Origin of the sequence: Blastococcus sp. DSM 46786 (assembly GCF_900109665.1) — a bacterium.
Classification (GTDB): domain Bacteria; phylum Actinomycetota; class Actinomycetes; order Mycobacteriales; family Geodermatophilaceae; genus Blastococcus; species Blastococcus carthaginiensis.
The window spans coordinates 1-54,274 of record NZ_FOAO01000026.1; the positions used below are offsets into that span (position 1 = coordinate 1).

A 54,274-nucleotide genomic window follows, 5' to 3' on the forward strand; every position below is an offset into this window, starting at 1 on the left:
GGCTGCCTGACCCGAGTGCAGAAGTACCGGAGGACGGGCTTCGCCCGCCCCGCGCTGACGCGCGCCTGCAACTCACCTATTCACGGGTCTGTGTCGGCTCGTGATCTTGCTAGGGGAGGGGACGCGAGTATCCAATCAAGGGTCGGTCCCGAGAACCAACCTGTCGCCTCTCCGTGCAGCAGTCTCCGTTCCGGATGTCGGCGCCTCTGGCCGGCCGTCGGTTGCGGTGGCCGGCCAGAGGGTGGGTCAGGCCGGGATGCGAAGGAGCTGTCCGACGCGGATCTTGTCCGGGTCGGACAGGCCGTTGGCCAGTACGATGTTGACGACTGTGGCGCCGTACTGCTCAGCGAGCTTGGTGAGGGTGTCCCCGGCTACGACTTGGTGGGCGTGGTAGCCGGTGGTGCCGGCCAGTACCACCACGGGGATCTCGACCAGGTCGGTGCCTTCGGATTCCCCGGACGGATCGTCGCCGAAAACTCGTAGGGCGGCGGGTCCGGAGTAGTCGGTGGAGACGTCGGCCTGGTGGACGAAGGGCTCCAGCAGGCCCATGGAGCCAGCTTGGAAGTAGCCCTGGGCCACTGTGGTGTCGCCGTTGACCAGACGCCAGCCGTAGCTGGCCTCGAACGCGGTACCAATGGCTGCGATGGTGATCTTGTTACCGATGATGTCGCCGGCCAGTGGCTGCCGGAGCTGGATGCCGTACGGGTTCATCTGTATGTCTCCTAGAGGACGTATGCCGAAGCCGTCAGCCGACTGGGCTCACGGCAAGGTGGTCGTGCGTAGGAAGCCTGGCGGCCCCCTCTGACATCTCGGATCGACTGAACGGTCGGATATCGACTGCCAGGCCAGGCCGGCTCGAAGGCCGGGATCGTCGGTGCCGACCTTGGTTGCTGTTCGAACTGCAGCTGGTCCAGGGTGGCCGTGCTGGTCACCCGCTATGTCGACTGCTCTGCCGGAAGCTGGTCCAGCACGTCAAAGAGCCGCTCGGCGTAGTCCTTGGCCACCGCGTGGATGACCGCCGGCCGAAAGAACGTCAACCACGCCACGGTGACCACGGCACTCCAGCCCGCGGCCATCGCCAGGCTCGGCGTCCACCCGCGGTCGACGCCGAGGAAACACGCGACGGCACACGCCGCGACCGCGAGGACGAGCCCGAGTGGCTTGAGCGCCCAGGTGTTGCGCATGAATCCGTACGCTCGGTTCTCGCTAGCCAGCAGCGGCGAGGACCCGGCGTGGGCGGCTGCCTTGGCCCGCAGTCGTCGCTCGGCGTCCCGGATTCGCTGGGTGGAGCGCACCGGCTCTGCCACCTCTTCCTCGGCGGTGGGCAGGGGATGGCCGTACAACTTCTCGAGCGCGGCACGGCGGCGCTCGCGGGCGACCGGGTCGGCGTCGGGGTCGGTGAGCCGCAGTGCCGAGGTGGTGGGGTATCCGCCCCACCGAGTCAGCAGACCCGGTTCACGCCACCGTCCTATTCGGCGGACCACGAGGGCAATCACCGTGTACCCCCCCAGCGTTCCGCTGAGACCAATCCATCGCTTGGGCTCGGCCAAGAAATCGGGGCTGAGCAGGACCAGGCCGGGGGACACGGCGAACAGAGCTGGGAGCAGCCGCGCGACGGCCGTGTAGAAGCTGGGCACCGGCACCGGCTCAGTCGTCTTCGGACATCGGCGGCAGGGTGGGGGCGGTGGTCCAGCCGCGGCTGGGGGCGTCGGGGCTGGACCAGCACACGGTCTTGCTGCCGGTGACCGAGGAGGTCACGCCGCGGCGCAGCAGCGCGTTCGTGACCTTGGGGGAGGGGTGCTTGAGGTCGTCCGCAGCGGCGCTGATGGTGGCCCCGGTGACACCGTGCGGGCGGTTCTTGGTCCCGATGATGTGGTCTAGGACCGAGGGAGACAGGTTGCGCCGGCTGCCGTGGTGGGGCGGCTGGAAGAACCGCAGCGGGAAGGCTGAAAAGGGGCCGCCGACGTACGCCTGGTAGGCGTTAGCGGCTCCCCACAGCGAGGCGATGCCGGCGTCGCCGGTGAGCAGGAATCGCTCCCCGTCCAGCTGCAGCAGGGTGATGGCCGAAGAGTCGTTGCGCGGCCCAGAGTCACCGTCGTCACCCAGGGTCTCCACCGGCAGGAACGACAGCGCGTGTGCCACCAGCGCGGTGGCCTTGGTCAACAGCCCACCGGCTGGGGCTGCCGTCGCCATGCGCGCCGCAGCGGTCCCGGTGGATACCTCCTGCAGGTGGCGGGCCGCGCAGTCGGCGTAGAAGTCGGTGGTAGGACCGAGGATCGTCACCGCACCGTCGCAGGCCTGCTCACCGGTGAACGGCTCACGGACGGTGGTGCCGCGCTCGGTCGCGACGGCGACCAGCTTCTCGATGGCCTCGATATTGCTGAACTCGCTGGTGTCCGCGGCGTGCCTCCACGGTTGGTGGACCATCAGCTCGGCGACGTCGAGCTCGGTCAGAACGGTGGCCAGCCCGTTGATGTGGTCGGCGTCAGGGTGGGTGGAGATGGCCAGGTCGACCGACGAGGTGCCGTAGAAGGCCTGGACGTGGTCGACGATCCGCTGGCCGTCGTCGGTGAAGCCGCCGTCGACGACGATCACCGCCTCCCGGCCCGCCGGGGTGGTGAAGCGGGCGGTGATCGCGTCACCGCTCTTCCCTCCCACGCCGCTGCCTTCTACCGGGTGCAGGTCGAGCTCGTACATGTTGTTGCCTCCTGAACGGGGTCACGGAACAGGTTCGCGGCGATAGAGCCCGCCACCCAGTGCCGGAACCCGGGGCGACGGCCGCCGACGACACTCAACCATGGGTTATGCGTATCTGCTTCATTTTCTGACGATCCTGAGCGTGTCCGCTACATCCTCTGCGTCTCGTGCTATAACACAGGGCGTGCCGTACGACGACGCCGCCGACGCCCTGCTGCGCGATGTAATCGACGACTGGGTGGACCGGGGCATCCTCGGGAGCCTGCGCTCGGTGGTCGCGGAGGTCTGGCCCCGCAACCTGGACCGGCACGAGTCCGACATCGGCGATGACCGGATGGTGCTGGGCGTACAGAGCAGCCGGAACGTGCGCAACATCGGCGTCCGGCGGCTACAGGGTCAGGGGATCGACGCTGCCGTGGTCGACCACAGCCTGCAGGTTAAGCACGCCGGCCGGGTGCTCCACATCGGCAAGGCCCGGTCGTCGGCGACGACATGGAGTATCGACAGCCAGCGCTGGGACGATAGCGAGGTCCGCCAGTCCGGCGCGCTGGCCAACTCGCGCGCCTACTACCCCTCCGATGGCGCACTGTTCCCCGTTCGAGCCAGCGATCCGGCGGTACTGCGGTTTCTTCACCTCACCTGGCAGGGGCTCGATAACGGCGCCACTCGAGCCTGGGTGGGTTTCCCGCGAGACGGCGACCTTCCTTGGTTTGCCGTCGCCCCGCTAGCCGCAGCCGATCCGCTGCGCCGTCCGAGTACGCCGACTGGTGCGACGACGCCGCCGCCCAACTACGACGACATCCAGGCGTCCGAGCCGGAGGTCAAGCTCAAGCGCGACAAGGGCCAGGGAGGTCAGCGGCCGGCCGGCATGGACGAGTCGTGAATACTGACTTGCCCTTGGATTTCGACGCTGCACGCCGACGTGCCACCGAAAGGCGTGCCGCGGGGGTGGCGGTTGACTTCGACCCCAGTCGGTTAGCCCTCGCACGTCGCCTAGCCGCCTACCCCCGCGCCAAGCTCGCTCGGGAGCTGGACATCACCCCGGCAGCGGTCGGGCAATTCGAGAAGGGCCAAACCAAACCCACGCTCCCAGTGCTCACCGGATTGGCGGATGCGCTAGGAGTGCCCGTCGACTTCTTCCGCGCCGGCCACCCTGTAACCAGCCTGCCGGCCAGCGCGGCCCATTTTCGCAGCCTGCGCGCCACAACCGCGATGGAACGCGAACAGGCGCTGGCCTTCGGCGAACTCGTACTGAGTGTCTTTTCCGCCACCGAGCTGTCGGTCGATTTACCTCCGATAACACTCCCAGATTTAACGTTGCCTGATTTGACACTGCAGGGTGAAGTCGGCGAGGAAATCGTCGCGGAGGCTGCCCGCGAGACTCGTCGCGCCATGGGGATCAGTTCTGGCCCGATACCCCACGTTATCCGGTTGCTGGAATCACACGGCGTAGCGGTAGCCCGCTTAGAGAACGCCAGCCATCGGGTCGACGCCTTCTCCCACCAACAGGCCGTCGCGCCTCACCGAGGCAGCATGCTTCCCCCTCGGCCGCTGGTATTGCTGAATCCCGGCAAGGAGGACAAGGCGCGTGGCCGGTTCAACGGCGCCCATGAGCTCGGGCATCTGGTTATGCACCATGACACCGAGCCCGGCTCCCGACTCGCCGAGGCGCAAGCACATGCCTTCGCCGCAGAATTTCTAGCTCCGGCCGAGGAGATTCGCGCAGACCTTCCCACCCGCCTAGACTGGGTTCGGTTTCAAGACCTCAAGCACCGATGGGGGCTAAGCCTCAAGGCGCTGGTCATGCGCGCTCATAAACTGGGCCGGCTCACCGATCACAGCTACCGCCGCGGCACGCAGCAGCTCAGCGTGTGGGGCTTCCCTGAGCCTGGCCCACTTGGTGAGCCCGAACAGCCAGTGCTCCTCCCGCGAGCAATAGCCCTTCTGGGCGGGGAACCCGCCCTACAGCAGATCGCAAACGACGCGGGCCTCCCACTGTCCGAAGTGCGCCGGGTCTGGGCCGCGGCCGGGGGCGTCGACGAGCGGCCGCAAGTCACACTCTTTCCCTGACTGCGGGGCCTAGAAGCGTTGTCGAGCGCACTGCCCAGTGCGGAACGCACGTCACGTGAGCCGTCAGCACGAATCGCAAAGCGGCCTCGGGTGCACGAGGCGCGACGGCTTGGAGGGGGTGGTCGTCGACCGTAGGCCAACGTCGGTGGACGTGGGTCCAATCAATCTCGGGCCCTGCGAGGGGGCGACTCGTCCGGGCGGGGCAACCCTGTCCGGACGTTCTGTCGGGCAAGATGCGAAGCGTGACGGGGACCATCCACGCTGTCTTGGACCGGCTGCGCAGTGAAGCGCTGGACGAGCGGGACAAGGGCAGTAAGTTCGAGCGACTGATCAGGGCCTACCTGACCTCCGACCCCGAGTGGAAGTCGCGGTTCTCCGACGTCTGGCTGTGGTCGGACTGGCCAGAGCGCGCCGGCCGGCCCGACACCGGCATCGACCTGGTCGCGGCGAACGCCGACGACGGCGGGCTCACCGCCATCCAGTGCAAGTTCTACGCATCGGGTCGCACGGTCGCCAAGGCCGACATCGACTCGTTCGTCTCCGCCTCCGCCTCCGCCTCCGCCCAGTTCACCAAGCGGATCGTGTTCGACACGGCAGCGGGCTGGTCGTCCAACGCCGAGGAGACGCTGGCCGGGGGAGTGGCTCAGCGCGTCGACATCGGCTACCTCGCCGACGCCGCCATCGACTGGGACCAGTTCTCCTGGACGACGCCGGAGGTCGTCGTCCCGACGGGCAAGAAGGCGCTGCGCCCGCATCAGCAGAAGGCGCTGGACGACGTCCGCGCCGGGCTCGCCGAGCACGACCGGGGCCAGCTGGTGATGGCCTGCGGCACCGGGAAGACTTTCACCAGCCTGCGGATCGCCGAGGAGCTGGTCGGCGCCGGCGGCACGGTGCTGTTCCTGGTGCCGAGCATCCAGCTGCTGAGCCAGAGCCTGCGGGAGTGGATGGCCAACGCCGAGGTGGACATCGCGCCGTACGCGGTCTGCTCGGATGTCCGGGTCGGACGGCGCGCGCCGTCCGACGACGCCGACCAGCTGCCGATCGACCTGACCGAGCCTGCCTCGACCGACCCGCAGGCGCTGCTGAGCCGGTTCGAGGCGAGCACGAACGCCGGCGGGCGCATGCGGGTGGTGTTTTCCACCTACCAGTCGATCGACGTGGTCACTCGGGCACAGGAGCTCGGCCTGCCCGGGTTCGATCTGGTCGTCTGCGACGAGGCGCACCGGACGACCGGCGTCACCCTCGCCGAGGGAGACGAGTCCGCGTTCGTGCGGGTGCACGACGCCGATGCCCTGAAGGCGGCCAAGCGGCTGTACATGACCGCGACCCCGCGCGTGTTCGGCGAGGAGGTCAGGCGCAAGGCGACCGACGCCGACGCGGTCCTCGCCGATATGGGCGACGAAGGCGTCTTCGGTCCGGAGCTGCACCGGCTCGGCTTCGGCCAGGCGGTGGAGGCCGACCTGCTCACCGACTACAAGGTGTTGGTGCTGGCCGTCGACGAGAAGTACGTCGCGGAGAATTTCCAGCAGGCTATGGCGCACTCCGGGGAGATCCAGCTCGATCAGGCAGCGAAGCTGATCGGTTGCTGGAACGGCCTGGCGAAGAACTTCGGCCCGGCAACCGATGGCGATGGTCCAGCGGGTACCACAGCGCCGATGCGGACGGCGGTGGCTTTCGCCCAGCACATCAAGGCGTCCAAGGCCGCGGCTGCCGCCTTCCCCGACCTCGCCGACCGGGCCCTGATCGACGCGCCCGAGGACCGGCCGCGGTTGCGGGTTCAGGCGGCGCACGTCGACGGCACGATGGGGGTCCACGAGCGCAACACCCACCTTGCCTGGCTCAAGGAGGAGATTCCGGCCGGGGTGTGCCGGGTGCTCACCAACGCCCGGTGCTTGTCCGAAGGCGTGGACGTGCCGGCGCTGGACGCCGTCCTGTTCCTCACTCCCCGCGGTTCCCAGGTGGACGTCGTGCAGTCGGTCGGCCGGGTGATGCGCAAGGCCCCGGGCAAGGAACTGGGCTACATCGTGCTGCCGGTGGTGGTGCCCACCGGCGTCGCGCCGGAGGAGGCGCTGCGGGACAACGAGCGCTACAAGGTCGTCTGGCAGGTGCTGCAGGCCCTGCGCAGCCACGACGACCGGTTCCACGCGCTGGTCAACCAGATCGAGCTGAACAAGCACAAGCCGGACAAGATCGAGATCGTCACGATCACCGATCCGACGGACGGCGACGGCGTGACCGTCCCCGATCCTGACCAGCCGGCTCAGAAGTCCACTGAGCAGCTGCTCATGGAGTTCCCGGCCGACGAGTTCCGAGACGCGATGTACGCGCGGATCGTCGCCAAGGTTGGAGAGCGGCGCTACTGGGAGAGCTGGGCGAAGGACATCGCCGACATCGCCGCCGCCCACGTCACCCGGATCAAGGGGCTGCTCGCCACGCCCGGACCGGCGGCCGACGAATTCGAGCACTTCGTCGCCGGATTGCGGGGCAACCTGAACGACTCGATCACCGAGGACGCCGCGATCGACATGTTGGCCCAGCACCTGATCACTCGGCCGGTGTTCGAGGCGCTGTTCGCCCACTCCAGCTTCCTGGCCGGCAACCCGGTCGCGCGGACGATGGAGAACATGCTGGTCGTACTCGACGCGCACGCGGTCGGCGCCGAGAACGAGACGCTGGAAAGCTTCTACGAGTCCGTCCGCAAGCGGGTATCCAACGTGGACAACGCGGCCGGCAAGCAGAAGGTGCTCGTCGAGCTCTACGACAAGTTCTTCGCCAGGGCGTTCCCGAAGACGGTGTCGAAGCTGGGGATCGTCTATACGCCGGTTGAGATCGTCGACTTCATCCTCCGCTCGGCCGACGAGGTGCTGCGCGCAGAGTTCGGCCAGGGGCTGACCGACGCAGGCGTGCACGTGCTCGACCCGTTCACCGGCACCGGCACCTTCCTGGTGCGGCTGCTGCAGAGCGGCCTCATCGAGCCGCAGGACCTGGCGCGCAAGTACGCCAACGAGCTGCACGCCAACGAGATTCTGCTGCTGGCGTACTACATCGCCGCGGCGAACATCGAGACCACGTTCGAGGAGCTGGAGGGGACGCCGCTGCCATTCCCCGGGCTCGTGCTCACCGACAGCTTCCAGTCGTGGGAGGACAACGACCAGCAGGACATCGACGTCATGCCGGAGAACAATGAACGGCTAGAGCGGCAGAAGCAACTGCCCATCCAGGTCATCATCGGCAATCCGCCGTACTCAGTGGGGCAAGACTCCGCCAACGACGACAACGCCAACGAGAAATATCCGACTCTGGACGGCGAGATCGAACGCACCTACGTCGCGCGGTCGACCGCCACGTCGAAGCGCACGCTGTACGACTCCTACATACGGGCCATCAAATGGGCCACCCTCCGCCTCGGCGACCGCGGCATCGTCGCCTTCGTGACCAACGGGGGCTTCCTAGACTCCAACGCTGCCGACGGCATGCGCCAGGCGCTCGCGGAGGAATTTGTTGCCATCCACGTCTTCAACCTGCGGGGGAACCGGCGACAAGGCGGCGCCGAGGGTCGGCCAATCTGGGAGGCATTCGCCAAGGGCTCTGGCGGTTCGATCGCGACCATCGCCATCGTTGTGCTGGTCAAGCGACCGCAGGCCACGGAGCCGGCGACGATCTACTATTCAGAGGTCGGTGACTTCACCACAGCAACCGAAAAGGTTGCTGAGGTCGTTTCTGCGGGCAGCATCAGCGGCCTAAACTCGCGGGCGATCACCCCCAACGAGCACGGCGACTGGCTCCATCAGCGTGGCCAGGATTTTGCGGCGTACATGTCCATCGGGGCCAAGGCGAAGGGCCTCGCTGTCTTCGGGCTGTACTCGAAGGGAATCAATACCGCTCGATCGAACTGGGCCTACGGCTCCTCGCGAGCGGCGCTCCAACGGAACATCGAGCAGCTCATTATCGCGTACGAACGGGACCGCCAAGCTCTCGCGGCGGATTCGTCGACACTGCTAAATGCAGACGAGCGGCAGATCAAGTGGAGCCGGACGCTGGAGTCGGCCGTGCGCCGCGGCGTGACGATGCAGTTCGATCCTCAAAGCGTGCGCAGGGCAGCCTTTCGCCCGTTCACGACGCAGTGGGTCTACTGGGACCGCCACCTTAACGATCAGCTCTACTCCACGCCGTACCTCTTCCCTAACGGCCTCAAGAATATTGGTTTCTCGCTCACAGATGCGGCGTCACACGCTCCATTTTCATTGCTGATGATCAATGACCTGCCTGACCTGCACACTCTTGATACGGCCCAGTACTTCCCGAGGTGGCGGTACGAGAAGGTCAACGACTCGGGGATGTTCGACGTCTACGCGGGCGAGGTGGTCGACGGCTACCGGCGGATCGACAACATCACCGACGAGGCGCTGGCAGCGTTCACCGCGGCCTACCCCGGGGAGTCGATCAGCAAGGACGACATCTTCGACTACGTCTACGGGCTGCTGCACTCGCCGGAGTACCGGGAGGCCTACGCGGCGGACCTGAAGAAGATGCTGCCGCGTATCCCGTTCGCCAAGGACTTCCGCGCCTTTGCCGACGCGGGTAAGCGGCTGGCCGCGCTGCACCTGGGCTACGAGACCGTCGAGCCGTACCCGCTGGACGGGCTCGATGCCGCCGGCCCCGGTGGCGATGCGGACTACGCCTACTACGCCGTCCGGAACAAGAAGATGGCCTTCGGCAAGCCGATCTCAGACCAGAAGGCCGCGGGCCTTCGGGCCGACCGGTCGGTGATCCACTACAACGAGCGGATCACCCTGCGCGGCATCCCGGCAGAGGCGTACCGGTACACGCTGGGCAGCCGCTCGGCCATCGAGTGGATCATCGACCGCTACTGGGTGAAGACCGACAAGGCGTCGGGCATCGTCAACGACCCCAACGACTGGTCCCGCGAGGTAGGCGAACCGCGCTACATCCTCGACCTGCTCGCCCGCATCGTCACAGTCTCCCTGGAGACGATCCAGGTGGTGGACTCGCTGCCCCCGCTTGATGTCCGCCACGACGGGTGAACGACACGGGACGGGCAGGCCGCAATCACGGTGCGCCGGTCGCCCCCCGCGAGACGACACTTGGCCGTCCGTACCCGGCGTCGCTCGTGGGCTGGCGAGGTCATTCACGGCCGGGGCGTGCCTTATCCGTGCCTTAAGCACCGGCCCAAGCCGGTGGTCAACGGTCAGCAGAGGTCAGCACCGTTAAGGCACGAGAGCGGCGCCGAGGCCGCGCTGAGCTGCGCAAACGTGGCATACAAGCTGGTCAGTGCGTGGAGCGGGTGACCGGGATCGAACCGGCATGGCCAGCTTGGAAGGCTGGAGATCGTCGTCGTCGCCCAAGTTAGCGCCAGGACGCGTGACCCGGCGTCAGAGGGTGGGCACGGGGCGCGCTACCCCGTCGGCGGGTATCACCTGGCAGACGGTCGTGGGGTCGCAGGTGGCCGGGTCCAGGGTGCCCGCCCGGGAGCGGAGCCGTTTGACGTCCGCGCGCAACGCGGTCAGCTCGGCGATGCGCCGGTCGAGGTCGGCGGCGTGGCTGTCCAGCAGGGTGAGGACGTGCTGGCACGGAGCTCCGCTGCTCGCCCGGACCGTGATGATCTCGCGGATCTCGGCCAGGCTGAGCCCGGCGGCTTGGGCCGCCTTGACGAATGCCAACCGGTCGACGGCGCCCTCGTCATAGTCCCGGTAGCCGGAGGGACGCCGAGCCGGTGCGGGAAGCACGCCGGCGGATTCGTAGAACCGGATCGTCTTGGTCGTCAGCCCGGTTCGGGCGGCGAGCTGGCCAACACGCACCGGCGCACCCTACGACTTGACCTTCCAGCGCAGTGGAAGCCCTAGCGTCGGCTACCAGGTCATCGAGCCAAGCGGAGGAGCGGCACGTGGACGCAGTCGATCTGGTCGTCATCGGAACCGGCGGGGCGGCGATGGCCGCCGGCATCGAGGCGCGCTCGCGCGGCAAGTCCGCCGTGCTGGTCGAGCATGGACCGCTGGGCGGGACGTGCCTGAACATCGGCTGCGTACCGAGCAAGAACCTGCTCGCCGCCGCCGGCCGGCGGCACCGTGCACAGGCCAACCCGTTCCCGGCCGTACCGACCGGCGCCGGCGACGTGGACATGGCCGCACTGACTGAGCAGAAGCAGGAGCTCATCGACCGGCTGCGGCAGGTCAAGTACGCCGACGTCGCCGAGGCGCACGGTTTCCCCGTTCGGTACGGGCACGCCCAGTTCGTCGACGAGCAGACCCTAGAGGTCGACGGGCAGCCACTGGTGGCGCCTGCGTACGTGGTGGCCACCGGCGCGGCCCCGCACATCCCCGACCTGCCCGGCCTGGCCGGCGTCGACTACCTGACCTCCACCACGGCGATGGAGCTGACCCGGCTGCCGGAGTCGCTGGTCGTGCTGGGCGGCGGCTACGTCGGGCTGGAGCAGGCGCAGCTCTTCGCGCACCTGGGCGTGCAGGTCACCGTCGTAGGCCGATTCGCGCCGCACACGGAGCCCGAGGTCGCCACGGTCTTGCGCGAGGTGTTCGCCGACGACGGCATCACCGTGGTCGAGGAGCGCGGGGTGGCCGTGGCCGGCAGCGCCGACGGCGTCGTGGTCACGACAAGCGGCGGCGGGGAGGCGACAGGGCAGCGACTTCTGGTGGCCACCGGCCGGTACGCCGACACCGGCGACCTGGGTCTGGAGGCGGCGGGGGTGAAGACCGATGAGCGGGGCTTCCTTGTGGTCGACGCCCATCAGCGCACCACGAATCCGCGGATCTTCGCTGCCGGCGACGTGTCCCGAGCGCCGCAGTACGTCTACGTCGCCGCGCAGACCGGGCACGCCGCTGCCGCAGGATCCCTTGGTGCGCCGATAACCGTGGACTACCGCGGACTGCCCGGGGTGACGTTCACGACGCCGCAGCTGGGCAGCGCCGGCCTCACCGAGCAGCAGGCGGTGGCGCGCGGTCACGCTTGCGACTGCCGGGTGATCGGCGCGCAGGACGTCCCGCGGGCGCTGGCCAACCGGGACACCCGCGGCGCCCTCAAGCTGGTCATCGACGCCGACACCGGACAGGTGCTGGGCGTGCACGCCGCACTGGACGGCGCCGGTGATGTGATGCTGGCTGCCACCTACGCGATCAAGTTCGGGCTGACCGTCGACGACCTGGCCGACACGTGGGCGCCGTACCTCACGATGAGCGAGGCGCTGCGCATCGCCGCCGGACTGTTCCGCACCGACAAGCCGACCAGCTGCTGCGCATGAGCGGAGGCATCGTGGTGGGCGCTGCGGGTCGGTGGCGTTCGCTCAGGTGCCAGTGCCGGAGTGCCTGGACGGCAGTGCGGGGAGGCCCAGACGTTCACCAGGACGGCCACCCGGCGAGGGCTGAGCGAGGCTTGGCCCGGACGGTCGGTCAGTGGAACCCCGGTGACGAAGGATAGGAGGGGCGTGGCGGGCAACGAGCGGCGGCCGGGGATGCGCGCCGTGCTGGCCCAGCCGGACTTCCGGCGGCTGTGGACGGCGCGCACCGTCAGCCAGTGGGGCGACATCTTCAGCTTCGTCGCGTTGGCCATCCTGATCTACCGGCTGACCGGCTCGGGGTTGGGCGTGGCGGGCGTCGTCGTCGCCGAGATCGTTCCAGTGCTGCTGCTCGCCCCGATCGCCGGCGTCGTCGTCGACCGGCTGCCCCGCGTTCAGGTGATGGTCGCCGCCGACGTACTCCGTGCCGCCCTGGCCGGCGTGCTGGTGGTCTGGCACGACGACCCGCTGGTCGTCTACGCGGTCGCGTTCGGCCTGTCCGCCGGCGCGGCGTTCTTCAACCCGGCCGCCAACAGCGTGCTGCCCTCGGTGGTGACCGACCGGGAGATCGTCGCGGCGAACAGCGCCGTCTGGACGGCGGCGGTGCTGTCACAGGTCGTCCTCGCGCCGCTGGCCGGCGGCGTGGTCGCCCTGGTGGGTCCCGGCTGGGCGTTCGGCGTCAACGCCGCGAGTTTTCTCGTCTCGGCGCTGGCGCTGCGCGGCCTGCGGCTGGTCGAGCCGCCGGGCGAGGTGGGCCGCCGCCGGCTGCTCGCTGACGCCCGCGACGGCGTGGCCCTGGTGGGCCGTGACCGGCTGCTGCGCGCCCTGGCCATCGGACAGCTGCTGGCCGCGCTGTCGGCCGGCGCGACCAGCGCGCTACTGGTCGTCCTGGCCGCCGAGCACCTCCGCGCACCGGCGGACGCGTACGGGATCCTGGTCGGCGCGATCGGTGTCGGTGCCGCCCTCGGGCCCACCCTCCTGCTGCGGCTGATCCCCGACCCGCGCCGCCCGCTGTACGTGTTCGGCCCCTACGTGCTGCGCGGCCTGGTCGACCTGGTGCTCGCCTCGGTCCGCTCGCTGCCGTTCGCCGCCGCGGCCCTGGCCGTGTACGGCGTCGGAACCTCCACCGGCGCGGTCACCTTCAACAGCCTGCTGCAGTCGCACGTCACCGACCGCACGCGCGGGCGGGTCTTCGCCCTGATGGACCTGCTGTGGCAGACCGGGCGCCTGGCCAGCCTCGGCGTCGGCGGGCTGCTCGCCGACACCGTGGGCATCCGCGCCGTCTACTACCTCGGCGGCCTCCTGCTGCTGCTGGCCGCCGCCGTCGGTTTCGCCGCCAGCCGCACACCCGCAGCCTCGCACGAGGCAGACCCCCCAAATCCGAACTGACCAACGGCCAGACTGGTTCGCCGAGGCGGAGCTCAGTGGCTGGGGTCCGAGCGCACCTGCAGCCCGGTGAGCAGCCCCCGGATGCGGGCTTCGATCTCGTCGCGGATGGCCTCACTGACTCAAACACACGCTTGCCAGCCGGGCCCGCCAGCACGCAGTCGAGGTAGCGCTTGCCCCGGAACACCGGACAGGCGTCACTGCAGCCCACAGGTGGCCTTGCGTGAGTGAGACTCGATCCGCCTGGCCACCCCGTTGCCGCCGGTAGTGTCAGCTATCATCGCCGCGTGACGATGGATGATCCCATGACGGACAGAGCCGAGGAGCCGGGGGTCAACGAAGCCGCCGCACTGTCCGCGGCGGCGTGCATGTTCCGCAGCCTGGGCGATCCCACGCGGCTTGCCATCCTCCGGCACCTCGCACTCGGCGAGTACAAGGTTGTCGAGCTGACCGCCCACCTCGGGCTGGCGCAGTCGACGGTCTCGGCGCACCTCACCTGCCTGCGGGACTGCGGGTTGGTGACCTCCCGGCCGCAGGGGCGGGCTTCGATGTGGTCCCTGGCGACCGGTGCAGAGCTGCTGGATGTGCTCGCCGCCGCCCAGCGGCTGCTCGCCACGACCGGCGATGCCGTGGCCCTCTGTCCGGCCTACGGCGAGGAAGCGAGCCGATGAGCACCATGCAGGCCCACGGCCACCCCGAACTCTCTCCGGAGAGCCGCCGCCGGCTCGGCCGCCGGGCGCAGCTGTTGGCCGGCGCGTCGGTCAGCTACAACGTCGTCGAAGCGGTCATCGCCATCACCGCAGGGGTCGCTGCCGGCTCGGTGGCGCTGATCGGCTTCGGCCTCGATTCGATCGTCGAGGTCTCCAGCGGCCTAATCATCCTGTGGCAGTTCCGCCACCGGCTACCTGAAAGCCGGGAGCGGACCGCGCTGCGGTTGATGGCGCTGTCGTTCTTCGCCCTGGCCGGCTACGTCGCTTTCGAGTCCGTCCGCGCCTTCCTCTTCGGCGCCGAACCGGAGTCGTCGATGGTCGGGATCGGCCTCGCGATCGCCTCGCTGATCGTCATGCCCTTCCTGTCCTGGGCGCAGCGGCGCACCGGCCGCGCGCTCGGGTCGAATGCCGTCGTCGCCGACGGGACCCAGACACTGCTGTGCACCTACCTGTCCGCGGTACTGCTCGTGGGGCTGATCCTCAACGCCACGCTCAGCTGGGGCTGGGCCGACCCGGTCGCCGGTCTGGTCATCGCTGCCGTCGCGGTCCAGGAGGGCCTCGAAGCCTGGCGCGGCGAGGGCTGCTGTGCCCCTGCCCGCGCTGGTGAGACCCCGAACGACGCGCGCTCGAGGTGCGGCTGCGCCGATGGGTGCGGCGACGTCTGCTGCGTGCCCAGCGTCGCGCCGGCGCCCGGACCCCTTCAGATCACGATCCGGGAACAGGCCCGGTGATCGGCCCGCTCAGGCCTGCGGCCGTCCAGACCTGACCACGGAGGACACGCCACGTCCGGCACCGGAACGAGCACCGAACGGCGATGGCCCTCTGTGCAGCCGCATGCATGCCTCCGGTCGCCATGGCTGCGTCACGGGGGAGCGGTCCGGTGAGCGGCACGAATGCCCCCTGCGCCCGGTCCAGATCGAACGGCTCACCAGGCGGGGGTTGCGCCTGGCACAGTTCACCGTCGCCTACAACGTCGTCGAGGGCGCCGTCGCCGTCACGGTCGGCATCCTCGCCGGTCTCGTTTCGATGATCGGCTTCGGGTTCGACTCCGGTATCGAGTCGGCGGCAGCGGTACTGGTCGGCCTGCGCCTGGCTGCTCGGCTGCACCATGGCGAGGCCGACGAGGCCAAGGAGCCCGCACCCTCAAGGCGGTGGCCATCACGTTCTTCGTGCTGGCCGCCTACGTGACGTTCGAGGGCATCCGCAGCCTCGTGGGCGGCGAAGAGCCCGACACGTCGGTTGTCGCCCTGGTACTGCTCGCCGCCTCGATCGTCGTGATGCCGCTCCTGGCCCGCGCCAAGCGCTACGTCGGCGAGCGGCTGCGGGATCCGCTCATCCTGGCTGACGCGGCCGAGACCCGGATCTGCGTGCTGCTGAGCATCTCCACCCTGCTCGGCCTGGGCCTCTACGCCGTGGTGGGATGGCCGTGGTTCGACCCGGTGGCCGGCTTTGTCATCGCAGCTTTCGCCGTCCACGAGGGCCGTGAAGCCTGGGTGGGCCAGTGATGGAGGACGACGAGGACGAGGAGGACAAGACGTGAGCGGATACCTCCTCGTTCTCGGCCTCGCGGCCCTGCCCGCGGCCGGGAACTTCGCCGGGGGAGTGCTCGCCGAGACGTTTCGTGTGTCCGAACGCACGCTCAGCCTTGCCCTGCACCTCGCGGCCGGCATCGTGCTCGCCGTCGTGGGCCTCGAGCTGATGCCCGAGGCCCTGGCGGCGGATCTCCCGTGGGTCCCCTTGTTGGCGTTCGTGGGGGGAGGTGCTGCCTTCATCGGTCTCGACCGAGCCATCGGCTATGTCCAGGCGAGGATGGGCGGGGGCGAGAAGCAGGGGAGCGCACTGGGGATCTTCTCCGGCGTCTCGTTGGACCTGTTCAGTGACGGCGTCATGATCGGCACCGGCACGGTCCTCAACCCAGCTCTGGGGCTTCTCCTTGCCCTTGGGCAGGTCCCCGCCGATGTCCCGGAGGGCTTTGCGGCCATCGCGACGATGCGCAGGGCCGGCATCAGCCGCGGTCGGCGGGTGCTGCTCGCGGCAGGCTTCGCCGTCCCGATCTTCCTCGGCGCCACGCTCGGCTACTTCGCCCTCCGGGACGCCCCCGAGATCGTCACCTTGTCGGTGCTCGCGCTCACCGGTGGCGCGCTCACCGCTGTCGTGGTCGAGGAGATGATCGGAGAGGCGCACGAAGGCGAGACCTCACGGCTGGGACCCATCTTCCTGACCGCCGGGTTCGCCATCTTCGGCGCCATCTCCGTCTACGTGGGGGCGTAAGCGGCGACGCGTTGATCGGGCTGTGGTCCTGCGGTGGCCCGGAAGGGGCGACTTCGGTTGTCGCTGTCAGCGATTCCCCGTCTGCCCCATTGCCAGATGTGGAATGACTACTGGAACTCGTGGTTGGCGCATTGGCACGCGCCGTCGGAGTGACCTATTACGGCGCTGAGAAGAAGTCCGCTTGATCCGGACGCCCGTGAGATCCGCGGGAAGCAAACTCCTCCCGTCACAACGCGGATGATCCAAGACCAGTAGCCCCCAGCCAGGCCCGTAGCCAGATCATCAGCGCGTCCCACCAGCCGGTCAGCAGCAGGATGCCCAAGGCAATCATCAGGCCCCCGCCGACCCGCATGACGGTAGGGGCGTGCCGGCGGGCCAGGTCGGAGAACGCCAGGGCGCGGCGGGCGCCGAGGGCCACCAGGACGAACGGGATGCCCAGTCCCAGGCAGTAGGCCAGGGCGAGGATGGCACCGCGGCCGGCCGAGGCCTGGGTGTAGGCCAGCGTGTTCACCGCGGCGAGCGTCGGGCCCAGGCAGGGCGTCCACCCGAGGCCGAACACGACGCCGAGGACGGGGGCGCCGGCCAGGCCGGCCGGCGGCCGTCGGTGGATGCGGCGTTCACGCATCAGCCAGGGGATCGCGCCGAGGAACGACAGCCCCATCGCGATCACGACGACGCCGGCGACTCGGGTGAGCACCGGCGACCACTCCAGCAGCAACCGGCCCAGACCGCCGAAAAGTGCGCCGAAGGAGACGAAGACGGCGCTGAAGCCGGCGATGAACAGCAGGGACCCGGCCAGCACCCGGCCGCGGCCGGCAGCGGCCGGGGCCGCCGGCGGTGAGGGGGCGGTGCCTGCCTCGGCAGCACGGCCGGCCGACGTCGCGCCGGCTGGCCCACCGCCAGCAGGCTGCGGAACTCGGGGCCGGTCGGCGGTGGCCTGAGAGCCGGCGAGCCCGGCGACGTAGCTGACGTAGCCGGGGATCAGTGGCAGGCAGCAGGGGGAGGCGAAGCTGATCAGCCCGACCAGCGCGGCCACCGCGATGGCGACCAGCAGCGAGCCGTCGGTGACAATGCCGGCGAAGGTCGCCCCGAGCTCGCTCACGCTTGGTCCTCGGCGAGCAGCAGCTCGACGGCGGCGCGCAGGTCCTCACCGCGGACCTGGCCGGTGTAGACGGAGGCCACGCGGCCGTCGCGGTCCAGCAGGATGGTCGAGGGCACCACGTTGGCCGGGAACCCGCGGAACGCCATCGCCACCTCACCGCGCGGATCGAACACCGACGGGTAGGCCACGCCCAGCTCCTCGATGAAGGCGATGGCCAGTTGTCGCTGGTCCTTCACGTCGATGCCGAGGAACTGCACGCCGCGGTCGGCGACGTCGGCGTGCACGGCCTGGAACTCCGGGGTCTCCACTCGGCACGGCACGCACCAGGATCCCCAGAAGTTGATCACGGCGACGTCCCCGGCCAGCGATGAGGAGTTGAATGGAGTGCCGTCGAGCAGCTCGCCGGCGAACGCCGGGGCCAGTGCCCGCTGATCCTGGGCGATCACCGTCGCCGTCGGCGTGGGCTCGGTGAACTCGTACTCGAGGCGGGCACCGGCGGTGTCGTTCCCGCCGGTGGAGCAACCGGCCAGTGCACCTGCGGCGGCGCCGGCGGCCAGCAGCAGGGTTCGGCGGCTGAACGGCCGGCTCATCGACGTACCGCCGCGGTCGAGCCCGGACGGCGGCGGCTGGCTGTGCAACGGGGCTGCTTCCTCACCACGGCTCTACTATGACAGGCAGGAGCAGTGGCCTACTATCGGGCATAGTGGCGTCGTCGTGGCGCCCCACAAGCCGTTGGAGGCACCGATGTCGGAGTTGTTCTACCTGTTGGCGCTGCTGGCCTGCCCGGTCGGCATGGGCGCAATGATGTGGTGGATGAGCCGCGGCCACGGGTCGGCGCCGCAGCCGGTCGAGGACAAGCAGGCCGAGCTCGCCGGCCTGCGTGCGGAGATCGACCAGCTGCGTGCCGAGCGCTCCGGCGGCGGCGACCCGAGGTTGGCCGAGTCGAGCCGATGAGCGGCTGGCTGCTGCCGGCCCTGGTCCTGGTGGCGGCCCTGGCCGCCACGTACGTGTGCTGCTTGCGGCCCATGCGCAACGGGGTCTGCCACCGCAGCCCCGTCAGGACGCCGGCGGCGGATGACCTCAACCGGCAGCTGCGCCAGGCCCACGCCGAGCGGGATCGGCTGCGCACCCAGTAGTCGATTAGCGGCCGGAGTGTCCACCGCCCCCAAGGTCCAGGACTCCGTCAGTGGCCTCCATCCCGAGCATCCGAAGGCAACCCAGCGAAACCTTTCCTGTCCGAGGTCTTCGGCCTCCCATCCCCAGCTGTGGGTGAGCAGGGCCGCCGCCGCACTGGTCGCCGGCTGCCTCCTGGCCTGGGAGGTCCGCCACCTGGGCCGGCACCCCGACCGGGCCTGGTGATGATGAGGGCAGCCACCGTGGTCGGTTTCCTGGGCGGCAAGCTGCCTCGTCGAGCACATCGGGATCGACGCGGAGGCGGTGTTCGGATGGACCCAGCCGCAGCTGTGACCAGTTGTCCTCGTCGCCGGGGGAGTGGCTCTCCTAAGAGCGGGCCGATGCAGGCCGCCGGCCGACCTCGGGTGCCTGCTGTGACGGGGTGACGCCGGACCGGCCCGACGGCAGGGGCGTCATCCACTACCGCCGGTAGTAAGCTGAGGGGAACTGTGTCGGGGCCAATGGGTCAACCGACTGGTGGGGTCTTGCAACGGCGGGGTCCCGCGGAGGGATGCGGGGGGCGTCGGGTGCGGCCGTTCGGTGAGCTGGAAGCCGCAGTCATGGACGTGCTGTGGCGCCGCGGCACGCCGGCGACCGTCCGCGACGTGCTCGCTGAGCTGACCGCATCCCGCCCGCTGGCCTACACCACCGTGATGACGGTGATGGACAACCTGCACCGCAAGGATGCCCTGCGGCGGGAGATGGACGGCCGGGCCTGGCGGTACAGCCCCACCCGGACCCGCGCGGAGCACTCCGCGGCGATCCTGCAAGAGGTGCTGAGCGCGGCCGGTGACCGCGACGAGGTGCTCATGCACTTCGTCGCCGACCTCGACGCCGACGCGGTGGCCAGTCTGCGCACCGCGGTCGAGGCAGCCCGGCAGGCGCATAGGTCGTGACCACCACAGTGGGGCTGCTGACCTTCGCCGCGGTGCTGGCGGTGCTGGTTCCGCGGGCGATCGGGGCCGGCTGGGCGGACCGCTCTCCGCGGCTGGCGGTCGCCGCCTGGCAGGCGGCGACCGTCGGCGTCCTGGTGTCGGTGGTGCTCGCCGGCCTGACGCTGCTGGTCCCAGCCGCAGCGGTCAGCGAGGGCCTGGCCGCGATCCTCGACGCCTGCGCGACGACGATCGCCGCTGTCTATCGTTCGCCCGGGCAGCTGATCGCGGTGTCGGCCGGCGTTCTGCTCGCCGGGGGGACGGTCCTGCAGCTGGGCCAGGTGACCGTCCGCAGCTGGCTGCGCAACCGGCGGGAGTGCCGGAGGCTGAGCGCGGCGATCCTGACCAGTGCTCGCCGCGAGCCGTCCCTGGGCGCAGTGGTCCTTGACGCCGACCGGCCAGCCGCCTTCTGCCTGCCCGGGCGGCGCGGCACCGTCGTGGTGACCACCGCGGCTCTCCACGCACTCTCAGCTGACGAACTCACCGCCGTGCTGGCCCACGAGCGAGCCCATCTGCGCGGTCGCCACCACGTAGCCGTCGGCGCTGCCCGGATCCTGGACCGGGCGTTCCCCAGGGTGCCTGTTTTCTCCCGGGGCCGGGCGGAGGTCGAGCGGCTGGTCGAGCTGCTCGCCGACGACGCCGCCGCCCGGCAGGTCAACCGGGTCGAGGTCGCCTCCGCCCTGGTTACCCTGGCCGGCATGCGGGCGCCCGCCGCGGCGCTGGCCGCCGCGCAGGGAGCCGGCGTGATCCGGGTGACGAGGCTGCTACGACCGGCCGCCCCTCTGGGCCCGCTGCACCGGATCGCCGCCGTCATAGCCGCCGTGCTTGTGGTGGCCGGGCCGGTGGCACTTGCCGCCTGGCCGCTGGCCTCCGCAGTGGCCAGCGGCCTGTGTGTCCTGCCCGGAACCGGCTGGGCCTGACCCCCCGCTCTTCGCCGTACACACTACTATGGGTAGTAGTAATGACCCGTCCGGCCTTCTGGGGAGCTCATGCGATCGTCCGTCCTGTTCACCCGATCCGCGCGCTGCGTCCGGCGGTGGGGGTTGCCCGGCGCTGCCGCGGTGAGCGCGTTGGTCCTGGCCGGCTGCGGCGCGGACCCGGCTGCCGGGGGGCAGGGTGACGCGACCGCCGACGGCGGCGAGATCACCCTCGAGCACGTGCACGGGCTCGGCGTGGACCCGGCAGACGACGCTCTCTACGCGGGCACCCACTACGGGCTGGTGCGCATCTCCCCGGACGGGGAGCTGACCCGCGTCGCCGACCGGGTGCAGGACTTCATGGGCTTCACCGTGGTCGGCCCCGAGCACTACCTCGCGGGCGGCCACCCTGGCGCGGGTCAGGACGGCCCGGGCAACCTGGGTCTGATCGAGAGCACCGACGGCGGGGAGACCTGGGAGACGCTGTCGCTGGCCGGGGAAGCTGACTTCCACGCCCTGGATGCCGCCGACGGCGTGATCTACGGGTACAGCGGGGGGCGGTTGCTGGTCAGCGAGGACGGCGTCGAGTGGGCCGATCGCGGTCAGATGCGGATCGCCGACCTGGCTGCCGACCCGAGCGATCCGCAGCGGGTGCTGGCCACCACGGAGGCCGGTCTGGTGGTGAGCGAGGACGCCGGGAAGAACTTCACCGCCGTCGTCGGCGCCCCGCTGCTGGTGCTGCTCGACGTCGCGGCCGACGGTGGCACGGCGGCCGGGGTTGCTCCGGACGGGACGGTGTTCGTGAGCACCGACGGCGGGCGGACCTGGGTCGAGGGCGGCAGCGTCGGCGGCGCCCCGGCGGCGCTGACCGTGGAGGGGGACGAGGTCTACGTCGCCGTCGAGGGCGCGGTCCTGGGCTCCACCGACGGTGGGGAGACCTTCACCGAGCTGTACCGGGAGTCCTGATGCCGGCGCGGCTGGCCGGCGGGCTGCTGACCGCCGCCCTGCTGACCGGCTGCGCCACCGCCGGGCCGAACGGGACCACGGCGAGGACCGGGCCCGCGACCGCCGAGGCGGCTCCGCCGGCACCGGCCTGCGAGCAGCTGCCCGAGGAGACCGTGCCGGCCGGCGCGGACGCCCTGCCGCAGCTCACCCTGCCCTGCCTGGGTCCGGGCCCGGACGTGGCGCTGGACCGGCTCACCGGCCGCCCGACCCTGGTCAACCTGTGGGCGACCTGGTGCGGCCCGTGCAGGGAGGAGATGCCGATCTTGCAGGAGGCCCACGCCCGCCACGGTGAGCAGGTGCGGTTCCTCGGTGTGGATGTGCAGGACGATCCTGAGGCCGCCCGCTGGTTCCTCGACGAGCACGACATCGACTACCCGCACGCCGTCGACGCCGACGGCGAGCTGCTGCGCCAGCTGGGGATCCGGGGACTGCCGGTGACCCTCGCACTCGACGCCGAGGGCCGCGTGGTCGACCGGGTGGTGGGCCAGCTGACCTCCGCGGAGTTGCAGCGCCTGATCGACGCCCTCCTCCGCTCCGAGGACGCCTGAGCGGCTTCAGCCTGGCTGGATCGTCAGCGCCTCCGAGACCAGCTGGCGGCACCAGTCCGGGTGGGTCAGCGGGAGCCCGTGGTCGGCCTGTGGGTGGACGACGGACCGCAGAGTAGGTCGGGCGCGGGCCAGCTCGGCAGCCCGCCCGGGTACCGGCACCGGGTCGTAGTCGCCGGCCGCGAGGGTCAGCGGGATCCGATCGAGAGCATCGAGGGCCGGAAGCCAGCCGTCGTCGCGGATGAGTCCGTCCATCGCGCCGGAGTAGGTGTCCCAGGTGTGCTTGACCCCTGACCGGGCCACCGGGATCGGGAGATCTGGGCGGTAGGCGACGGCGAGCCAGGAGGCCGCGCTGCGGTGCCGGCACATCCAGGCGCAGGCGGCGCGCGGCAGGGGTCCGTCACCGGCGAGCAAGGCCTCCATCGGCCCGATTGCGCCGATGTGCGCGTCGGCCTCGGCCCGGTTGCGGTACAGCGGCGCTCCGGAGGTGAGCACCGCCCGCACCCGGTCGCGGTGCGCGGCGGCCCAGCGGATCGCGAGGACGCCGCCCATCGAGTGCCCGGCCACGATGGTGGGCCGGTCCTGCAGGCCGAGCGCGGTCAGGGCGGCGTCCAGGGCCGCGATGTGGGCCTGTGCGTCGGTCGGTCCGGTGGCGTCCATCGACCCGCCGAAGCCGAGCAGGTCGGGGACCACCACGGTCGCTGCTTGGGCGAGCTCGTCGTAGGCGGCCCCGAACCGTTCCCTGCGCCGGCCAGGCCGTGTAAAAGGAGGAGCACCGGTCCACCTGAGCCCAGGACGCGCACGTGCAGGGGTCCCGCCCGGCGTTGCCGGCCCCCGCCCGGGGCCCAGCCGGCCACCGCCTGCGACCGGTGATGCCGCACCGCCCACCAGCTGCTGGCAGCTACAAGGCCGAGGGTGCCACTCCCGAGAACGGGATAGCCGCGCAGGACAGACGGCTTCGTCACCGCCGATCCGCGCGTGAGGAAGATGCCGTTTCAGGGGCGACGAGTGCAATCCCGCCGAGAACCACACCAGGCCCATGCTGGTCATCCGCTGGCCTCACCGTCATCACAGTTCCCCAGCGTCTCCTCATGAGGGCCATCCGACCTCGTCGACCTCCGCTACGGGACTCTGGTCCTACGCGCCAAAAGGCGGAGCCCCCGGAAAATAGCGTACTATCAGCAATAGTAGTCAGGGTCCTTGGAAGTCCACAGGGAATGAGGAATGCATCATGGTGAAGTCGCTACTCGTCGCCGCGCTTGTCGCAGGAGGAGTCGCCGCTCCCGTCGGGGCGGCCCAGGCCCACCCCGGCGGTGACGAGGGCGGGCCGCCGGCCTCGCCCACCGAGATGGCGCACATGCACGAGCGCATGGAGCAGGGCAACCCCGGTATGGCGCGGATGCACGAGCTCATGGAGGCCGACAACCCGGGCATGGCGCAGATGTGCGAGCTGTTGCGCCAGGGTGCTCCCGAGCGCGCCTGATCGGTCAGCCGGCCGTCGGAAGCGGCAGGCGACATGGGCAGTGTGCGCCACGAGGGCGCCCTGCCGACTCGAGGGAAGGAGCAGTTGGTGGGTCACGACGGCGGAATGATGGAGGGCGGAATGATGGGAATGATGGGTGGCTGGATGCTGCTCTGGGCCTTGGTCGGCATCGCCCTGCTGGTGGTCGCGGTCCTCGCGGCCATCTGGCTGGTCAAGCACCGCACGCCGGCCCGGCCGGACGCGGCCACCAGTGCGGAGGAGCTGCTGCGTCGCCGCTACGCAGCCGGCGAGATCGATCGCGAGGAGTACCTCCGGATGCAGGGCGAACTGTCCGGGGGCTGACGGCGACCGGCCGCCGAAGGCGTGCGCCTGCGCCGGCGCTGGCGCGGCGGCCCCCGGCCCCGGCGCGTTCGAGTCAGGGCCGGTTCGGGCTGGCTCAGTTGGCGGCGGCCAGTCGGGTGAGGTCCTCGGCGTACTGGTCCGGCGTGGTTCCGCCGGTGTAGACGATCGACCGGCCCCCGGGACCCCAGGCGTACACCGCTCCGGCGTGGTCGACCCCGTAGTTTCCGTGACTGTGCCCGCCCCCGTCCTGCCCGTGTGCTTCCCCGGCGTGCTCGCCGTCCCCATGCGGGTGGACGATCACTGTCGACGGGTCGGCCACCTGCGCGCTCTCGGGCAGGTACAGCTCCCGCAGCGCCGCGGCGGTGCCCTCGTTGCCGCCGATGAGCCCGGTGAACTCCGGATCGAACCGGTCCAGCCACTCCCGCAGCGCCTCCGGGGTGTCCCGCGCCGGATCCTCGGTCACGAACACCACCTGCACGCGGTCGCGGATCTCCGGGGCCAGCATGTCCCGTGCCAGCGCCAGGTCGGCCATCGTGGTCGGGCACAGATTTGGACAGTGGGTGTAGCCGAAGAACAGCAGCGTGATCTCGTCCTCGGGGCGGTCACCGAGGTTGAACGACTCGCCGCTGGTGGTCGGCAGGATCAGGTCCGGACGGGGTTGGACCTGCTGCGTCAGCGTGCCGTGGAAGCCATCGCCCTGCGCCGTGACACGGGCCCCACCCGCCGGCGAGGCCTCGACCGCTCCCGTGGCGCCCTGGCCGCAGCCGGTCAGCAGCAGCCCGCCGACCACAACGGCAGAGCCGAGGGCAGCTCGGGCCGGGATTCCGGGCACGGGACCTCCTGAACTGCCGACCAGAACAGCCAGCCTACTAGTCTGGATAGTATGTTGCAGTCGGCACCGTCAACCCCCCTCGCAGGCGGCACGGCTAGGGCTTGCGGTGGTGGGTGTCGCAGGGCTGAGGCCGGGCACTGCATCGATGTGGGCGACTACCTGATCACGCTCGAGCTGGCGGCCCTGCCCGTGAGCCGAACTCGCCGGAGCGCTGCTGTCGGGGTGACGAATGTCTCCCGGAGGATGCAGCCTCGCCCTACTCCTGGCCGTTTTCCTGCTGCTCGAACCTACCCTCGGGTTCGACAAGGCCCGAATGAACCTCCTGCAGTGCACAGGCGACGGTCGTTGCCGAGGAGATGAGTCCCAAGACCCACAAAGGGGGAGACCTCGTCTGGCGAACAGTCACGCTGCAGGCTCTCGCTCACCGTCCTTGACCGCAACAACACCGTGTTCACCGACGAAATCCGTCAGGTCGCACATCTCCCCGCACTCACAGTGCGCGATGGGATACTTAGAGTTGAGCAAACCGCAGCCGCCGGAGGTCCGGCCACGAAATGGCCGCCCGCCTCCCCGGCCGCTTCTCACGTCCGCGACGGACTTAGTCGGAGCTGCACGGTTCTTGGCCTTCGCTCCCGGCGCGGCTCCAGTCCGGGCGGCGCAGGGGGAGCCGGTCGGGTCCGGGCTTTCCCCGTTTCACCGCGAGAACCTGGTTCACGCCGGCCCGATGCCGTTCGAACGCTAGGGCCGATCCCGCCAGGTAGAGCCGCCACACCCGGGCCCGCCCCGGGGAGGAGTACCGGACGGCCTCGTCCCACTGCTGCTCCAGGTTGCGCACCCAGGCGCGGCAGGTGAGCGCGTAGTGCCGGCGGAGCGCCTCGACGTCGCAGACCTCGAAGCCTGCCTCCTCGAGCACCCGGACGTGGGTGGCCAGCGGCTGCAGCTCGCCGTCGGGGAAGACGTACCGCGTGAGGAACGACCCCGGGTCGGGGCGGTCGGGACCGGCCGCGGGGCCGCGCGCGATGGCGTGGTTGAGCAGCCGGCCACCGGGGCGCAGGAGCCCGTGGAGCCTGGCGGCGTAGGCGGGCAACTGGGCGAGGCCGACGTGCTCGGCCATGCCGATGGAGGAGATCGCGTCGAACGGCCCGTCGTTGACCTCGCGGTAGTCCTGCAGCCGGATCTCGACGCGGTCGCCGAGCCCCGCGTCCGCGACGCGCCGGCGGGCCAGGTCGGCCTGGGCCGCGGAGATGGTCACCGCCGTCACCGAGACGCCGTACCGGGCCGCCGCGTGCAGGGCGAGCGAGCCCCAGCCGCAGCCGACGTCGAGCAGCCGCATCCCCGCCTGGAGCCCGAGCTTGCGGCAGACCAGGTCCAGCTTGGCTTCCTGCGCCTGCTCCAGCGTCGCATCGGGGTCGGGGAAGTACGCGCAGCTGTAGACCAGCGAGGGACCGAGCAGCAGCCGGTAGAAGTCGTCGCCGACGTCGTAGTGGTGGCTGATGGCCTCCCGGTCGCGGTGCAGCGAGTGGCGGATCCCGCGCACGCGCGCCTCCTCGGGAGGCGGTGCCGGCGGCGGCCCCAGGACCCGCAGCCTCAGCAGGGGGGCGGCCAGCCGGGCCAGGGTCCGCCGGTCGAGCGTCAGCTTCGGGCGGGACGGCAGGTCGTCCGGGAAGCTCAGTGCCGCATAGAGATCCCCCTCGATGTCGAGGTCCCCGCTGACGTAGGCGCGAGCCAACCCGAGTTCGCCGGGGGCGTACGCGAGGCGGCGGAGGGCCCGCGGGTGGCGCACGACCAGTGTGGGTGCACCTTCGACGATGGCTTCGGAGCCGTCCCAGCACCGCACCGACAAGGGGACCGGCGCACCGAGTAGGAGCTGACCGAGTTCATCTACCACCTGGGCGGCCCTGAGGCGAGTCACCGCACAACCTTTGCACATCATCCCGCATCGCCGCGGTGGCGCTAACGTGGCCAGGACACATGCAGGTCCTGGTCGCGACGGATCCCACCGTTCTCACCGGACTGTCCCGGCGGCGGCGCCATGGCCAGTGACATCCAAGCATGCGTTCGCCGAGAGCCGCCATTTCTAATCGCCGATATAATGGAATCAATCACAGGCAATGCAATAAAAGCTATTCTCAGGCAACCCATGGCGACAGCGGCGTTCAACTTCGCTCTTACCGTGTTATCGGGCGCTGATCCCATGGGAGAGTCCGGCAGACCTGACTTACGGTGGCGGCTCCACATGGGCCGAAAAGCGCCTCGCCGTTCCGCGTGCCGGTCTGCGCGGTCGTCCTGCCCCTGGCGGGGGCCCTTAGCGAGCCGTTTGCGTCGCAGCTAGAGGGTCGCATCCTCGTTCGTCAGCTTCTCCCCGTTATCCGTTCGTGACAACTACCTAACGTCGTAGTAGCGTCTCGCCCGGTCCGATCGAGCCCGCGCCCCTCGACCGAGGGGCCTCGGCCGGACTCCGCCGAACTGTCGTCGATGACCATCACGACAGACCGGGGACCCACAGTTCCCTCGGGGTGAATCCTGCGCACTCACCTGTGCCAGGTAGGGCGCCTTCCCGCCCGAACCCGTCAGCTAACTCGGTAGGCGGCGTGAAGGAACGGAGCTCGTCGCGTTGGCGACCCTGCGTGCACTGTTCGTCCGCGACGACCTCTCACCCCGTGAGCGACCTGAACCCCTCCACCGGCACCCGCGACCTCGCCCCCTTGCCAAGACGATTACGGTGTCCGTGCTGGCTGCCGTCACTAGCCTGGGCATCAGTTTCTCGACGACTTCGGCCGTCGCGGCACCCGGTGACGAGGTTGTTACCGCCCGGTCCGACCGTGATGCAGCGGCGGCTGAGGTGCGACGCCTAGAGCAGTTGGTGACTCAGGCAGAAGATGAGCTCTCGCGCTTCACCGTGGAAGCAGAAGCTGCCGCGGACACTTCTCGGCGGGCGCAGGAGGAGCTCGCCGCGGCGCAGGGCCAGGCTCTGGCTGCGGAGGCCGACCTCCGGACCGCCACAGCGGCGGTGGATCAGGCGCGGGCAGGAATCGCCCGCCTGGGCCGGGAGAGCTACATGGGAAGTGACGCCTTTGATACGGCGGCGGCTCTTCTTGACTCGGATGGTCCCGGGGAATTCCTACAGCGAGCCTCCACGCTGGAGTTGCTGGCTGTCGAGCGCGTCGACGAGCTGACCGAGTTCCGTGCGTTGGAGCAGGAAAAGGCCCAGGCAGAACGCGCTGCGCAGGCGGCCGTCTCAGAGCGAGACCGGGCAGCGGGAAGCGCTGCTGAGCTGGAGGCGGCGGCACAGGCGCGGCTGGTCGAGGCCAAGGAGTCCTACGACGATGTGACCTCCGAGAGGGCTGCCTTGCAAGGTCAGCTGCAGCAGGCCGAGATCTTGCTGCTGGAACTCGAGGGTGCGGCGGACGGGCGGGCCGCGTGGGCGGAAGCAGTCAATGCGGAGAACGCAGAGAGGGACGCGCTGGCCGCCGCCAACGCTACGGAGGCCGCCAGTGGACGCGCTGTGCCTCCGACCACTGGTCGCGTGACCTCGTGCTACGGCTCTCGCTGGGGGACCATGCACTACGGCGTCGACATCGCCGCCCCCATCGGCACGCCGATCTACGCGCCGGAGGCTGGGCGGGTCCTGCAGGCCGGCCCGGCGAGCGGGTTCGGCCTAGCTGTCTACGTCCAGCACCCCGATGGCTCGATCACTGTCTATGGGCACATCAACGACTACTTCGTCCAGGCTGGGCAGCAGCTGACGGTTGGCCAGCAGATCGCCGAAGTGGGCAACACGGGTCAGTCGACCGGCCCGCACCTGCATTTCGAGGTGCGCACCGGCGGGCTCAATGCCAACCGCAGCAACCCGATGCCCTGGTTGGTTACCCGCGGCGTTTCTCTGGGCGGAGGATGCTGAACCGTTCACAGCGCCAGGCTTGGTACGGCCTTGCGGGGCCGGACGGGCCCAGCGGACTCGTGGGATCGGGAGCGGCTCAACTGACGATCCCCTCTACGCCACGACGCGGATCGGCTCCCCTGGCAGACCGCAGGATGGGCAGACGACGAGGTTGATGCCACCGGAGCTTTCTGCTCCGGCTGGCACCAGCCGCGCGATGCCTTGGTGGGGTCGGAGGGGCGTCGTTGCGTCAATCCAGTGCCGCGGCGGTGGTCGAGCCAGGGCCGCTGTCCGGCTCATTTCCTCGTCGCTGCCGCCGTCGCCAGGAGAGGCCCGTCAGCAGAGCGATCGACATGACGACGACGGCGCCCGAGACTAGGGGGATCAGGGGAGCCCACGAATCGATGCGTGCCGCCGATGCGCCGATGCTGACGTACAGGACCGACCATGGCACCAGTCCGACCGCGGTTCCCATCACGTAGGGACCGAGCCGGACGCCGCTCAGGCCGGCCGCGTAGCTGACGACCACGAAGGGGGCCACAGGCATGGCCCGCGCCACGAGCACCGAGACGAAGCCTCGCTGACTCACGGCGCGATCCAGCCGAGCGAGACGTGTACCGGCCAGGCGTGCCACGGCGCGTCCCGGCCCAGCCAGCGGCTCAAGGCGAAGCCGGCTAATCCACCGAGCATTCCACCGCTCAGCGCGACCGCCAGCCCCGCCGGAAAACCGGCGACGGCGCCCAGCAGAATTGACAGTGCCGTCCTCGAGACAGGGGTCAACAACGCAAGGGCGACTCCGAGGACGACCGTCACCCAGCTCGCCCAACCTCCCTGGGCCAGCCAGGCGTGCACATCTTCGACGCTCGGCAGCTCGAGTGACACGGCGAGGACTGTGCCGATGAGAATGAGAACGAGGACGGCGAGAACACGGACCCACAACCACCAGGGGAGGCGGCTCACCGCGGCCACCCGGGGTCGTGGCCGATCAGCCGCACGGCTGGACCGTTGCGGCGTTTGCGGGCACGACGCAGGAGCGGGAGCGGTCCGGCCAGGAGGACCAGCGTCACGACGGTGAGCACCGGGCCGTCGCCGGTGCGTACGTACGTGGTCAGGCCCGAGTGCAGCGGGATCGTGGCGGTCAGGACCTCCGGTGCACTCAGCTGACTCTGGGCGACGACGCGTCCATCAGGTCGGACGATCGCCGTGTACCCCGTCGGCGCCGCCTGCAGGACCGCCCGGTCGGTCTCCAGGGCCCGCATACGGGCGGCGGCGACTTCGGTCGCCGGCACCTCCTCGGTGGTGTACGAGGCCGCGTTCGTCGGGACGAGCAGAACTTGCCGCCGGCGGTGACAGCGGCTCGCGCCCGGTCGGAGAAGAACACCTCATACGAGATGGTGACCCCGAGCGGACCGGCGGGCGTGCGGAGCAGACCCGGTCCGCGTCCTGCGATCGCGTCCCGCGGCACAAGCGCCGTCATGTCCGAAAGGCTCTCGAACAGGCCCCGGGCGGGGATGTACTCCCCGAAGGGCACCCGGTGGACCTTTTCGTAACGGTCGACGATCCGCCCGTCCGGGCCCCAGGCCACCGCGGCGTTCCGGAAGCTGTCGTCGTATGACTCACTGAGCCCTACGACGACGGTTGCGCCGGTCCGCTTGGCAAGCTGCGCTACGCGTGCGGCCTCCGGCGTGTGATTCACGGGGCCGGAGACGCCCAGGCTGCTCTCCGGCCAGAGGATGAGATCGAGGTCAGGCGGCAGGTCGTCGCTCATCAGGAACTGCCGCTCGGTGACGGCGTCCGCGTCACTGACGACGGCCGGGATGCCGCGTGGACCGCCTCCCTGGACCAGCGCCGTGCGTAGCGCGCCGACGGATGCACCGCCCGGGGCGGCCAGCAGGACGCCGACGGTGCTCACGGCGGCCAGGACGGCGACGGTTGCCAGCGTGGCGGTCCGCCCTCGCGCGACGGCCAGACCTGTGACCGCAGCCCCGGCCCCAGTGGCGAGCCCGACGACGAGCAGGGAGCCCCCGAGCGCAGCCGCAGCGGCGAAGGGACCGTCCAGCTGGCCTAGGGCCAGGCCAGGGATCGGGAAGCCTCCGAAAGGAAACCGTGCATGCACCGCTTCCAGGGCGACCAGCGCCGCCGGGATGGTCCACCAGCGCGCCCGCCGGGAGTCGACCAGCAACATCGCCGCGGCGAAGAGAGCCACCTCCACCATGAGCACGGCGCCGAACCCGGCGGGATGGAAGCCGGTCAGCCAGCTCAACGTCGGCAGGAAGAACGCCAGCCCGGTGATGGCACCCAACACCAGCCGTTGCCGCCATGACAGGTGCAGCAGTGCCCAGGCGAGGATGGCGGTGCCGATGGGGGCTAGGTACCACGCCTCCCGTGGAGGCATGCCGCCCGCAAGAGCGACGCCGGCCAGAATGCCTCCCAGAAGCCGCGGCCACCTGGGATTCCATCGGCGGGGGAGGGGCTTATCGCGGTGTCCCGGTGTCGTGCGGTCCCCGGCAGTCGCCCCCGGACCCGGCTGTCCGCCCGCCGTGGTCATGGAGTGAGGACAGCGTTCGCCGGAAGATCGGCAAAACGTTCGTCGGGGCGGGCAGGCGACAGAGGCTCAGCCTGCCGGTCGGTGACCTGGCTGCCCGTGGCTACGGTGCGAGGCATCCGTCGTTGGTGAGGGATGTCCTGTCTCCAAGCCGTCGATCAGGTCGTTCCCCGGGCCGTGCCGGTGCAGCAGGCCACCCGGCCTTGGAGCAACCTCGGGCGGACGAAAGATTACTACACACGATAGTAGCCAGCGATGAAGAGTGTGCTGCTATCGCCCGCGGTGCTTCACCCAGCACGTAGCCGGCGATCAGGCGATCACGCAGTCGATCGCGTTCAGCACGAGCCACCCGGTGGTGCCGGGCAGTGCCAGAGCAGCGACGGCAATGGCGGCGCAACCCGCCGTGCGCACCATTCGGCTGCTCTCGAAGCTGGCTGTGGCCAATCGGAGCAGGCGGGCGTGCGTCAGCCGGCCCGCCATCGCGAGGCCCACCGCTGGCATCGGCTGTCCGGTGAGACGCGACAGTGCCTCCCGGACGGCTGCCTGACCACATCGGCGGGCGGCCTGCGCGTCGGCCGCCAGCTCGACGAGATCTTTGACTGCCGAGGGTGCCGCTCGGAGGAGGGGAATGACAGGTAGCGCGGCCGCGAGGGTCTCGATGATCGCCACGAGCGCGTGGTGACGACCGCGCAAGTGCGCGCGCTCGTGCTCCAGAGTGGCTGCCACTTCGGCGGGGGTCAGGTGGTCGCGTAGAGCGTCACTCATGACGATGACACCGGGACGCCCACCGATCGACATCGCCATGGGGCGGTGGTCGCCCACCCACAGCGGCTCCCCGGACGGCACGCCGGCAGCGAGGAGACGTAGACGTGCAAGGTGTGGCGAACGTTCCCGGTGACACCTGATCCGAACAGCCATCGCCCAGCCGATCCGCGAGAGGATGGCCACCACTCCGGTGATGCTGAGGACGGCGAGGGCCTCGCGCCAACCAGGCAGTTCGCCGGAAGACAATGCTGCCCAGCAGCCGCCGGCCAGGTGGAAGACCCCGGTTGAACCATGCCGTTCAGCCGGGGCGGCGAGCAAGCCGATAATGGCGACCACCGAGATGACGAACCCGATCGCGGAGAGAACCCACCCGGTCAGCAGGGTGGTCGGATCGACCTGTCGGTCAGCAAGCCACAGAAGGGGCCGTTGCCCGTAGAGGCCAACCAGAGTGCTACCCGCGAGGAGGATCAGAACTCCGGTCATGACGGTGAAGCGCGGCGGTCGAGTGCGTCACGAAGAACCGTCGACTCTTCCTCCGAGGCGGTCTCGGCGAAGTGGAGCAGGACCGACTGTGGGTTTCCCGATGCGTCCAGGATCTCGCGCAGGGACGCGGCTGCCGCCCCTTCGCGGGTGAGCGTTGGGCGGTAGCTGTATGCCCGGCCGGCGGGCTCGCGCGCCACCATCCCCTTTCGGTGCAGGTTGCTCAGGACCGTCATGACGGTCGTGTAGGCCAGGTTCCGCTGTGGCGGCATCTCCGCGAGAACCTCGCGCACGGTCTGCGAGCCGTCGGAGGACCAAAGAACGTCCATCACGGCAGCCTCAAGTTTGCCGAGACGCGGCATGGCGGCCCCTCTCTTCCCGATCGAGACGCCAGTGTCGCACCGGCCTGGACTCGACGAAGGAAACACCGTCGACTACGCCCAGGTCGGGGTAGTCGGGCGGCAGCTGACGCAGAGAACGGATCCCTACAGCGGTCGGAGATGTCATCTGGTGGGCTGGTGCTCAGGCAGAGGGATCGTCTCCAGGCACCGCTCGGTGAGCTCATCAACGGCGGGGTTCTCGCCAGGCCCATTCCCTCGGAGGGCAGGCAACTTCGGTGGACGGCACGGACGCGCCGTCCGTCGCATGGCGTCGCAATCCTTTCGGCCGGCCTGGCCGGTTGTTACTACGCGGGCTAGTACTGTGGGGTGCCAGTGAAGGGGGTGGTCGTGCCAGTGCGAAGGCTGTGGATTCTGCTGCTGCTCGCCGGGATCTTCTGGATGCACGGCGCCCAGTACGTCAGCACCGAGCCGGGTCTCAGTCCTAGCGCCGTCGCGGTCGCAGACCACGGGACGAGTGCCCTCTCCGGGGCTGCGTCAATCCACGGCTTGCTTCTCGCGGTTGGCGCTCTCCCCCCTGCGGTCACCGCGAACCCGCTGTTGGCGGTGACCGGAACGCCGATGCCAGGTGACCCCCCTGACCATGGCGTTGCGGGTCACGCCTGGTCGCTGTGTCTCGCGGTTCTTCTGGCCGGGCTCGTCGCTCTCGGTGGAACGGCCTGGGCCCGGCGAGTCGTCCCTGTCGTCTTGCGGATCGATGAACCTGGCCCGCGACTGCCGATGGGCTGGTTCAGGCCTCCTCGACCACACGAGCTCTCGTGCCTGTGTCTCCTGCGGATCTAGGCCGTACCGATCCGGTCCATCCATCCCCGGTGGTGGACGGACCAGACGGCACGCTCACACCACAATTGACAGGAGACCTGCAATGACCCGCACCACTGCACGACTCGTCCGTCTGACCGGCGGACTCATCGCCGGCACGATCGTCCTGGCCGGCTGCTCGGAGGGTTCCGGTGAGTCCTCCGCCGCCGGCAGCTCCGACGCGGAGAACTCTGTGAGTGAGGAAGCGACGTTCAACGATGCTGACGTCGCCTTCGCGCAGGGCATGATTCCGCACCACGAGGGTGCACTGACCATGGCGGAGATCGCTGTCGAGCGTGCCACTGATCCCCGGGTCGTCGACTTGGCCAACCGCATCGAGGCGGGGCAGGACCCCGAGATCGATCTGCTGACCGGGTGGCTCGAGGAGTGGGGCGAGCCGATCGAGTCCGGTGGCATGGGTGGCATGGACCACGGGTCCGACGACATGGGTGGCATGGACATGGACCAGATGCCCGACGCCGGTCCGGACTTCGACCGGATGTGGCTGCAGTCGATGATCGAGCACCACAAGGGAGCGGTCGAGATGGCCCAGACCGAGCTCGAGGACGGCCGGGACGCTGAGGCGCTCGAGCTGGCCCAGTTGATCAGCGAGACGCAGATGCAGGAAATCGCGGAGATGGATGCCCTTCTCGGCGAGCTTGGCGGCTGACGCCCAGCCTGGTGCTGCCGGTCACTGGCCGGCAGCACCAGCCTCCCTTTCCCGTCAATCGCGCGCCTCGGAGTGCGCATCCCTCAAGCCGGTCTTCAGTCGACGTCGGTCTCCAAGGCCAGGAGTTCATCCATTGTCTGTCGTCGACGGATCAGTCGTACAGCATCTCCATCGATGAGCACTTCAGGGGCGAGCGGCCGTGAGTTGTAGTTCGAGGACATGCTCGCCCCATACGCCCCGGTGTTCGTGAACACGATGAAGTCGCCAACTACCACCGGTGGCAATGCTATGCGCTGCACCTCGCCCTCTGGACTCTGGGTGAAGACGTCTCCTGATTCACACAGTGGACCGGCCAGTACTGTGGCTGACTCTTCCTCGTCAGGTCTGTGTCCCTCTCGGGTGATCACCTCGGTGCCGTGACTGCTGCCATAAAGAGCAGGGCGAATGAGGTCGTTGAACCCAGCGTCCACCAGGACGAATCTGTTCGAGCCCATCCGTTTGAACGCACGGACCTCGGCGACGAGCACTCCGGAGTTGGCGACGAGGAAGCGCCCCGGTTCGATCTCCAGTCGTACGTGGTGACCGAGGTGAGCGGCTAGTTCCTTCCGTGCGTCATCCCAAAGTCGGAAGTACCGGTCCGTGTCCACGACCGGATCGGCGAGTGTTTCCCTGACGGTGAGGCCGCCTCCTGCGGAGATTGCGCGAATGTCGTGGTCGATCCTCTTGGCATCTCGGACCATCGATTCGCACACCCGCTCGAGGTGCCCGTAGTCCGCGCCTGACCCGATGTGCATGTGCAGGCCGATCAGGTCGAGACCGTAACGATCGACAGACGCCACCGCGTGGGGGAGGTCTTCATGCCAGATCCCGTGCTTGCTTGCCTCGCCGCCCGTGTTCGTCTTCCGACTGTGCCCGTGACCGAACCCGGGATTGACGCGTATCCACACGGGATGCCCGGGGGAGGTCTCCCCGATCTGCTCAATCATCTGCGGCGACCCGACGTTCACCGGGATACCCAGATCGACAACCCGCCGCAGCGTATGCCGATCGAGCAGGTCGGCAGTGAAGACGATCGGATCCTCGTTCCCGTCAGTCGTGTATCCGGCTGCTAGCGCCCGCGCGACCTCGCCGGACGACACGGCGTCAACCAGGACTCCCTCTTGCCGCATCAATCGCAGTATGTGGATGTTGGAGGAGGCCTTCTGGGCGAACCGAATGGTGTCGAACTGGCGAAGCAGGTCTATTTGCGTACGAATACGCTCGGCGTTGTACAGCCACACTGGCGTGCCGTACCGCTCCGCAACCTCGGCGACGACAGGTCCATCAATCGCGTCGGGAGAGCTCGGCGTACCGGGGGGATGTGTCATCGAACGCTTCTCCATCAGAGTGGGCGGGTTCGTCGGTCCCCCACCTGCCCTGCAGCCGCGGTCCTGCCCCGATTGGAGATCCGGCGCTGCACGTGGGGGCGTGCGCATTTTTAGGTGGACGTGAGAGCAGGGGCTTCATGCGGCGCTACCTCGACCAGTGACCTTTGAGGTGCTTTCACGATTGCGCTACTCCGGTGCAGGTTGGCAACGGTGCAGACAGCATCACGGTTGCCCTAGCTCGCCTGCCGCCTCTCCCCGCGAAGAAACCCGGGCTCGGCCTGCCGTGCCCGAACGTGCAGCCAGGGCTGCTCGTCCAGGCATCGGCCAGTTGTTGTCGCTTGGTAGGTGAGGTGCGGCGGCCACTGTCTCTGGCTGCGGCGTCTCTCGACGGATGTCGATCGGGCCGCTGCGCAGGGGTCACTGCACATTGCGCCGGGGGAGGGGAGACGAGGCTGGTCCGTGGAGGACGTCGCCGTCCGGGGTGAACCGGGAGCCGTGGCAGGGGCAGTCCCAGCTCTTCTCGCCGTCGTTCCAGGCCACGGTGCATGCCATGTGCGTGCACACCGACGAGACCGCGTGCAGGGTGCCCTGCTCGTCGCGGTAGGCGGCGGTCTGCTCCCCCTCCACCTCCAGCACGGCCGCCTCGCCGCGCTCGAGGTCGGCGGGCGAGCCCTTCGGGGCTCCGCCCACCCGACCCCGGACCCAGGTCTTGGCGACGTGGACGTTGTGCTTCACGAATTCCTTGCCAGGCAGGCCGGTCGCGGCTCGGCGGGCATCGAAGGTCGCGGCCCAGGGGTTGTCCTGGCCGAGGATCAGGTCGCGGATGAGGAGCGCCGAAGCCGTTCCGTTGGTCATCCCCCAGCCGTCGAACCCGCAGGCGGTGAAGACCCGTTCCGAGCCCGGCGCAATGCGGCCGGTGAAGGGCACGTGGTCCAGCGTGCTGGTCTCCTCGGCCGACCAGTGGTACCGGAGGTCGGTGACGCCGAACCGGTCCCGCGCCCACTCCTGCAGCCGCGTCCACCGTTCGCCGGTGTCGGAGACATGGCCGACCTCGTGGCCTTCGCCGACGACGATCAGCAGGTCCTCGCCGCCCAGGTGGGCGGTCCGGGTGGAGTGGATCGGGGAACCGACGTTGATCGTCATGCCGGCGGAGACTCCTCCGGGGAGCACGCCGGCGATCCCATAGGAGCGCGTGGCCTTCATGCGAGCGAACTGCCCACCCCGGTCGAGGAACGGGTACTGCGTGGCGACGACGACGTATCCCGCGGACATGCGCCCGGCCGTCGTCTCGACGTGGCAGATCCTGCTGTCCTCGTCGACGTCCCGGGCCCACACGCCCTCCACCACCATGCCGCCGCTGTGGACGAACGCCTCGGCCAGGCCGGCCAGGTACCGCCCCGGGTGGAACGTCGCCTGGTCCTGGAAGTGCAGCGCCGCGATGACCTCGAAAGGCAAGGGGACGTCGGGGGAGAGCGAGACGGGTAGCCCGATGCGCTGCGCGACCGCGGCCTCCTTCTCGATCTCCTCGGCCTTCGTCGCCTCCTCCGTGTAGACGACGTGGGGGCGGCCGCGCTCGAGCGTGCAGTCGATGCCCAGGTCGTCGACGAGATCCAGGATCCGCTGAAATCCGGTCACGTTCGCCTGCGCGTAGGCGGCTGCGGCGTCGAGCCCGAGCGTGTCCTTGATCTTCGAGTACAGGGCTCCGTGGCCGTAGGTCACCTTGACTGTGGAGTGGGTGGTCACCGATCGGCCGATCGGCTCGGCCGAGACGATCGCCACCTGTCGGCCGGCTCGTTGGAGCAGCAGTGCGGTGGTGACGCCGACGATGCCGCCGCCGAGGACGAGCACGTCTGCGTCGAGCCGGCGTGGGTCGGTCGCTCCCAGGTCGGGCGGCGGCATCGTGTCGACCCAGGGAGAGACATGGCGAGCTTCGGGGGATGACATGGCGCAGTCCTTCCGTTGACGACGGACTCCTGGCCGCTACCCGGCCTTGAGCTGACCGCGTCGGCCGCAGTGAACTGTCACCACTCTGTCGCACGGCATGGAGCGGCGGCGAACACAGTGCGGACCGGACTACCGGCTCGATGGGCGTCTGTCTGGCGCCCACGGCCGTGCACCGGATGGGAGGCCCTGCTCTAGGGGGATATTCCGGCGGGCGGGCCTCTGCGCTCTAGTACTATGGCGGTTAGTCGACATTCCCACCGGCTGGTTGCCGGAGCCAAGCCGTCGGTGTTGCCTGAGTGGCACGGGTGACTGGGCGACAGCGACCAGCCTCCTCATTTTTCGGGAGCGGCAGTGGCTAAACGCACGCGAAGCGCTGGCTTGGCCAGCGCAGGCCAGGAGAAACCATGACGGCACTGGCCGCGATTCCCAGCCCCACACAGGGTGTGTGGGAGCTGGGGCCCTTTCCGATTAGGGCCTATGCGCTGGCGATCATCGCGGGGATCGCGCTCGCCGTCTGGATCACCGATCGCCGTTGGCAGGCACGGGGCGGCGCTCCCGGTGACGTGGCCGACATCGCGGTCTGGGCCGTGCCGTTCGGAATCCTCGGCGGGCGGCTCTACCACGTGATCTCCAGCCCGGGACCGTACTTCGGCGAGGGTGGGGATCCCCTGCGCGCGTTCGCGATCTGGGAAGGCGGCCTTGGCATCTGGGGAGCCGTTGCGCTCGGTGGTGTCGGAGCCTGGATCGCCTGCCGGCGCCGGGGGATCCCCCTACCTGCCTTCGCCGATGCGGTTGCCCCGGGCTTGCTCGTCGCCCAGGCGATCGGCCGGCTGGGCAACTGGTTCAACAACGAGCTCTACGGTGCCCGGACCGATCTCCCGTGGGCGCTGACGATCTACGAGTGGGCCGGCGGGGCAGCGGTCGTCGGCCCTGACGGCCAGCCCGAAGTGCTCGGCACTTTCCACCCGACCTTCCTCTACGAGCTGCTGTGGAATTTGGTGGCCGCCGCTCTGGTCGTGTGGGCCGACCGGCGCTTCCAGCTCAGCCATGGCCGGGCCTTCGCCCTTTACGTCGCCAGCTACTCCGCCGGGCGGCTGTGGATTGAGTTGCTGCGCATCGACCCAGCCACCACCTTCTTCGGCATCCGGCTCAACGTGTTCACCGCGTTCATCCTCGGCCTCCTTGCCGTGGCATATCTCATCTGGCAGCGCGGCCGGCCGCGGGAAGTCATCGACCGCGGTCGGGACACCGGCGGTACGACCCCGTCAGTCGCACATCCCGGGGGAAGCGCGGCCGCTCAGGTGCAAGGGGGCGCCGAACCCGCGGCGCAATCCCGCACCGTGCCGACCCCCGGTGCCGAGGGGGCGGAGCCGGCTCAGGATGATCACTCGTAGCGTCACCAACGCCTCCACGCGGGGTGCGGGGAGGGCGACTGTCTGGCACGTGAGCTGCTCCTCATGAGCGGTTGAAGATGAGCGTGCATTGGACGAGCGCGGATGGGCCTCTCAGGTTGAGCAGGTCCGAGCCAGAGGCGCTGCAGGACTGGATGGACGACGTCGACCAGGGGGCAATTCCGTGCCGGTACAGCCTGGACAGGATCCGTTCTCCTGCTCTGGTCCGTCCAGGTGGCGACCGCCGTCCATGTTTCCCCGCCCCTTCTGATCGAGCGGTCATCGGCTGTCTGTCCGGGACGGCCATGCTGAGGGACGCGGGGTGTTCGCCGTGTAGCGTTGGCGTGGCACTTCCGTACGGATTTGCGGATTAATTTGGCCCCTGGGCCGGTAGCTGCGGGCGCCATCCCGGATAGGAGGAGCCCGTGCTGGCGACCCGACGGCATGACGACCGTCTGCCGTTACCGCCAGCAGGCGTCTTCGGAGGGATCGATGGAAATCGTCGAGGGTTACGTCGTGGATCTAGCCTGTTTGCGACGCTATCCGCAGGAGGAGTACACCGCCCGTGCCCCTGAGCACACCACCGAATGCGCCCTGATGGGCCACTGCGTGGAGAGCGGATACGGCTTGGTGTCCGACGGAAACAGGGTCGTCCCGTTGGACACGGAAGCGACGCCGCACATCGTGGCAGCGCTCCGCACCGCCAGGCCTCAGGGGGTGCGCCTACGGGTTGAGCGCGAGGAGGTCGAAGGCGAACTGAGGACCGCCCGCACCGAGGTCCTGTGATGCGCTGGTCCACAGTGACCAGTGGACTGTCACGGCGTGTGGGCACGCGAACCCGCGAGGTGCCGTTCTGGCGCGGGGCGTCGGCCACTCCCTAGCGGGTCTGGGACCTGTCGGTTCGTGGATGGTTCTGCGCATCGAAGTCGGTGTAGGAGCACTCGCAGTGGCCGCCCGGGAGGGTCATTGTCCGGCAGTTCGGGCAGGTTCTCTCCCGTCGGTGCTCGCAGGTGCCTTCACCTGGTACCTCGTCGCGGGGTTGGGTTCCTTCGAAGTGGCCGATCGGCCGGTATTCACGCTGGTCCGTCACCGTCTCGGCCCTATCTGTCGTCGATCTCTTTGCCCTCCGGCGTGGCCGCTACGGAGGTTGCGCTGAGAAGGCGGATTCTTCGCGAGCGCGTCGGAAGCCTCAGGTCGCATCCCGTCGGATGTACCGGGCGGGTGGCGTCCGCCTGCGCCTCACAGTTGCTATCAGCAGCGCCATGGCGGCGCCTACCGCCGTCAGCGTGATCGCGAGAGCGCGTAGCAGGGGCTGACCCGACGGGCTTTTCGACCGCCGGCTCTTGCCGTCGTCTTGCGGCCCGGCCATCCGGCACCGGGCGCTCGTCAGCCGCTAATTGGCTACTCGTCGCCCGGTGCCGGTGCCGGTGCCTGGTCGGTCGATGTGGGACCCCTCCGGTCAGTCGAGGGAGGAGATGAGGTCGCGGCAGGCTGCCTCGCAGCGGCGGCAGGATTCGGCGCAGACGCGGCAATGTTCGTGCATCTCCGCGTGCTCGGCGCAGGTGTCCCCGCAGGCCTTGCAGGCGGCGGCGCATGCCTCGAGGACCGAGCGGGTGAGGTTCGCGTCGTAGCCGGTGTGCCGGGAGAGCACCCGACCGGTGGTGTCGCAGACGTCGGCGCAGTCGAGGTTGCTGCGAATGCACTTGGTCAGTTCCGCGACCATGTCCTCACTCAGACATGCGTCGGCGCAGGCCGTGCAGGCCTGGGCACACTCGAAGCAGGCCTCGATGCACTCCTGCAGCTTCTGGCGGTCCACGCCTCCCAGGTCCTTCGGATAGGTCTCGAGCATCTGTCCGGCAACAGTCACGATCTCCCCTTCCGATGTCGACGTGGCGGCAGGAGCCCCCCTCGGACGCCGACTGGTCGGGCGTTACCCGTTCACCCGTGCGGGTAACGACAAGACCGCACGGTTCTTTCGGCCAGTTTCCGTCTCGGGACAGTTCCCGTGCGGCCGTCGGGCGCCGTCCTGACCGGTCGGGCAAGTCGAGGCGGCCAGCCGGTCTACGACTTCCGTGACGGCGCAGTGCGCTTAAAGGGCGCCCTTGCGCCCATGGAGCCGCGGCGTAACCTCGAGGCAGATACCCCCGGGGGGTAAAGCCAATGTGCTGCGAGCAGGGGGGCGACGATGGGGGCAGCTGGGGAAGTAGGGCAGCACAGCTACATCCACGAGAAGGACGACTACCTCAAGCGCCTCCGGCGGATTGAGGGTCAGGCCCGTGGCCTGCAACGGATGGTCGAGGAGGAGAAGTACTGCATCGACATCTCACCCAGGTCTCGGCTATGACGAAGGCCCTGCAGTCGGTGGCCCTCGGCCTGCTCGGGGAGCACATGAGCCACTGCGTCGTCCAGGCAGCCGCCGCCGGTGCCCCCGGGGCCGACGAGAAGGTCCGCGAGGCCTCCGAGGCGATCGCTCGCCTGGTGCGGTCCTGACCGAGCGGACTGGTTGGGCCGCCACCGCGCCATCATCGGCGGAGCAACCATCAGAAGCAGTAACCATCAGAGAGGAAGTTCCGAAATGAACACGTCCACCTACACCGTCACCGGCATGACTTGCGGGCACTGCGTCGGCTCGGTGACCGAGGAGGTCAGCCAGGTTCCCGGCGTTACCCAGGTCGATGTCGACCTGGCCACCGGTGGCCTGACTGTCAGCAGCGAGACCGATGTCGACGACGCCGCCGTGCGCGCCGCTGTCGAGGAGGCCGGCTATGACGTGGCCACGCCTGTAAACCAGGGGGCAGTCACGCCCGCCGCCCAGGTTCGCGCGCCTGGCAGCCAGGGGTCCGGGTGCAGCTGCGGCTGCAGCTGAGCGACCCCCGAATACCAGTCGCCGCTCGATCCTGACGCGAGAGGACCAGATGTGAACACCCCGACGAAGGTCGGTGCCTATGTGGCGGCCTTGGCCGCCGTATTCGCCGCCGCGGTCGGCATCGGCAGCGCCGTCGGGCCGGTCGGGCCGGCCGGCGACCGGACCCAACCGCCGGCACAGACCGACATCCGCCACGGCGGCATGGAGATGGACGGCGACGCCGGCGCCTGACCGGACCCACCCCGGGGTCCCTGGGGCGGGTCCGGCCTCCGGGCGAGTCCGGCAACACCTAGTGATCTCTGACAGGAGAACCGATGAGTTCCGCGACGAACCGCGCGACGCCCCCCACACCGGCCGGCGGCGACCAGGTCGAGCTCACGATCGGTGGCATGACATGTGCGTCGTGCGCCATGCGGATCGAGAAGCGGCTGAACAAGCTCGAGGGCGTCACCGCCACGGTCAACTACGCCACCGAGAAGGCCAAGGTGACCTACGCCGACGGTGTGAACCCGGAAGACCTGCTTGCAGCGGTGGGCAAGGCCGGTTACACGGCGCGGCTCCCTGAGCCGCCGAAGCCGGAAAATTCGGCAATGGGAGGGGAGGCCGGGGAGCCGGATCCGGTACGCCCGCTCCGGCAGCGGGTGCTGGTGTCCACGGCGCTCACCGTTCCGGTCATCGCCATGGCGATGATCCCTGCCCTGCAGTTCACCTACTGGCAGTGGCTCTCGCTGACCCTGACCGCACCGGTCGTCGTCTGGGGCGCCCTCCCGTTCCACCGGGCGGCATTGACCAACCTGCGCCACGGCACCTCCACCATGGACACGCTGGTCTCCATGGGCACCTTGGCCGCGTTCGGGTGGTCCCTGTACGCCCTTTTTCTCGGCACCGCAGGCGTCCCCGGCATGACCCACCCCTTCGAGATCACCATCGCGCCCACGGACGGCGCCGCCAACATCTACCTCGAGGTCGCGGCGGGGGTCACCACCGCTATCCTCGCCGGGCGATACTTCGAGGCCCGCTCCAAGCGCCGGGCCGGCGCGGCCCTGCGGGCGCTGCTGGAGCTGGGAGCGAAGGAGGTCTCGGTCCTCCGCGGCGGCCGCGAGGAGCGGATCAGCGTCGACCAACTGGCCGCGGGGGACCTATTCGTCGTCCGGCCCGGGGAGAAGATTGCCACCGATGGCGTCATTGCCGAGGGTTCCTCGGCAATCGATGCCTCCATGCTGACCGGCGAATCCGTACCGGTTGAGGTCGGGCCCGGTGACACCGTCGTCGGTGCAACCGTCAACGCCGGCGGTCGCCTGGTGGTCCGAGCCACCAGGATCGGCTCGGACACCCAACTGGCGCAGATGGCCAAGCTCGTCGAGGAGGCGCAGAACGGCAAGGCCGACGTGCAACGCCTGGCCGACCGGGTCTCCACCGTCTTCGTCCCGATCGTGATCGCGCTGGCCGTGGCGACCCTCGGTTTCTGGATCGGCACCGGTGCTGGGCTCACCCTCGCATTCACTGCGACGGTTGCCGTCCTCATCATCGCCTGTCCGTGTGCGCTGGGCCTCGCCACCCCGACCGCCCTGATGGTCGGCACCGGCCGGGGCGCTCAGCTCGGCATCCTGATCAAGGGCCCCGAGGTACTGGAGTCCACCCGCAAGGTCGACACCGTCGTGCTGGACAAAACCGGCACGGTCACCACCGGGCGGATGACCCTGTTCGGCGTCGTCCCCGCCGCGGGGGAGGACGCCGACCAGCTACTGCGGCTGGCCGGCGCGCTGGAGGACGCCTCCGAGCACCCCATCGCCCAGGCCCTCGCCAAGGGCGCGACCGAGCGCACCGGTGCCCTGCCGCCCGTGGAGGGCTTCACCAACATCGAGGGGCTGGGCGTGCAGGGCGTCGTCGAGGGCCGCGCGGTGCTCGTCGGTCGCACCCGGCTGCTGGCCGAGTGGTCCCAGCAGTTGCCCGCCGACCTGGAAGAGGCCAAGGCCGCCGCGGAGGCCGAGGGAAAGACGGTCGTGGCCGTCGGCTGGGACGGCGCAGCCCGTGGCGTCCTCGTCGTGGCGGATGCGATCAAGGAGACGTCCGCAGAGGCCATCAGGCAGCTGCGCGATCTCGGGCTCACCCCGGTTCTGCTCACCGGCGACAACGAGACCGTGGCCCGTTCGGTCGCAACCCAGGTCGGAATCGATGAGGTCATCGCCGAGGTGCTACCGCAGGACAAGGTCGACGTCATCCAGCGGCTGCAGGCCGAGGGCAAGGTCGTCGCCATGGTGGGGGACGGGGTCAACGACGCCGCCGCCCTGGCCCAGGCCGACCTCGGCTTGGCCATGGGAACCGGCACCGACGTCGCCATCGAAGCCAGCGACCTGACCCTGGTCCGAGGCGACCTGCGCGCCGCGGCCGACGCCATCCGACTGGCCCGCAAGACCCTGAGCACGATCAAGGGCAACCTGTTCTGGGCGTTCGCCTACAACGTGGCCGCGCTACCACTGGCCGCCGTCGGACTCCTCAACCCGCTGCTGGCCGGGGCGGCCATGGCCTTTTCGTCGGTGTTCGTGGTCTCCAACAGTCTGCGGCTGCGCCGGTTCAAGGCCCTGGCCTCGAACCGCATCGACGGCGGGGCGGCCGTCAACCGAGGACGCGGTGCCGCGGCGGTCACCGTAGGGAACGGACGGAACTGAGTCCTGAGCCCCCCCGTCCCTGACTCCGCCGCAGCTCCGGCGGCTGGCCACGGTCGGCTTTGCCGCCCGCGGAGCCGTCCTTGCGGGACTGGGACGGCGTTCCTGTCCTCCGTGAGGGCGGCGTGGCAATGTCGACATCGCTGGTACCTGGCGCAGCACCTCTCATCAGCCTCGGGATCGACGGGGGAGCCGGGGGCGCGGACACCTTCGGCCACCACCTCACCGCCGAACCGACGCTGCTCGGCCGGATACGGATCGCTCATGGTTCACCTGCCCTATCCAACGGTCTAAATTACGGGTTCTCGTCGAACGCAGTTTCTTTCCTCTCCGGCCGCTCCAGAGAGGACGCTTGTGGGCGCTGGACAGCGCGAGGCCTCCTTCGCCGGATCTGACCGCCGCGTGGGGCTGGGCGGGGTACGGCCCAGTCGCTCCCAGCACTTCAGGCGGGGACAGACAATGAAACGGCAAAGTCGCCATCCCGGTCGGTCCACCAGTGCGTCAGCCTCAGGCCGGCTGCGGCGAGCTCGGCTTCGACCCCCTCCCGGCGGAACTTCGCTGAGACCTCGGTCCGCATCTCCTCCGCTTCGGCGAAGGGGACATCGAGGTCGAGGGCGGCAACCCGGACAACCTGCTCGGTCCGTGACCGCAGCCGCATTTCGATCCACTCGTGCTCGGCGTCCCACACGGCGACGTGCTCGAATGCCGTTTCGTCGAAGTCGGCCCCTAGCTCCCGATTCAGCACGGTCACGACGTTCCGGTTGAAGGCGGCGGTGACGCCGGCGGCGTCGTCGTAGGCGCGCAGCAGCCGCGCCGGGTCCTTGACCAGATCGGTGCCGAGGAGAAACGAGTCACCCGGATCCAGCGTGCCGGCCAGGTCGGTCAGGAACCGTGCCCGTGGGACGGGCTCCAGGTTGCCGATCGTCGATCCGAGGAAGGCGACCATCCGTCGTCCGGTGCGGGGCAGGCGGTCCAGGTGTTCGGTGAAGTCGCCGATCACCGCGTCGACCGTGACTTCCGGGTACTCCTCGACGACCGCAGCGCCGGCGGCCGCGAGCACGGTCGGATCGATGTCAAACGGGACGAACCGGCGAAGCGTTCCGGCCCGGGAAAGCGCGGTCAGCAGCAGCCGGGTCTTCTCCGACGTCCCGCTACCCAGCTCGACCAGCACGTCCGCGCCCGAGGCCGCCGCGATCGCGTCGGCGTGAACCTGTAGCACCGCCCGCTCGGCGCGGGTCGGGTAGTACTCCGGCAGCCGGGTGATCTGGTCGAACAGCTCGCTGCCGCGCTCGTCGTAGAACCACCGGGGTGGCAGTGACTTGGGCGTCGAGGTGAGCCCGGCCAGTGCGTCGGCGCGCAGCGCCTCGCGGGCGTCGTCGGGGGCCAGGTGGCTGGTCAGAGAGACGGTCATTCGCGCTCCTCGGTGGTCGGGGTCGCCGGGTCCAGCGGGGTCAGCGTCAGCCCGTCGGGCGTGACCTCTACCAGGTGCCGGTCGGGGACGTCGGCCCAGGCCGGGTCGTCGTCCCAGGGTTCGCTGGCCAGCGCGGTGCCCTCATCGGTGGACAGCACCGACAGGGTGTCGCCCCAGGTTGTGGCCAGCAGCCGGGCGCCGTCGGCGGCCAGCAGGTTCAGGCGGGCCGCCGGGTCGGCGGCGCCGACCTCGGCGACCGTGGCGCCCAGCGCGTCCAGCCCCCGGTCGAAGACCAGGGCGGCCAGTAGCGCGCTGTCGACGGTGGACTCGGCCGTGCGCGCCGGTGGCAGCACTGTGCGGTCGACCCGACCGTTGTGCGACAGCAGCCAGGTGCCGTCGGTGAACGGGGCCACCGCGCTCTCCTCCAGCGGCATCCCGACCGTGGCCGACCGGACGGCGGCCACTGCGCATCCGGAGCGCACCACCGGCGCCACCGAGGCGAAGGACGGGTCGGCCCAGAGCGGGCGGGCCGATCGCCAGCGCGCGGGCCCCTCCCGGCCGGGCGCCCAGAAGCCGACGCCCCAGCCGTCGGCGTTCACGGTGCCGTGCCGCTGGCGGCGCGGCGCCCAGGACTGCACGAGCAGCGAGGACGGCGGTTCCAGCACCAGCTCGGCCAGCGACCGTGGCCGGCCCAGCCAGGCCAGGTGGCGGCACATCAGGCGGCCGGCCCGCCGATGGAGCAGGCGAGCCGGATGCCGCTGAAGACCTGCCGGCGGATCGGGTGGTCCCAGTTGCGGAAGCTGGGTCGCAGGATCGAGGCCGCGACTGCCCAGGACCCGCCCCGCAGCACCCGGTAGTCGCCGCCGAAGAAGGGCGCGGAGTAGTCGGCGTAGAGCATCGGGCGGAAGCCCGGCCAGGGCTGGAAGGGCGAGGACGTCCACTCCCAGACGTCGCCCATCAGCTGCTCAGCCCCGTAGGTCGAGGCGCCGGCCGGGTAGGCGCCGACCGGAGCCGGGCGCAGCGCCCCGCCGCCGAGGTTGGCCAGTGCGGGCGTCGGCTCTGCCGAGCCCCACGGGAAGCGGCGCCGCCGGCCGGTGGCCGGGTCCCAGACCGCAGCCTTCTCCCACTCGGCCTCGGTCGGCAGCCGCGCGCCGGCCCAGGCAGGGTCGACGGCTGCGACCCAGGCGGCGTAGGCCTCGGCCTCGAAGTACGTGACGTGCTGGACCGGCTCGTCCGGCGGCAGCTGCTCCACGTCGCCGAACCGGGTCCGGGTGCCGTGGGCACTCCAGAACTGCGGCCGCTCCAACCCGGCCTCCTGCCGGTGCGTCCAGCCACGGGCCGACCACCAGCGGGGGTCGCTGTACCCGCCGTCGGCGACGAACGCCGCATACTCGGCATTGGTGACCGGCACCCGGCCGATCCGGAAGGCGGGCACGTCGACGACGTGCGCCGGCCGCTCGTTGTCCAGCGAGAACGGCTCGTCGGCGGCGTCCACCCCGAGGACGAACGGCCCACCGGGCACCAGCACGGAGGTGCCGGCCACGCCCGGGCGTCCACCGGGCAGCGGCTCGCCGAGCCCGAGCAGCGGCGGCCCGGTGCGGAGGTTGAGCGCCTGCAGCATCGTCTCGTCGTGCTGCTGCTCGTGGCTGACCACCATGGCGAAGTCGAACGGGTCGTCGTCGCTGCCGAGCCGCTCGAGCCGGTCGAGCACTCGGCCCCGGACCTCGCGGCAGAAGGACCGGGCCTCCACCGGCGGTAGCAGCGGCAGGCGGGAGCGGACGGCGCGGGGCTGGGTGAAGGCGTCGTAGAGGGCCTCGACGCCGGCCGGCAGCAGGCCCTCCCGGCGCGGGTCACCGTGTCGCAGCAGCCACAGGTCCTCCTGCTGGCCGATGTGTGCGAGGTCCCACACCAGTGGGGACAGCAGCGGGCTGTGCTGGCGCAGCAACTCCGGCTCGTCGTGGTCGGTGAGCAGCAGGGTCCGGTCCCGTGCGCCGGTGAGGTTCCGGGCCAGCACGTCGCGCAGGTCGGCACGGCGGGATTCGGTCACGGGGCGGCCTCCGGGGTCCGGGTCGCAGTCAGCAGGGCGGCGGCAGCCCCACCCTCGAGGGCGGTGCGCAGGAGGGCATCGCCTGGGCTGGCGCCTCGGTCCACCAGCTCGGCGAGGGCCTCGACCTCGGGACGCAAGGCTGCGGGCACGGCTCCCAAGGCCGCATCCAGGCAGGAGCGGGCCGCCGCGTGCAGGCCCGGATCGGCCAGCCCGAGGTGGGCCGCGCGGGACCAGGCCCCCGCAACGGCCTCGGTGGCGGCCGCGGCCCGGTCCGCGGCGAGCGGATCGTCCAGCAGGGCCGAGGTGATCGCGGCCAGCGCCGGCCACCAGGGCTCGGGAGCGGCGTCGAGGTAACGGATCTCCAGGTATCCCCGCGGCCGCACCGGCGGGAAGAGCGTGGAGAGGTGGTAGTCGAGGTCGGCCGAGGTGGGGCGGCGACCGGCGAGCGGAGCGGCACCGGTGATCCAGTCGGCGAACGGCACCCGGCCGCACACGGGATCGGCGCTCCCGGAGACGGCGTCGCGCACCAGCATCACCGGGGCGGCGAGGGCGTAGTTCGCCCACTCGCCGGCGGGGTCGTCCCCGCCCAGCAGCGGGCCGCAGCGGGCCTGGTCCAGGTCCCCCCATACCTGCTGGCGGCCCGACCGCCACCCGACCGCCCGCCCGGTGGCCAGCGGGGAGCAGGCGGAGACGGCGACGAGGACCGGCCCTAGCTGGTGGGCGAGGGCGACCCGCCGGCCCCAGGCCTGCGGCGGCCCGGCTTCCAGGTTGACCTGCAGTGAGGCGGTCGAGGTCATCATCGCCGTTCCGGCCGCGGCGCAGCCGACGGAGGCGAAGTGCTGCTCCATCGCGGCGTACCGGACGGCCGGATTAACCCGCTGCGGCGCCCGGAGCGGGTCTCGGCCCATCAGAGCGAGGGCCAGACCCGCCTCGGCGAAGGCCGCCCTGAGGACGGTCGAGTCGGTGCGCAGCGCAGCCACGGCGGTCGTGATGTCCGGCGCCGGCGGGCCGGACAGCTCGACCTGGCCACCGGGCTCGAACGTGATCCGGCTGGCGCCTGGCAGTACCGGCAGGCGGCGAACAATGGCTTGCAGGGTCGGCCAGGGCACCCGGCGGTCCGGATTCCCCGTATCGACGACGTGTGCTTCGAGTTCTATGCCGACGCGCCCGACAGGGCCCGGTTGCAGAGCGTGGGTCGCGATGCGGGCGCTCGCCTCGGCGAGGGTCAGGCAGGAGGCCTGTCCCTCACCGATCGGCGCCGACGTCATGTACCTCTCCTGGTGCGTTTGGCCCGCGGTAGCCGTGGCCGGTCTGCGGGCTCGGGGGTGTTGCGCCCACCTCGGGACTGTCTCCCTGTCTCGCGGGAGTCCGTCACGGGCCGGCACGTGCTGCGGTCAGCGCGGGGCAGCTTGCGGCGGCAGGGCTGCGACCAGTGGATGGTCCCTATCGATCTTGCCGGTTCTCGCCGCGCCCCCGGGACTGCCCAGGTCGGAGAAAAGGTCCACGTTGGCGTTGTAGAAATCCTTCCACTTGTCCGGGACGTCGTCCTCGTAGTAGATGGCCTCCACCGGGCACACTGGCTCGCACGCTCCGCAGTCGACGCACTCGTCGGGATGGATGTACGCCATCCGCTCTCCGATGTAGATGCAGTCGACCGGGCATTCGTCGATGCAGGCCTTGTCGAGAACGTCGACGCAGGGTTGCGTGATGACGTAAGTCACGTGTTCCTCCAAGTCGTCTAGGGTCAGGGGCGCCGTCGCTGTGCCGAGACGTCAGGGTGTCGTCGTCGGAACCGGATCGCTGTAGTGACCCGGGGCCTTCATCTCCCGTCGCTCCGAAGAGAATCATCCGTATATCCGTACGGCGATCGTCCGCCCGGTGACGGGATCGGCAACTCGAGGTCAGTAGGACCGCGCCGGGCTGGTCAGCGGCGGCTCGGTCAGCAGGCGGAGGCTGACGATCGGCGTCGTCGCTCCGACTGGCGGATGGTGCTGCACGTTTGATGCCCGATGAATCGGTCAGGACGGGGAGTCCTCGGACTAGGGTCCGGACAGAGGGGTGTACCCGTGGTCCCTGCCGAAGGCGTCGAAGACATCGCTCGTTGTCCCGTCGACCTTGAAAAAGTCGTCGTTGAGTACCTCTGCCAGGTCGTCGAGCGTCGAGCGCAGAGTACTTGCGGTTCGCTGCACGTCCGGTCTGCTGGCGGTGCGGCCGAGGTCGGCGAGGTGCAGGGCGTAGGGCAGCGTGGCCGCTAGTGAGGAGGTCTTCCCGTTGTTGTGGAAGTAGTAGATCTCCGAGTTCTGCGCCAGGTCCGTGCGTGTCTGTGTGATCTGGGTGGCCAGACTGTCCAGGGTCTGGGCCACCGCCGAGGAGTCTGCATCGAGGAGTTGCTGCTCCATGCCGCTTCGCTGAAGGGCCGCCAGTCGGATCGACAAGGCGCGTGTGCGGGTGAGAGCCGGGTAGATCTGCATGATCCAGGTGACGGCGGTGGTCAGGAGTGCGAAGCCGATCAGCGTCTGCAGAGGTGCGACGATCCGCAGCCAGCTATACGTGGGGAGCATCCCGCCGAAGCCGACGGTGGACGTGCTCACCATGGAGAAATGCACGGCGTCGAGGAAATCACTACGTGTCCCCGGCCTCAGAGTTCCGGTGAACAGGAAGCCTTCCGGAATATAGGGCCAGTAGACGAGGGCGCCCCCGACGAGGACCAGGACCACCCACGTGATGATGGTGCCCACGATTCCCAGGGGGCCCGCGAGCTGACTCGGCTTGCCATTGCGCAGTCGGAACAGGCGCCAGTGCATCCGGAGGATGAGGCGAGCGAGTGACCCCTGGCCGCTCGGGTGGAACAGGGTGTGGAACAAATCCCACAGGGCGACGGCGACCAGGGCGACGCCGAATGCCGTCACGAGCCAGGCTAGCCAGGGTGACATGCTTGGATTCCTTCGAGGCTGACTGGTGCATAGGGCACAGGCGGAGGGCGCACGGAAATCCGTACATGCTTACGGATGTGCGCTGCCCGAAGAGAGTGAGGTGAAACGTTCCCCGAGCTGTTTCATCGGACGATCCGCCGCTGATGCACTTGTCGACCGCACGGCCGGTCCTGGACTGCAACGGCTGCAGGGGACTCAGGCGTCATCGACTCAGCGATTTTCAGCCGCACGGGGGATCAGGTCGCGGAATCGTGGTCCCCACCGCGGTGACGTGGCCGTAGTTCGGCACGTCGACCCGGCACTCGTCGATGCAGGCCTTGTTGAGAACGTCAACGCAGGACTGCGTGATGACGTAGGTCACCGTGCTTTTCCGAAGCATGTCGGGTCGGGGGTCGCCCAGGTGCACCGGCTGGACTTGGTTTCGAGGCCGCCGACGGAACCCTGAGCATTCCTGCGACGTGGAGCCCTTCTTGTCAGTTGGTGGACGCGATCGCATCCGTAAACCCGTACGGAAATCATCCGCTCGACCACGGGACCGGCAACTCGGGTCAGCGGCCGCGTCGACCAGGCAGTCCCATCGCATAGCGTCACCGAACCTCCGCCTTCCGGCCGTGTCCCCTGCGATCGCGCGGCCGCTGGAATCTGCAGGCGAGTGAAGTACACGACGCTCCCACCCATTGCGGTCAGGCGGACCGCAAAAAGGGGGGGGCATCCAGCTACTTCAGCGGGCCATCACCGACCTGGTAGTCGGCCACGTTGCATCACTCCGACGGAGGGCAGTCGCGCAGTGCCGACGCCTCGAACTCGGGGACGGGTCGCGCCTGCGCCTCTTCGAGGGTCTCGGCCTCACCGTTCTCCTCGATGTCCTCGATGAGCCACTCCATCTCGCTGATCTCGATCTCTTGTGCCCGGATGATCTCGACGGCGAGCTGGCACACGCGGACGTCGTCGATGTCGGCCCGCTCGGAGCGGGTGATGGCCAGCGAGTGGTGCGGGATCATCGACTTCATCCAGCCGAGGTCGTCCACGGTGAACTGGCTGCGGTCGAGGGCGATGCCGCCGCCCAGCAGCAGCAGGCTCGCCGCCACGATGGCGATGTTGCCCTTCATGTTCTTGTACATGTTGAGCATCCAGCCGAGCATGACCAGCCCCATGGTGCCGCCCATGGTGATCGCCATGAGCACACGGCTCTCGCTGAACTGGACGTGGCTCCACTCCCACGTGCCGGCGAACATGACCCAGTACATGACGACAATGGCCGTCGAGATCATGGCCGCGAAGCGCAGGTACATCTTGGTTTCGTGCGACATCTTGCCGCCGTGCTCCTGCTGTTCGTTCTCCTGGTCGCTCTTCTTCGTCGCCATGGGCCCGGATCTCCGTTCTGCTGTCGTCGGTGTGGGAAGAACTCCGCATGTTCGCACAGCTCCATCGCCACGACACCGACCCGTCGCATCCGGTGACGCGAAGTGCGTGCGGACTGTCGTGGGCGGCGATCCGCACGCAAGGTCGGGGCCGTGCATGTGCAGACGATGGGTTTGCGGAAGCAACGGCGGCATGCCCGTACGACCGTACGGCAAACACGAATAGGACGGTCCTCTAATCCGAACAGATGCAACAGGTGAGCGCTCTGCTCGCCGCCGAGGCTGCGGGCACGGTCCGGGCAGCGGTGTGGACAGGGTGTACGAGGCCGGCGGATCTGGGCACTGCTCGCCGTGGCTGCCGTCTTGGCCATGCACATGACTGACACCACGGGTTCTCGGCTCCGGACGGCTCGGAGGTCGCCTCGGACTGGCGTCGATGAATCCGGTGGTAACCGTAGGTGCGTACGGGTATGGGCGTGGCCGGAGGTGTTTCTCGGTGTCCGAACCTGATTACGCGCATCCAGTCGACCCTGAGCGAGTCGCACACGCCCGTGCACGGCTGCCCAGTCGGGAGGAAGCCGCTCAGCTGACCAGCGTGCTGAGCCTGATGGCCGATCCCACCCGTGCCCGGGTCCTGTTTGCGCTCGACATGGTCGAGGAGCTCTGCGTCGGTGATCTGGCACTAGCGCTGGAGGCCAATGAGGACGCCGTCGGCTATGCCTTGCGGCTGCTGCGCACGGCGGGACTGGTGACCAACCGGAAGCAGGGGCGTGTCGTGTTCTACCGCCTGGCCGAAGGCTTCCCGGAACCGCTCCGGCAGCACTGCCTCCGTCAGCTGATCGTCCTCTCCGAGGCGCCGGCCGCGGACGACGATTAACAGGGGCGTGTCGAGCCAGGCGCGGTTGCGAGTAGCCGGTGATCGTCGCCGCGCGAACGCGCACGATCACCCCTAGAGTCGGCGACACCCGGACGGCCATCCGGACGTCAGTGCACTCGCCGGCAGTCTCGGCCAATTCTTCGGCGTTCCAACGCGAGGCGAGGAGGGCGCATGGTTACTCTGCTGTCGATGGCCGCCCTGGTGGTGGCCGGCATCGCTGGGCTGTACGCGCTGTCGTCGGCGTTGCGCACTGCCCGGGAGCCCGCCGTCGTCCTGCCGTACGAGTCGGGCCTGTTCCCGCAGCAGCACGCCGTCTCTCGTTACCACGCGCGGTGGTACGCGGTCACGGTCCTTTTCCTCGCCTTCGACATGGAGATGATCTTCATGTACCCGTGGGCAGTCGTGGTCGCGGACATGGGGGCGACGGCCGTCGTCGAGATGTTCGGCTTTCTCGCCGTTCTGCTCGTCGGTGTCACCTACGTCTGGCGTGAAGGTGCGCTTCGATGGACCTGATCGCCCGCCTGCGGAACTGGGCGCTGGCGAGTCCGCGGGTGCTGCTCGTCGATGCCCCGGGCGCGATGACGTTCCGGTGGTCCGTCGAGGCCGAGTTGGACCGGCGCGGCTGGCGGCGCGCCGTGTCACCCGCGGGCACCGATCTGCTGGTGGTCCTTGGCGAACCGGGACCGGAGCTAGCAGAAGCCGTCGACGTGCTGTGGAGCCAGGTTCCCGAGCCGCGGCACCGAGTGGACATGCAGCTCCCCAGCGACGTCGTCGTCGCTCTGGACGAGGGCCGAGCGGCGCTGGTCCGGCGGGTCGGATCAGGAGCAAGACAAGACGACCGGCCGTCGCCGGCCTCGTTGCTCGGCAAGAACGAGGACGAGGATGCCGACGACGAGGGCATGGGCCACGCCGACGACGAGGGCATGGACCACGGCGCCGGCCACGAGGGCATGGACCACGGCGGTGGCCGCGGGGGCATGGACGACGACGCCGGTCATGGAGACGAGGAGGGTGAGGGCGTAGATCACGGTGCCGGTCACGAGGGCATGGACCACGAGGGCATGGACCACGAGGGCATGGACCACGAGGGCATGGACCACG

51 protein-coding genes, 4 pseudogenes and 1 riboswitch are annotated in these 54,274 nt (G+C 69.5%); of the genes and pseudogenes, 29 read left to right on the forward strand and 26 right to left on the reverse strand.

Annotation, left to right across the window (positions count from 1 at the left end):
* Positions 1-246 precede the first annotated feature (246 nt).
* The 3 genes from BMW62_RS19715 to BMW62_RS19725 form a co-directional block, all read right to left on the reverse strand.
* A complete protein-coding gene (locus tag BMW62_RS19715) occupies positions 247-711 on the reverse strand; it encodes a LysM peptidoglycan-binding domain-containing protein (RefSeq protein WP_091934704.1) in 465 nt (154 codons plus the stop codon).
* 224 nt (positions 712-935) lie between these two features.
* The gene (locus BMW62_RS19720; protein WP_139206322.1) at positions 936-1,637 is read right to left on the reverse strand and encodes a hypothetical protein; all 702 of its coding nucleotides are present in this window, start codon (positions 1,635-1,637) and stop codon (positions 936-938) included.
* Positions 1,638-1,647: 10 nt separating this feature from the next.
* The gene (locus BMW62_RS19725) at positions 1,648-2,697 is read right to left on the reverse strand and encodes a ComEC/Rec2 family competence protein (RefSeq protein WP_091934709.1); all 1,050 of its coding nucleotides are present in this window, start codon (positions 2,695-2,697) and stop codon (positions 1,648-1,650) included.
* Between the two features lie 184 nt (positions 2,698-2,881).
* On the opposite strand from BMW62_RS19725, the gene BMW62_RS19730 reads away from it, so the two are divergent.
* The 3 genes from BMW62_RS19730 to BMW62_RS19740 all read left to right on the forward strand — a co-directional run bounded on the left by BMW62_RS19730 (position 2,882) and on the right by BMW62_RS19740 (position 9,812).
* The gene (locus BMW62_RS19730; protein ID WP_091934711.1) at positions 2,882-3,580 is read left to right on the forward strand and encodes a hypothetical protein; all 699 of its coding nucleotides are present in this window, start codon (positions 2,882-2,884) and stop codon (positions 3,578-3,580) included.
* Positions 3,577-4,767, forward strand: coding sequence for a helix-turn-helix domain-containing protein (locus BMW62_RS19735; protein ID WP_211435204.1), 1,191 nt, complete (start codon positions 3,577-3,579; stop codon positions 4,765-4,767). Before BMW62_RS19730 ends, BMW62_RS19735 begins: the two co-directional genes overlap by 4 nt.
* A gap of 233 nt (positions 4,768-5,000) precedes the next feature.
* A complete protein-coding gene (locus tag BMW62_RS19740) occupies positions 5,001-9,812 on the forward strand; it encodes a DEAD/DEAH box helicase (protein WP_244524170.1) in 4,812 nt (1,603 codons plus the stop codon).
* A 348-nt stretch (positions 9,813-10,160) separates the two neighbouring features.
* Here the strand turns inward: BMW62_RS19740 and BMW62_RS19745 are convergent, their stop codons facing one another.
* On the reverse strand, positions 10,161-10,586 hold the full coding sequence (locus BMW62_RS19745) for a heavy metal-responsive transcriptional regulator (protein ID WP_091934716.1): 426 nt from the start codon (positions 10,584-10,586) through the stop codon (positions 10,161-10,163).
* 86 nt (positions 10,587-10,672) lie between these two features.
* Between BMW62_RS19745 and merA the strand changes: the two genes are divergently transcribed.
* The 7 genes from merA (at position 10,673) to BMW62_RS19780 (ending at position 16,440) form a co-directional block, all read left to right on the forward strand.
* Entirely contained in the window at positions 10,673-12,040 is a 1,368-nt protein-coding gene (gene merA / locus BMW62_RS19750; protein WP_091934719.1) for a mercury(II) reductase, read from the forward strand.
* Positions 12,041-12,223: 183 nt separating this feature from the next.
* Entirely contained in the window at positions 12,224-13,462 is a 1,239-nt protein-coding gene (locus BMW62_RS19755; RefSeq protein ID WP_244524171.1) for an MFS transporter, read from the forward strand.
* Positions 13,463-13,752: 290 nt separating this feature from the next.
* Positions 13,753-14,130 carry an ArsR/SmtB family transcription factor gene (locus BMW62_RS19765; RefSeq protein ID WP_091934824.1) on the forward strand — a complete coding sequence of 126 codons (378 nt, stop codon included), beginning with the start codon at positions 13,753-13,755 and terminating at the stop codon, positions 14,128-14,130.
* Entirely contained in the window at positions 14,127-14,900 is a 774-nt protein-coding gene (locus BMW62_RS19770) for a cation diffusion facilitator family transporter (RefSeq protein WP_091934722.1), read from the forward strand. Before BMW62_RS19765 ends, BMW62_RS19770 begins: the two co-directional genes overlap by 4 nt.
* A gap of 208 nt (positions 14,901-15,108) precedes the next feature.
* Complete coding sequence (locus tag BMW62_RS23300; protein ID WP_244524172.1) at positions 15,109-15,357, forward strand: hypothetical protein; 249 nt, start codon at positions 15,109-15,111, stop codon at positions 15,355-15,357.
* On the forward strand, positions 15,321-15,674 hold the full coding sequence (locus BMW62_RS23305; protein WP_244524173.1) for a cation diffusion facilitator family transporter: 354 nt from the start codon (positions 15,321-15,323) through the stop codon (positions 15,672-15,674). Before BMW62_RS23300 ends, BMW62_RS23305 begins: the two co-directional genes overlap by 37 nt.
* A 31-nt stretch (positions 15,675-15,705) precedes the next feature.
* Entirely contained in the window at positions 15,706-16,440 is a 735-nt protein-coding gene (locus tag BMW62_RS19780; RefSeq protein ID WP_091934724.1) for a ZIP family metal transporter, read from the forward strand.
* Between the two features lie 226 nt (positions 16,441-16,666).
* Here the strand turns inward: BMW62_RS19780 and BMW62_RS19785 are convergent, their stop codons facing one another.
* Both BMW62_RS19785 and BMW62_RS19790 read right to left on the reverse strand, forming a co-directional pair.
* Positions 16,667-17,542, reverse strand: coding sequence for a cytochrome c biogenesis CcdA family protein (locus BMW62_RS19785; protein ID WP_091934727.1), 876 nt, complete (start codon positions 17,540-17,542; stop codon positions 16,667-16,669).
* Entirely contained in the window at positions 17,539-18,132 is a 594-nt protein-coding gene (locus BMW62_RS19790) for a TlpA family protein disulfide reductase (protein WP_091934826.1), read from the reverse strand. Before BMW62_RS19790 ends, BMW62_RS19785 begins: the two co-directional genes overlap by 4 nt.
* Before the next feature lie 154 nt (positions 18,133-18,286).
* Here BMW62_RS19790 and BMW62_RS19795 point away from each other — a divergent pair, with 154 nt between their 5' ends.
* From BMW62_RS19795 to BMW62_RS19820, 6 genes are all read left to right on the forward strand, one after another.
* The gene (locus BMW62_RS19795; RefSeq protein ID WP_091934829.1) at positions 18,287-18,496 is read left to right on the forward strand and encodes a hypothetical protein; all 210 of its coding nucleotides are present in this window, start codon (positions 18,287-18,289) and stop codon (positions 18,494-18,496) included.
* A complete protein-coding gene (locus tag BMW62_RS19800; RefSeq protein WP_091934729.1) occupies positions 18,493-18,678 on the forward strand; it encodes a hypothetical protein in 186 nt (61 codons plus the stop codon). The genes BMW62_RS19795 and BMW62_RS19800 overlap by 4 nt, the downstream gene beginning before the upstream one ends.
* 564 nt (positions 18,679-19,242) lie before the next feature.
* Positions 19,243-19,611, forward strand: a complete 369-nt coding sequence (locus BMW62_RS19805) for a BlaI/MecI/CopY family transcriptional regulator (RefSeq protein WP_170852477.1) — start codon at positions 19,243-19,245, stop codon at positions 19,609-19,611.
* Positions 19,608-20,567, forward strand: a complete 960-nt coding sequence (locus tag BMW62_RS19810; RefSeq protein ID WP_091934733.1) for a M56 family metallopeptidase — start codon at positions 19,608-19,610, stop codon at positions 20,565-20,567. The genes BMW62_RS19805 and BMW62_RS19810 overlap by 4 nt, the downstream gene beginning before the upstream one ends.
* A gap of 141 nt (positions 20,568-20,708) precedes the next feature.
* On the forward strand, positions 20,709-21,530 hold the full coding sequence (locus BMW62_RS19815; RefSeq protein WP_211435205.1) for a F510_1955 family glycosylhydrolase: 822 nt from the start codon (positions 20,709-20,711) through the stop codon (positions 21,528-21,530).
* The gene (locus tag BMW62_RS19820; RefSeq protein WP_091934735.1) at positions 21,530-22,117 is read left to right on the forward strand and encodes a TlpA family protein disulfide reductase; all 588 of its coding nucleotides are present in this window, start codon (positions 21,530-21,532) and stop codon (positions 22,115-22,117) included. Before BMW62_RS19815 ends, BMW62_RS19820 begins: the two co-directional genes overlap by 1 nt.
* 6 nt (positions 22,118-22,123) lie before the next feature.
* Here BMW62_RS19820 and BMW62_RS19825 read toward each other — a convergent pair whose 3' ends face one another.
* The gene (locus tag BMW62_RS19825) at positions 22,124-23,164 is read right to left on the reverse strand and encodes an alpha/beta fold hydrolase (protein WP_091934737.1); all 1,041 of its coding nucleotides are present in this window, start codon (positions 23,162-23,164) and stop codon (positions 22,124-22,126) included.
* A 181-nt stretch (positions 23,165-23,345) separates the two neighbouring features.
* On the opposite strand from BMW62_RS19825, the gene BMW62_RS19830 reads away from it, so the two are divergent.
* Both BMW62_RS19830 and BMW62_RS19835 read left to right on the forward strand, forming a co-directional pair.
* On the forward strand, positions 23,346-23,597 hold the full coding sequence (locus tag BMW62_RS19830) for a hypothetical protein (RefSeq protein ID WP_091934739.1): 252 nt from the start codon (positions 23,346-23,348) through the stop codon (positions 23,595-23,597).
* Positions 23,598-23,684: 87 nt separating this feature from the next.
* Complete coding sequence (locus BMW62_RS19835) at positions 23,685-23,939, forward strand: SHOCT domain-containing protein (protein ID WP_139206324.1); 255 nt, start codon at positions 23,685-23,687, stop codon at positions 23,937-23,939.
* 94 nt (positions 23,940-24,033) lie between these two features.
* On the opposite strand, the gene BMW62_RS19840 is transcribed toward BMW62_RS19835, so the two are convergent.
* Positions 24,034-24,771, reverse strand: a complete 738-nt coding sequence (locus tag BMW62_RS19840) for an SCO family protein (RefSeq protein WP_211435206.1) — start codon at positions 24,769-24,771, stop codon at positions 24,034-24,036.
* Between the two features lie 598 nt (positions 24,772-25,369).
* The gene (locus BMW62_RS19845) at positions 25,370-26,554 is read right to left on the reverse strand and encodes a class I SAM-dependent methyltransferase (RefSeq protein WP_244524175.1); all 1,185 of its coding nucleotides are present in this window, start codon (positions 26,552-26,554) and stop codon (positions 25,370-25,372) included.
* A 666-nt stretch (positions 26,555-27,220) separates the two neighbouring features.
* A riboswitch (cyclic di-AMP (ydaO/yuaA leader) is annotated at positions 27,221-27,374 on the forward strand.
* 125 nt (positions 27,375-27,499) lie between these two features.
* Here BMW62_RS19845 and BMW62_RS19850 point away from each other — a divergent pair.
* Positions 27,500-28,672, forward strand: coding sequence for a peptidoglycan DD-metalloendopeptidase family protein (locus BMW62_RS19850; RefSeq protein ID WP_244524176.1), 1,173 nt, complete (start codon positions 27,500-27,502; stop codon positions 28,670-28,672).
* A 229-nt stretch (positions 28,673-28,901) separates the two neighbouring features.
* Here the strand turns inward: BMW62_RS19850 and BMW62_RS22810 are convergent, their stop codons facing one another.
* The 6 genes and pseudogenes from BMW62_RS22810 to BMW62_RS19870 all read right to left on the reverse strand — a co-directional run bounded on the left by BMW62_RS22810 (position 28,902) and on the right by BMW62_RS19870 (position 32,803).
* Positions 28,902-29,240 (reverse strand): TVP38/TMEM64 family protein, encoded by a 339-nt coding sequence (locus BMW62_RS22810; RefSeq protein ID WP_170852479.1) that lies wholly within the window; start codon positions 29,238-29,240, stop codon positions 28,902-28,904.
* Entirely contained in the window at positions 29,237-29,611 is a 375-nt protein-coding gene (locus BMW62_RS22815) for a TVP38/TMEM64 family protein (protein WP_170852480.1), read from the reverse strand. Before BMW62_RS22815 ends, BMW62_RS22810 begins: the two co-directional genes overlap by 4 nt.
* A complete protein-coding gene (locus BMW62_RS23545; protein WP_280138680.1) occupies positions 29,608-29,940 on the reverse strand; it encodes a nitrilase-related carbon-nitrogen hydrolase in 333 nt (110 codons plus the stop codon). The genes BMW62_RS22815 and BMW62_RS23545 overlap by 4 nt, the downstream gene beginning before the upstream one ends.
* Positions 29,941-30,044: 104 nt before the next feature.
* Positions 30,045-31,199, reverse strand: a pseudogene (locus BMW62_RS19860) (nitrilase-related carbon-nitrogen hydrolase); the annotation flags it as partial.
* Positions 31,200-31,505: 306 nt separating this feature from the next.
* Positions 31,506-32,444, reverse strand: coding sequence for a M56 family metallopeptidase (locus BMW62_RS19865; RefSeq protein ID WP_091934746.1), 939 nt, complete (start codon positions 32,442-32,444; stop codon positions 31,506-31,508).
* Positions 32,441-32,803 (reverse strand): BlaI/MecI/CopY family transcriptional regulator, encoded by a 363-nt coding sequence (locus tag BMW62_RS19870; RefSeq protein WP_091934748.1) that lies wholly within the window; start codon positions 32,801-32,803, stop codon positions 32,441-32,443. The genes BMW62_RS19865 and BMW62_RS19870 overlap by 4 nt, the downstream gene beginning before the upstream one ends.
* Before the next feature lie 901 nt (positions 32,804-33,704).
* On the opposite strand from BMW62_RS19870, the gene BMW62_RS19875 reads away from it, so the two are divergent.
* Positions 33,705-34,310: a DUF305 domain-containing protein gene (locus BMW62_RS19875; RefSeq protein ID WP_091934750.1), complete on the forward strand. Its 606-nt coding sequence runs from the start codon at positions 33,705-33,707 to the stop codon at positions 34,308-34,310.
* Positions 34,311-34,405: 95 nt separating this feature from the next.
* Here BMW62_RS19875 and lysA read toward each other — a convergent pair whose 3' ends face one another.
* Together lysA and BMW62_RS19885 are read right to left on the reverse strand one after the other, a co-directional pair.
* Positions 34,406-35,677: a diaminopimelate decarboxylase gene (gene lysA, locus BMW62_RS19880; protein ID WP_091934839.1), complete on the reverse strand. Its 1,272-nt coding sequence runs from the start codon at positions 35,675-35,677 to the stop codon at positions 34,406-34,408.
* A 417-nt stretch (positions 35,678-36,094) separates the two neighbouring features.
* Positions 36,095-37,576 carry an FAD-dependent oxidoreductase gene (locus tag BMW62_RS19885; protein ID WP_170852481.1) on the reverse strand — a complete coding sequence of 494 codons (1,482 nt, stop codon included), beginning with the start codon at positions 37,574-37,576 and terminating at the stop codon, positions 36,095-36,097.
* Positions 37,577-38,025: 449 nt separating this feature from the next.
* Here BMW62_RS19885 and lgt point away from each other — a divergent pair, with 449 nt between their 5' ends.
* Positions 38,026-39,015: a prolipoprotein diacylglyceryl transferase gene (lgt, locus tag BMW62_RS19890; RefSeq protein ID WP_091934753.1), complete on the forward strand. Its 990-nt coding sequence runs from the start codon at positions 38,026-38,028 to the stop codon at positions 39,013-39,015.
* A 489-nt stretch (positions 39,016-39,504) separates the two neighbouring features.
* Positions 39,505-39,798, forward strand: coding sequence for a hypothetical protein (locus tag BMW62_RS19895; RefSeq protein WP_139206325.1), 294 nt, complete (start codon positions 39,505-39,507; stop codon positions 39,796-39,798).
* Between the two features lie 673 nt (positions 39,799-40,471).
* Here the strand turns inward: BMW62_RS19895 and BMW62_RS19900 are convergent.
* On the reverse strand, positions 40,472-40,879 hold the full coding sequence (locus BMW62_RS19900) for a four-helix bundle copper-binding protein (protein ID WP_091934757.1): 408 nt from the start codon (positions 40,877-40,879) through the stop codon (positions 40,472-40,474).
* A gap of 318 nt (positions 40,880-41,197) precedes the next feature.
* Between BMW62_RS19900 and BMW62_RS19905 the strand changes: the two are divergent.
* The 4 genes and pseudogenes from BMW62_RS19905 to BMW62_RS19920 all read left to right on the forward strand — a co-directional run bounded on the left by BMW62_RS19905 (position 41,198) and on the right by BMW62_RS19920 (position 44,547).
* A pseudogene (locus BMW62_RS19905) lies at positions 41,198-41,502 on the forward strand (metal-sensitive transcriptional regulator).
* 85 nt (positions 41,503-41,587) lie between these two features.
* A pseudogene (locus tag BMW62_RS19910) lies at positions 41,588-41,785 on the forward strand (heavy metal-associated domain-containing protein); the annotation flags it as partial.
* Positions 41,786-41,929: 144 nt separating this feature from the next.
* The gene (locus tag BMW62_RS19915; protein WP_091934759.1) at positions 41,930-42,109 is read left to right on the forward strand and encodes a hypothetical protein; all 180 of its coding nucleotides are present in this window, start codon (positions 41,930-41,932) and stop codon (positions 42,107-42,109) included.
* Between the two features lie 83 nt (positions 42,110-42,192).
* Entirely contained in the window at positions 42,193-44,547 is a 2,355-nt protein-coding gene (locus BMW62_RS19920; protein ID WP_091934760.1) for a heavy metal translocating P-type ATPase, read from the forward strand.
* A 439-nt stretch (positions 44,548-44,986) separates the two neighbouring features.
* Here the strand turns inward: BMW62_RS19920 and egtD are convergent, their stop codons facing one another.
* The 8 genes from egtD to BMW62_RS19955 form a co-directional block, all read right to left on the reverse strand.
* The gene (gene egtD / locus BMW62_RS19925; protein ID WP_091934761.1) at positions 44,987-45,955 is read right to left on the reverse strand and encodes an L-histidine N(alpha)-methyltransferase; all 969 of its coding nucleotides are present in this window, start codon (positions 45,953-45,955) and stop codon (positions 44,987-44,989) included.
* Positions 45,952-46,671 (reverse strand): ergothioneine biosynthesis protein EgtC, encoded by a 720-nt coding sequence (egtC, locus tag BMW62_RS19930; protein WP_091934762.1) that lies wholly within the window; start codon positions 46,669-46,671, stop codon positions 45,952-45,954. Before egtC ends, egtD begins: the two co-directional genes overlap by 4 nt.
* The gene (gene egtB, locus BMW62_RS19935; RefSeq protein ID WP_211435207.1) at positions 46,671-48,002 is read right to left on the reverse strand and encodes an ergothioneine biosynthesis protein EgtB; all 1,332 of its coding nucleotides are present in this window, start codon (positions 48,000-48,002) and stop codon (positions 46,671-46,673) included. Before egtB ends, egtC begins: the two co-directional genes overlap by 1 nt.
* Positions 47,999-49,270, reverse strand: a complete 1,272-nt coding sequence (gene egtA / locus BMW62_RS19940; RefSeq protein WP_091934763.1) for an ergothioneine biosynthesis glutamate--cysteine ligase EgtA — start codon at positions 49,268-49,270, stop codon at positions 47,999-48,001. Before egtA ends, egtB begins: the two co-directional genes overlap by 4 nt.
* A gap of 126 nt (positions 49,271-49,396) precedes the next feature.
* Positions 49,397-49,723 (reverse strand): ferredoxin, encoded by a 327-nt coding sequence (gene fdxA / locus BMW62_RS19945; RefSeq protein WP_091934765.1) that lies wholly within the window; start codon positions 49,721-49,723, stop codon positions 49,397-49,399.
* Between the two features lie 318 nt (positions 49,724-50,041).
* Positions 50,042-50,911 (reverse strand): potassium channel family protein, encoded by an 870-nt coding sequence (locus BMW62_RS19950; protein ID WP_170852482.1) that lies wholly within the window; start codon positions 50,909-50,911, stop codon positions 50,042-50,044.
* 244 nt (positions 50,912-51,155) lie between these two features.
* A complete protein-coding gene (locus BMW62_RS23310; RefSeq protein WP_244524177.1) occupies positions 51,156-51,296 on the reverse strand; it encodes a hypothetical protein in 141 nt (46 codons plus the stop codon).
* A gap of 400 nt (positions 51,297-51,696) precedes the next feature.
* The gene (locus BMW62_RS19955) at positions 51,697-52,299 is read right to left on the reverse strand and encodes a DUF305 domain-containing protein (protein WP_091934768.1); all 603 of its coding nucleotides are present in this window, start codon (positions 52,297-52,299) and stop codon (positions 51,697-51,699) included.
* 592 nt (positions 52,300-52,891) lie between these two features.
* Here BMW62_RS19955 and BMW62_RS19960 point away from each other — a divergent pair.
* From BMW62_RS19960 to BMW62_RS22820, 3 genes and pseudogenes are all read left to right on the forward strand, one after another.
* Positions 52,892-53,173 (forward strand): ArsR/SmtB family transcription factor, encoded by a 282-nt coding sequence (locus BMW62_RS19960; RefSeq protein WP_244524178.1) that lies wholly within the window; start codon positions 52,892-52,894, stop codon positions 53,171-53,173.
* 171 nt (positions 53,174-53,344) lie between these two features.
* The gene (locus BMW62_RS19965; RefSeq protein ID WP_211435208.1) at positions 53,345-53,686 is read left to right on the forward strand and encodes an NADH-quinone oxidoreductase subunit A; all 342 of its coding nucleotides are present in this window, start codon (positions 53,345-53,347) and stop codon (positions 53,684-53,686) included.
* Positions 53,677-54,274, forward strand: a pseudogene (locus BMW62_RS22820) (hypothetical protein); the annotation flags it as partial. The gene BMW62_RS19965 and the pseudogene BMW62_RS22820, both read left to right, overlap by 10 nt.

Bases quoted from the DNA above. Each gene is read 5' to 3' on its own strand.
- lgt (WP_091934753.1), top strand. From the start codon at position 38,026: ATGACGGCACTGGCCGCGATTCCCAGCCCCACACAGGGTGTGTGGGAG.
- BMW62_RS19715 (WP_091934704.1), bottom strand. From the start codon at position 711: ATGAACCCGTACGGCATCCAGCTCCGGCAGCCACTGGCCGGCGACATC.
- BMW62_RS19875 (WP_091934750.1), top strand. From the start codon at position 33,705: ATGACCCGCACCACTGCACGACTCGTCCGTCTGACCGGCGGACTCATC.
- BMW62_RS19770 (WP_091934722.1), top strand. From the start codon at position 14,127: ATGAGCACCATGCAGGCCCACGGCCACCCCGAACTCTCTCCGGAGAGC.
- BMW62_RS19740 (WP_244524170.1), top strand. From the start codon at position 5,001: ATGCGAAGCGTGACGGGGACCATCCACGCTGTCTTGGACCGGCTGCGC.
- BMW62_RS19955 (WP_091934768.1), bottom strand. From the start codon at position 52,299: ATGGCGACGAAGAAGAGCGACCAGGAGAACGAACAGCAGGAGCACGGC.
- BMW62_RS19790 (WP_091934826.1), bottom strand. From the start codon at position 18,132: ATGAGCCGGCCGTTCAGCCGCCGAACCCTGCTGCTGGCCGCCGGCGCC.
- lysA (WP_091934839.1), bottom strand. From the start codon at position 35,677: ATGACACATCCCCCCGGTACGCCGAGCTCTCCCGACGCGATTGATGGA.
- egtA (WP_091934763.1), bottom strand. From the start codon at position 49,270: ATGACGTCGGCGCCGATCGGTGAGGGACAGGCCTCCTGCCTGACCCTC.
- BMW62_RS19765 (WP_091934824.1), top strand. From the start codon at position 13,753: ATGGATGATCCCATGACGGACAGAGCCGAGGAGCCGGGGGTCAACGAA.
- BMW62_RS19895 (WP_139206325.1), top strand. From the start codon at position 39,505: ATGGAAATCGTCGAGGGTTACGTCGTGGATCTAGCCTGTTTGCGACGC.
- BMW62_RS19800 (WP_091934729.1), top strand. From the start codon at position 18,493: ATGAGCGGCTGGCTGCTGCCGGCCCTGGTCCTGGTGGCGGCCCTGGCC.
- BMW62_RS19870 (WP_091934748.1), bottom strand. From the start codon at position 32,803: ATGCCGCGTCTCGGCAAACTTGAGGCTGCCGTGATGGACGTTCTTTGG.
- BMW62_RS19965 (WP_211435208.1), top strand. From the start codon at position 53,345: ATGGTTACTCTGCTGTCGATGGCCGCCCTGGTGGTGGCCGGCATCGCT.
- BMW62_RS19795 (WP_091934829.1), top strand. From the start codon at position 18,287: ATGTCGGAGTTGTTCTACCTGTTGGCGCTGCTGGCCTGCCCGGTCGGC.
- BMW62_RS19865 (WP_091934746.1), bottom strand. From the start codon at position 32,444: ATGACCGGAGTTCTGATCCTCCTCGCGGGTAGCACTCTGGTTGGCCTC.
- egtD (WP_091934761.1), bottom strand. From the start codon at position 45,955: ATGACCGTCTCTCTGACCAGCCACCTGGCCCCCGACGACGCCCGCGAG.
- BMW62_RS19820 (WP_091934735.1), top strand. From the start codon at position 21,530: ATGCCGGCGCGGCTGGCCGGCGGGCTGCTGACCGCCGCCCTGCTGACC.
- BMW62_RS19920 (WP_091934760.1), top strand. From the start codon at position 42,193: ATGAGTTCCGCGACGAACCGCGCGACGCCCCCCACACCGGCCGGCGGC.
- egtC (WP_091934762.1), bottom strand. From the start codon at position 46,671: ATGTGCCGCCACCTGGCCTGGCTGGGCCGGCCACGGTCGCTGGCCGAG.
- BMW62_RS19885 (WP_170852481.1), bottom strand. From the start codon at position 37,576: ATGCCGCCGCCCGACCTGGGAGCGACCGACCCACGCCGGCTCGACGCA.
- BMW62_RS19725 (WP_091934709.1), bottom strand. From the start codon at position 2,697: ATGTACGAGCTCGACCTGCACCCGGTAGAAGGCAGCGGCGTGGGAGGG.
- BMW62_RS19825 (WP_091934737.1), bottom strand. From the start codon at position 23,164: ATGACCAGCATGGGCCTGGTGTGGTTCTCGGCGGGATTGCACTCGTCG.
- BMW62_RS19830 (WP_091934739.1), top strand. From the start codon at position 23,346: ATGGTGAAGTCGCTACTCGTCGCCGCGCTTGTCGCAGGAGGAGTCGCC.